This is a genomic window from Pseudofrankia coriaricola (assembly GCF_001854805.1).
GTDB lineage: Bacteria > Actinomycetota > Actinomycetes > Frankiales > Frankiaceae > Pseudofrankia.
This window is the reverse complement of the sequence record NZ_MBLO01000230.1, coordinates 1-57,671: the sequence shown is the minus strand read 5'-3', so window position 1 is coordinate 57,671 and position 57,671 is coordinate 1. Positions and strand designations below refer to the sequence as shown.

45 protein-coding genes (1 of these 45 running past the window's edge) are annotated in these 57,671 nt (G+C 74.2%); 21 read left to right on the top strand and 24 right to left on the bottom strand.

All coding sequences use genetic code 11. The features are described 5' to 3' along the window. On the top strand, positions 1–830 hold the 3' portion of the coding sequence (locus BCD48_RS29305) for a nitrate ABC transporter substrate-binding protein (protein WP_071051618.1). The gene continues 361 nt to the left of window position 1, outside the view; 830 of the gene's 1,191 nt are visible here — the last part of the coding sequence; the start codon falls outside the window, past its left edge; its stop codon occupies positions 828–830. Between the two features lie 152 nt (positions 831–982). Beyond that, the gene (locus BCD48_RS29300; protein WP_083419374.1) at positions 983–2,347 is read left to right on the top strand and encodes an FAD-binding oxidoreductase; all 1,365 of its coding nucleotides are present in this window, start codon (positions 983–985) and stop codon (positions 2,345–2,347) included. Positions 2,348–2,418: 71 nt separating this feature from the next. Here the strand turns inward: BCD48_RS29300 and BCD48_RS29295 are convergent, their stop codons facing one another. The 3 genes from BCD48_RS29295 to BCD48_RS29285 all read right to left on the bottom strand — a co-directional run bounded on the left by BCD48_RS29295 (position 2,419) and on the right by BCD48_RS29285 (position 5,281). Next, positions 2,419–3,141 (bottom strand): GAF and ANTAR domain-containing protein, encoded by a 723-nt coding sequence (locus BCD48_RS29295; RefSeq protein ID WP_071051617.1) that lies wholly within the window; start codon positions 3,139–3,141, stop codon positions 2,419–2,421. A 51-nt stretch (positions 3,142–3,192) separates the two neighbouring features. Continuing rightward, positions 3,193–4,026, bottom strand: coding sequence for a GAF and ANTAR domain-containing protein (locus tag BCD48_RS29290; protein WP_071051616.1), 834 nt, complete (start codon positions 4,024–4,026; stop codon positions 3,193–3,195). A gap of 178 nt (positions 4,027–4,204) precedes the next feature. After that, positions 4,205–5,281 carry a fatty acid desaturase family protein gene (locus tag BCD48_RS29285; protein WP_198543442.1) on the bottom strand — a complete coding sequence of 359 codons (1,077 nt, stop codon included), beginning with the start codon at positions 5,279–5,281 and terminating at the stop codon, positions 4,205–4,207. A gap of 265 nt (positions 5,282–5,546) precedes the next feature. Here BCD48_RS29285 and BCD48_RS29280 point away from each other — a divergent pair, with 265 nt between their 5' ends. Continuing rightward, the gene (locus BCD48_RS29280; RefSeq protein WP_083419371.1) at positions 5,547–6,473 is read left to right on the top strand and encodes a transglutaminase-like domain-containing protein; all 927 of its coding nucleotides are present in this window, start codon (positions 5,547–5,549) and stop codon (positions 6,471–6,473) included. Positions 6,474–6,514: 41 nt separating this feature from the next. Here BCD48_RS29280 and BCD48_RS29275 read toward each other — a convergent pair whose 3' ends face one another. The 6 genes from BCD48_RS29275 to BCD48_RS29250 form a co-directional block, all read right to left on the bottom strand. Beyond that, positions 6,515–8,215, bottom strand: coding sequence for a phytoene desaturase family protein (locus BCD48_RS29275; RefSeq protein ID WP_071051614.1), 1,701 nt, complete (start codon positions 8,213–8,215; stop codon positions 6,515–6,517). Beyond that, positions 8,212–8,985 carry a creatininase family protein gene (locus tag BCD48_RS29270; RefSeq protein WP_071051639.1) on the bottom strand — a complete coding sequence of 258 codons (774 nt, stop codon included), beginning with the start codon at positions 8,983–8,985 and terminating at the stop codon, positions 8,212–8,214. Before BCD48_RS29270 ends, BCD48_RS29275 begins: the two co-directional genes overlap by 4 nt. 203 nt (positions 8,986–9,188) lie before the next feature. Continuing rightward, on the bottom strand, positions 9,189–10,517 hold the full coding sequence (locus BCD48_RS29265) for a serpin family protein (protein WP_083419370.1): 1,329 nt from the start codon (positions 10,515–10,517) through the stop codon (positions 9,189–9,191). A 100-nt stretch (positions 10,518–10,617) separates the two neighbouring features. Further along, positions 10,618–11,019: a pyridoxamine 5'-phosphate oxidase family protein gene (locus tag BCD48_RS29260; RefSeq protein ID WP_071051612.1), complete on the bottom strand. Its 402-nt coding sequence runs from the start codon at positions 11,017–11,019 to the stop codon at positions 10,618–10,620. A gap of 156 nt (positions 11,020–11,175) precedes the next feature. After that, positions 11,176–11,658: a hypothetical protein gene (locus BCD48_RS29255; RefSeq protein ID WP_071051611.1), complete on the bottom strand. Its 483-nt coding sequence runs from the start codon at positions 11,656–11,658 to the stop codon at positions 11,176–11,178. 410 nt (positions 11,659–12,068) lie between these two features. Continuing rightward, positions 12,069–12,992, bottom strand: coding sequence for a M48 family metallopeptidase (locus BCD48_RS29250; RefSeq protein ID WP_071051610.1), 924 nt, complete (start codon positions 12,990–12,992; stop codon positions 12,069–12,071). 392 nt (positions 12,993–13,384) lie between these two features. On the opposite strand from BCD48_RS29250, the gene BCD48_RS55965 reads away from it, so the two are divergent. Together BCD48_RS55965 and BCD48_RS55960 are read left to right on the top strand one after the other, a co-directional pair. Beyond that, complete coding sequence (locus BCD48_RS55965) at positions 13,385–15,673, top strand: NAD-glutamate dehydrogenase domain-containing protein (RefSeq protein WP_349308056.1); 2,289 nt, start codon at positions 13,385–13,387, stop codon at positions 15,671–15,673. A 12-nt stretch (positions 15,674–15,685) separates the two neighbouring features. Continuing rightward, positions 15,686–16,996 carry an NAD-glutamate dehydrogenase gene (locus BCD48_RS55960; RefSeq protein WP_071051608.1) on the top strand — a complete coding sequence of 437 codons (1,311 nt, stop codon included), beginning with the start codon at positions 15,686–15,688 and terminating at the stop codon, positions 16,994–16,996. Positions 16,997–17,037: 41 nt separating this feature from the next. Here the strand turns inward: BCD48_RS55960 and gabT are convergent, their stop codons facing one another. From gabT to BCD48_RS29210, 6 genes are all read right to left on the bottom strand, one after another. Further along, positions 17,038–18,507: a 4-aminobutyrate--2-oxoglutarate transaminase gene (gabT, locus tag BCD48_RS29235; protein WP_397428822.1), complete on the bottom strand. Its 1,470-nt coding sequence runs from the start codon at positions 18,505–18,507 to the stop codon at positions 17,038–17,040. A 445-nt stretch (positions 18,508–18,952) separates the two neighbouring features. After that, a complete protein-coding gene (locus BCD48_RS29230) occupies positions 18,953–19,714 on the bottom strand; it encodes an SDR family oxidoreductase (protein WP_071051607.1) in 762 nt (253 codons plus the stop codon). Positions 19,715–20,089: 375 nt separating this feature from the next. After that, positions 20,090–22,624, bottom strand: a complete 2,535-nt coding sequence (locus BCD48_RS29225) for an FdhF/YdeP family oxidoreductase (protein ID WP_083419381.1) — start codon at positions 22,622–22,624, stop codon at positions 20,090–20,092. Between the two features lie 143 nt (positions 22,625–22,767). After that, positions 22,768–23,613 carry a GNAT family N-acetyltransferase gene (locus tag BCD48_RS29220; protein WP_198543441.1) on the bottom strand — a complete coding sequence of 282 codons (846 nt, stop codon included), beginning with the start codon at positions 23,611–23,613 and terminating at the stop codon, positions 22,768–22,770. Positions 23,614–24,001: 388 nt separating this feature from the next. After that, the gene (locus BCD48_RS29215) at positions 24,002–25,378 is read right to left on the bottom strand and encodes a DUF1501 domain-containing protein (RefSeq protein ID WP_071051606.1); all 1,377 of its coding nucleotides are present in this window, start codon (positions 25,376–25,378) and stop codon (positions 24,002–24,004) included. 86 nt (positions 25,379–25,464) lie between these two features. Beyond that, the gene (locus BCD48_RS29210) at positions 25,465–26,835 is read right to left on the bottom strand and encodes a DUF1800 domain-containing protein (RefSeq protein WP_071051636.1); all 1,371 of its coding nucleotides are present in this window, start codon (positions 26,833–26,835) and stop codon (positions 25,465–25,467) included. A gap of 100 nt (positions 26,836–26,935) precedes the next feature. Here BCD48_RS29210 and BCD48_RS29205 point away from each other — a divergent pair, with 100 nt between their 5' ends. The 3 genes from BCD48_RS29205 to BCD48_RS51620 all read left to right on the top strand — a co-directional run bounded on the left by BCD48_RS29205 (position 26,936) and on the right by BCD48_RS51620 (position 29,846). Then, entirely contained in the window at positions 26,936–27,787 is an 852-nt protein-coding gene (locus BCD48_RS29205; RefSeq protein WP_241842072.1) for a response regulator transcription factor, read from the top strand. An 82-nt stretch (positions 27,788–27,869) separates the two neighbouring features. After that, positions 27,870–29,477: a sensor histidine kinase gene (locus BCD48_RS29200; RefSeq protein WP_241842071.1), complete on the top strand. Its 1,608-nt coding sequence runs from the start codon at positions 27,870–27,872 to the stop codon at positions 29,475–29,477. Positions 29,478–29,675: 198 nt separating this feature from the next. Then, on the top strand, positions 29,676–29,846 hold the full coding sequence (locus BCD48_RS51620) for a hypothetical protein (RefSeq protein ID WP_157910581.1): 171 nt from the start codon (positions 29,676–29,678) through the stop codon (positions 29,844–29,846). Between the two features lie 31 nt (positions 29,847–29,877). On the opposite strand, the gene BCD48_RS29195 is transcribed toward BCD48_RS51620, so the two are convergent. Then, on the bottom strand, positions 29,878–30,123 hold the full coding sequence (locus tag BCD48_RS29195) for a DUF2630 family protein (RefSeq protein WP_071051605.1): 246 nt from the start codon (positions 30,121–30,123) through the stop codon (positions 29,878–29,880). Positions 30,124–30,174: 51 nt separating this feature from the next. Next, complete coding sequence (locus tag BCD48_RS54180) at positions 30,175–31,146, bottom strand: hypothetical protein (RefSeq protein WP_241842070.1); 972 nt, start codon at positions 31,144–31,146, stop codon at positions 30,175–30,177. A gap of 153 nt (positions 31,147–31,299) precedes the next feature. Between BCD48_RS54180 and BCD48_RS29185 the strand changes: the two genes are divergently transcribed. From BCD48_RS29185 to trxA, 4 genes are all read left to right on the top strand, one after another. Next, a complete protein-coding gene (locus BCD48_RS29185) occupies positions 31,300–31,524 on the top strand; it encodes a hypothetical protein (RefSeq protein WP_071051604.1) in 225 nt (74 codons plus the stop codon). 401 nt (positions 31,525–31,925) lie between these two features. Then, positions 31,926–33,098, top strand: coding sequence for a serine hydrolase domain-containing protein (locus BCD48_RS29180; RefSeq protein WP_241842069.1), 1,173 nt, complete (start codon positions 31,926–31,928; stop codon positions 33,096–33,098). Between the two features lie 86 nt (positions 33,099–33,184). Further along, complete coding sequence (locus BCD48_RS29175) at positions 33,185–33,772, top strand: MerR family transcriptional regulator (protein WP_071051603.1); 588 nt, start codon at positions 33,185–33,187, stop codon at positions 33,770–33,772. Beyond that, positions 33,769–34,167, top strand: a complete 399-nt coding sequence (gene trxA / locus BCD48_RS29170; RefSeq protein ID WP_083419368.1) for a thioredoxin — start codon at positions 33,769–33,771, stop codon at positions 34,165–34,167. The genes BCD48_RS29175 and trxA overlap by 4 nt, the downstream gene beginning before the upstream one ends. Before the next feature lie 108 nt (positions 34,168–34,275). Here the strand turns inward: trxA and BCD48_RS29165 are convergent, their stop codons facing one another. Next, positions 34,276–34,812, bottom strand: a complete 537-nt coding sequence (locus BCD48_RS29165) for a GNAT family N-acetyltransferase (RefSeq protein ID WP_083419367.1) — start codon at positions 34,810–34,812, stop codon at positions 34,276–34,278. Positions 34,813–35,100: 288 nt separating this feature from the next. Next, positions 35,101–35,631 (bottom strand): VOC family protein, encoded by a 531-nt coding sequence (locus BCD48_RS29160; RefSeq protein ID WP_071051631.1) that lies wholly within the window; start codon positions 35,629–35,631, stop codon positions 35,101–35,103. Positions 35,632–36,005: 374 nt separating this feature from the next. Here BCD48_RS29160 and BCD48_RS29155 point away from each other — a divergent pair, with 374 nt between their 5' ends. From BCD48_RS29155 to BCD48_RS29145, 3 genes are all read left to right on the top strand, one after another. After that, positions 36,006–37,010: a CE1 family esterase gene (locus BCD48_RS29155; RefSeq protein WP_083419366.1), complete on the top strand. Its 1,005-nt coding sequence runs from the start codon at positions 36,006–36,008 to the stop codon at positions 37,008–37,010. Between the two features lie 44 nt (positions 37,011–37,054). Beyond that, a complete protein-coding gene (locus BCD48_RS29150; RefSeq protein ID WP_071051629.1) occupies positions 37,055–38,767 on the top strand; it encodes a DUF4139 domain-containing protein in 1,713 nt (570 codons plus the stop codon). 128 nt (positions 38,768–38,895) lie between these two features. After that, entirely contained in the window at positions 38,896–39,735 is an 840-nt protein-coding gene (locus BCD48_RS29145) for a mycofactocin-coupled SDR family oxidoreductase (RefSeq protein ID WP_071051602.1), read from the top strand. Between the two features lie 30 nt (positions 39,736–39,765). Here BCD48_RS29145 and BCD48_RS29140 read toward each other — a convergent pair whose 3' ends face one another. Beyond that, a complete protein-coding gene (locus BCD48_RS29140) occupies positions 39,766–40,926 on the bottom strand; it encodes an epoxide hydrolase family protein (protein ID WP_071051601.1) in 1,161 nt (386 codons plus the stop codon). Between the two features lie 476 nt (positions 40,927–41,402). On the opposite strand from BCD48_RS29140, the gene BCD48_RS29135 reads away from it, so the two are divergent. Next, on the top strand, positions 41,403–42,287 hold the full coding sequence (locus BCD48_RS29135; protein ID WP_071051600.1) for an LLM class flavin-dependent oxidoreductase: 885 nt from the start codon (positions 41,403–41,405) through the stop codon (positions 42,285–42,287). 100 nt (positions 42,288–42,387) lie between these two features. On the opposite strand, the gene BCD48_RS29130 is transcribed toward BCD48_RS29135, so the two are convergent. Further along, positions 42,388–43,308 (bottom strand): proteasome assembly chaperone family protein, encoded by a 921-nt coding sequence (locus BCD48_RS29130; RefSeq protein WP_071051599.1) that lies wholly within the window; start codon positions 43,306–43,308, stop codon positions 42,388–42,390. 875 nt (positions 43,309–44,183) lie between these two features. Here BCD48_RS29130 and BCD48_RS29125 point away from each other — a divergent pair. Continuing rightward, positions 44,184–44,894, top strand: a complete 711-nt coding sequence (locus tag BCD48_RS29125; protein WP_083419380.1) for a TetR/AcrR family transcriptional regulator — start codon at positions 44,184–44,186, stop codon at positions 44,892–44,894. 385 nt (positions 44,895–45,279) lie between these two features. Continuing rightward, the gene (locus tag BCD48_RS29120; RefSeq protein ID WP_071051598.1) at positions 45,280–46,080 is read left to right on the top strand and encodes a DUF4232 domain-containing protein; all 801 of its coding nucleotides are present in this window, start codon (positions 45,280–45,282) and stop codon (positions 46,078–46,080) included. A gap of 138 nt (positions 46,081–46,218) precedes the next feature. On the opposite strand, the gene BCD48_RS29115 is transcribed toward BCD48_RS29120, so the two are convergent. Together BCD48_RS29115 and BCD48_RS49775 are read right to left on the bottom strand one after the other, a co-directional pair. Beyond that, complete coding sequence (locus tag BCD48_RS29115) at positions 46,219–51,543, bottom strand: cation-translocating P-type ATPase (protein WP_241842068.1); 5,325 nt, start codon at positions 51,541–51,543, stop codon at positions 46,219–46,221. Positions 51,544–51,546: 3 nt separating this feature from the next. Continuing rightward, entirely contained in the window at positions 51,547–52,062 is a 516-nt protein-coding gene (locus tag BCD48_RS49775; RefSeq protein WP_071051596.1) for a hypothetical protein, read from the bottom strand. 85 nt (positions 52,063–52,147) lie between these two features. Between BCD48_RS49775 and BCD48_RS29105 the strand changes: the two genes are divergently transcribed. Beyond that, positions 52,148–52,411 (top strand): hypothetical protein, encoded by a 264-nt coding sequence (locus tag BCD48_RS29105; protein WP_071051595.1) that lies wholly within the window; start codon positions 52,148–52,150, stop codon positions 52,409–52,411. Positions 52,412–52,574: 163 nt separating this feature from the next. Here the strand turns inward: BCD48_RS29105 and mftR are convergent, their stop codons facing one another. Beyond that, positions 52,575–53,165 carry a mycofactocin system transcriptional regulator MftR gene (gene mftR / locus BCD48_RS29100; RefSeq protein WP_071051594.1) on the bottom strand — a complete coding sequence of 197 codons (591 nt, stop codon included), beginning with the start codon at positions 53,163–53,165 and terminating at the stop codon, positions 52,575–52,577. 309 nt (positions 53,166–53,474) lie between these two features. On the opposite strand from mftR, the gene BCD48_RS47400 reads away from it, so the two are divergent. Together BCD48_RS47400 and BCD48_RS29085 are read left to right on the top strand one after the other, a co-directional pair. Then, positions 53,475–55,697 carry an oxidoreductase gene (locus BCD48_RS47400; protein ID WP_198543440.1) on the top strand — a complete coding sequence of 741 codons (2,223 nt, stop codon included), beginning with the start codon at positions 53,475–53,477 and terminating at the stop codon, positions 55,695–55,697. Further along, positions 55,694–57,671, top strand: a 1,978-nt coding sequence (locus BCD48_RS29085; protein ID WP_241842067.1) for a mycofactocin system FadH/OYE family oxidoreductase 2, incomplete at its 3' end; no start/stop codon positions are given. The genes BCD48_RS47400 and BCD48_RS29085, both read left to right, overlap by 4 nt.

Genomic DNA, 57,671 nt, shown 5'->3' with positions numbered 1-57,671 from the left:
TCACGTCGCAGCTGTACGCCGACCCCAACATCACGATCGGCTACATCAGCACCGACGAGCAGATCCAGACCTCGAAGGACCACCCGACCGTCGCGCTGCTCGCCGGCCTCGAGAAGAGCCCGCAGGAGATCGGCTGGTCGCCGGAGAAGCACCCGGACTTCAAGACGATCGCCGACATCGGCAAGACCGACACCAAGGTGCTCTACTTCGAGGGCGCCGCGTACATGGACTACTTCACCGGCCAGGGCATCCTGAAGAAGAGCCAGATCGACGGCAGCTACGACGGCACCCCGACGAACTTCGTCGCCTCCGGTGGCGAGTACGCCGTCCAGGGCTTCGCGACCTCCGAGCCCTACACCTGGGAGAACGAGGTCCGTTCCTGGGGCAAGCCGCTGAAGTACCAGCTGGTCGCCGACGCGGGCTTCGACTTCTACCAGCAGGAGATCGGCGTGCGGGCGGACAAGCTCGACGCCCTCAAGCCCTGCCTCACCAAGCTGATCCCGATCATGCAGCAGGCGATCGTCGACTTCATCGCCGACCCGGCCACGGCCAACAAGGTCATCCTGGACGCGGTCACGAAGTACAACAACGGCTGGGTCTACACCCAGGGCGTCGCGGACTACGCGGTCAAGACCATGGCCGAGCTCGGCATCATCGGCAACGGCAAGACCCCGACCCTCGGCGACTTCGACGACGCCCGCACCCAGACCCTGATCGGCATCCTCTCCCCGATCTACGCCCAGCAGAACAAGCCGATCAAGGACGGGCTCAAGCCGTCGGACCTCTACACCGACGAGTTCCTCGACACCAAGATCAGCCTGACCTCCTGACCTCCTGACGCCCGCCGGCCTCGTGGGCGTCCACGAGGCCGGGGGCGCGCGGATACAGGCGCGCTAGGTACAGCTGACGAACGCGGGTCCCGGTGGCCTCCGCCCGGCGGGCGGCCACCGGGATCCGTCGTTCCCGATGACGGAGGATGTTCATGGCGGAACCTGTCGCCATGCCGGTGTTCAAACGGGCCACGCTGCCCGAGGTGACCCCGGTCGACCCAGAAGCGCTGAACAACCTGACCTTCGAGCTGAGCCAGCTGCTCGGCGAGGACGCGGTGTCCCGCGACGAGGCGGCCCGGCTGACCGCGTCGACGGACTGGGCGCACATGAGCCCCGTCCTGCGCCCGATGCTGCCCGGCGGCGTCGCCGACGTCGTGGTCCGCCCGCCCGACGCCGAGGGCATCGCCGTGGCCGTCGGCGCCGCGCACCGCCACCGGGTGCCGGTCACCGTGCGCGGGCAGGGCACGGGCAACTACGGCCAGGGCATCCCGCTGTTCGGCGGGCTGGTCCTCGACACGTCCCGGGCGACGAAGGTGCTCGCCGTCGAGGACGGCTGGATCACCGCCGAGGCGGGCGCGTCCTTCGTCCTCATGGAGAAGGCGGCGCTGGCGACCGGCCAGGAGCTGGCCATCATGCCGTCGACCGTGGGCTCCACGATCGGCGGGTTCATCGCCGGCGGCGCCGGCGGTACCGGTTCGATCGCGAACGGCGCCGTCTGGGACGGCTACATCCGCTCGCTGCGGGTCGTGCCGTGTACCGACGACGCCACCCCGGTGGACGTGCCCTACCCGGACAACATGGCCCAGTCGCACGCCTTCGGCGTCAGCGGCGTCATCGCGACGGCGACGGTGGCGCTGCGCCCGGCGCGGCGCTGGACCGCGCTGTTCGCCTCGTTCCCCGAACTCGACGGCGCCGTCGCCGCCGGCGAGGACCTGTTCGGCCTGGAGCCGACGCCCAGGCTGCTCTCCCTCGACGAGGCGGGCGTCGTCGCCACCTACCGCCCGGCCGACCCGGCGATGCCGGCCGACCGGCTGTCGGTGCGCGGCATCGTCACCGAGGAGAGCGTCCCGGCGGCGACCGCGATCGTCGAACGCCACGGCGGCCGGGTCGACGCGGTCCGGCCGAAGGGCCCGGCCCTGGTCACATCGCTGTCGTACAACCACACCACCTACCGGGTCCGCAAGCTGCGCCCCGAGCTCACCCACCTTCAGTGCGGCGGTCCAGGGCTCACCCGGCGCCGCGCCGAGGTGGCAGCCATCGCGCCGGACACCCTCATCCACCTGGAGGGCTTCGCCGACCTGGAGGGCGGCGGCCGGTTCTGGGCCGGCATGCTGTTCCTGCGCTTCGACGACGCCGACACCCTCTACGACCGGATGGCCCGCCTCGCCGAGGTCGAGGTCTTCGTCAACGACCCGCACACCTGGGTGCTGAAGAACCGCGTCGACATGATCCGTGAGGCCGCCGCCCGCTTCGACCCCGACGGCCTGCTCAACCCCGGGAAGCTCCCCGCTCCGTAGCCTCCTGGGCTCCCCACGGCCGGCCGCCGGTGCCGCCGCCCGCGTGCTCAGGGCGGCGGCTGCCGGGCCGGCTAGGCACCGAGCACCCGGCTGCTGTCGAGCGTTCCCTCGACGATGCCGCGGGCCAGGTCGGTGAGGCGGGTGTTGGTGTCGCGGGCGTACCGGCGCAGCCGGGCGAACGCCTGGTCCATGTCGAGGCCGCCGCGTTCGGCGAGGACTCCCTTGGCCTGCTCGATCATGATCCTGCTGGTCAGGGCGTGCTGCAGCTGCTCGGCCAGCAGCTCGTGGTGACGGATCGCGCGCTCCTGCAGGATGGCGATCGTGGCCACGTCGGCGAGCGCCTGGGCGACACGGGCCTCGGTGTCCTCGAGCGGGCCGGGCCGGGCCCCGAAGAGGCTGAGCGTCCCGACCACGTCGTCGCGCAGCCGCATCGGCAGCACGTGCACGCCGCGGTAGCCGGCGGAGCGGGTCTCGGCCGCGAAGACCGGCCACCGCAGGGCCGCCAGGTCGATGTCGGGAACCGTGACCGTCATGCCGGTCCGATAGCAGTCCAGGCCAGGCCCTTCGTCGTGCTCAAGCTGCAAGAGCCCCAGCAGGCGGCTCGCCTCCGACGACGCGGCCACCACCTGCAGCCTCCCGCGCTGGTCGGACAGCAGCAGGCCGGCCGCGGCCACGCCGAGGAGCGCTACGCAGTGGTCAGCCAACCGGTGTAGCAGGTCCGCCGCGTCATAGTCGGCGACCAAGCTGTCGGCGAGGCCCACGAACGCCTCGCTCAGCTCCCGTTCCCGGCACACCGCTGCCTCCGCACGCCTCACCAACGGGGGGACCGTCCCTCCCTGCCCCCATCATCGGGGCAGGTCTCCGCCGAGCCGCAGCCGGCGGGCAACAATGTCGCGGGCGGTCTCGTCGGCTATCTGACCCCGGGCACGGGCGAGCGCGCGCAGCCGCACCAGGGCCTCCTGCGCGCTCACGCCGAGCTGGGCCATGACCATCCCGGTAGCCTGGTGGATTTCGGGCCGGTACAGCGAGGCGGCCCGCGCCCGCAGCCGGGCCGCGGCCTCGCCCGCCAGATCGTCCTCAGGACCGCCCGCGAGGTCGCCCGTGATGTCGTCCAGGTCACATTCGGACGCGCCAGGCGCCGCCATGATCGCGCGCCCTTCGGCCGCGCTGTCGTCCAAGCCGCCTCCAGGCGCGCCAGGCGCCGCCATGATCGCGCGTCCTTCGGCCGGGTCGCCTGTCGCGTCGCCGGGTGGGCTGCCGGCCGGCGGGTCGAGCAGGATCAGGGCGACGGTGTCCGCGACGACCAGCGCGTCCGCCAGGGCGCCGCCGTCCAGCCCGCCGGGGCTGGCCCGGACGAGGAACAGCGTCCCCAACTCGATCGCACCGATCCGCAGCGGGAAGGCGAAGACCGCCCGGTACCCGGCGGCCAGCGTCGTGGGCGTGAACCGCCCCCAACGCTGCCCCGCCGGCCCGGCCAGATCCCCCACGAGCACCGGGCCGCCGTCCTCGGCGGCGTCGTGGCAGGGGCCCTCATCGAGGGCGAGCTGAAGATCGTCGAGCCGGCCGGCCGCCGCGTCGCTCGCGCCGCGCGCTCCCCGGCCGATGGCGCCGGACGTCACCGAGATCGCCGCGCCGTCGACGTGCAGGACCGACGCGACGCGGACGCACAGCCGGTCCAAGCCTGGGCCTGGGCCGGCGTCGTCCGAGGCCGCGCGCGGGCCTGTCAGGGATTGGCCCGCCCGCGAGGCCCGCGGCGTGCCGCGCGCCCGGCTCGGGTTACGTGGGCGCTCCCCGGCCGCTCGGTCGGGCGAGCCGGGCTGCCCGCGCCCGCGGTCCGGCAGCCCCGGCTCTGGCTGTTCACGCCTGGGCGGGACGACGCCGCAGCGGCTCGCCGACGGCGTGCAGGTGGGCGAGAATCTCCCGGTACGAGCCCAGGGGGCTGCTCTCCCGGTAGCTGATGCCGTGCGTGTCGCAGAACTCCTTCACGATCGCCTGTGTCCGTCGCAGGTTCGGCCTCGGCAGCATCGGGAACAGGTGGTGCTCGATCTGGCGGTTCAGCCCGCCGTAGAAGATGTCGGTGATCCGGCCGCCGCGGATGTTGCGCGAGGAGAGGACCTGCCGCTGCAGGAAGTCGGTGCCGGTCTTGGAGAAGATCTGCATGCCCGTGTGGTTCGGGGCGAACGCGCAGCCCATGTACAGGCCGAACAGCGCCTGGTGGGCCGCGATGAAGACCAGGGCCTTCAGCGGCGACAGGACGAGGAAGATCGTGCCGAAGTAGGCGATGGTGTGGGCCGCGAGCAGCGCCGCCTCGGTGACCGCGCCCCGGTTCCGCCGCGCCGCCAGCTCGCGGATGCTGGCCACGTGCAGGTTCAGGCCCTCGAGCAGCACGACCGGGAAGAACAGGTATGCCTGGTGGCGGGTCATCCAGCGCAGGATGCCGCGGCGGTCGTGGGCCTCGTCCGGCGAGAACACGAACGCACCACTGCCAACGTCGGGGTCGCGACCCACGGTGTTCGGGTGCGCATGGTGCCGGCCGTGCTTGTCCATCCACCAGCCGAAGCTCAGCCCGACCAGCAGGTTTCCGTGCAGGAGGCCCACGGCCTTGTTGGACCGCCGGCCGGCGAAGATCTGCCGGTGGCCCGCGTCGTGCCCGAGAAACGCCACCTGGGTGAACATCACCGCCAGGAACGCCGCGGTGAACAGCTGCCACCACGAGTTTCCCAGCCAGGCGAAGAACAGCCAGCCGCCGCCGAGCAGCGCCCAGTTCGCCAGGATCATGAGGGCGTAGCGACCAGGGCGGCGGTTCATCAGTCCAGCGCGCTTTACGCGCTGGGACAGCTCGACGTAGTCGAGACGGCCGGCCGGTACCGGCGAGCTGTCGTCAGACTGGGCCAAATCCGGAATTTTAGACGCGGCCATGGCATTAACGGTCATGGTCATCCTTCTCAGCCGACCCTACGGAATCAGCGAGTTGGAACCCAGAACAGGCGTTCGGACCAGACCGGGACGAGTACTCAGTCGCTTTCGAGCAGCCTACCGGGCGGCGGTCCGGCCAGCCGCCCGGGTCTACCGACCTGGCACAAATAGTGGACCTGGCACAATCATCAGTGGGCCGGGATCGCGGATCCCGACGCGGTGGTCGGCGCCCTGCCGGCGGTGGGCGTCCGGCGGAGGTCGCCGCCGGGGTGAGGCGGCCGGCGTGACGACGAAGACGGAAGTCCCCGACGGGACTCCACCCCCGCGAGCCGCCGCCGGCCGGGGCCGGGTGGTCAGCGCCGAGCTCGCGTTCGACGTCGAGGAGCCCGCGGACATCGCGTTGTCGATCGCCGCCGCCCGAGGACCCCGGGTACTCGTCGAACGGCTGGCCACCACGACAACGGGTGAGGCACCCCTCGTCGAGCCGACTGAACTCACCGCCCCGCACGGCGGCCGGATACACCTGCTTCATGCCCCCCGGGGCCTCCTGTCCGTGTCGTACTGGGCGGAACTCGAGCAGGCGCCCGCGGCCCCCGCGGCCTCCCCCGGCGGGGATACGGTCGCCCACAAGGACATATCCCCCGGCCTCGCCGACGCCGGCGGACTCACCATGGAACAACTGACCTACCTCTGGCCGAGCCGCTACTGCCCGTCAGATCACGTCGTCGGTTTCGCGGTCGCCGAGTTCGGCGGCCTGCCGCCAGGGCGGCCCCGGGTCGACGCCATCGCCGCCTGGATCCATCACCGCATCGGCTACGTACCCGGCTCCAGCGCCGTCCACGACTCCGCCGAGGACACGCTGCTCACCGGGCAGGGCGTCTGCCGCGACTTCGCCCACCTGGGCATCACGCTCTGCCGGGCGCTCCTGATCCCGGCCCGCTTCGCCGCCGTCTACGCGCCCGGGCTGACCCCGATGGACTTCCACGCGGTCTTCGAGGCCTGGATCGACGGCGTCTGGCGGGTCTACGACGCCACCCGCAAGGTCCCGCGGGCGAGCCTGGTGCGCATCGCGACCGGCCGGGATGCCGCCGACGCCGCCTTCGCCGACATTCTGGGGGGCATCGTCACCCTCCAGTCGATCGAGGTCACCGCGACGACGGCCGGAGACCTCCCCGTCGACGAGCACACGTCCGGCGCCCTGCTCAGCTGAGACCGCGCCGGTCCTGTGTGTGGACCTCGTGACCTCTCCGGCTACAGCGGCAGCCTGGTGCGGCCGGCCGAGGCCAGGACCGTCGCCGCGGCGTTGCGGCCGGAGGCGCCCCAGACACCGGCCCCGGGGAAGGTGGCCCCGCCCGTCAGGTAGAGGCCGGCGATCGGCGTGCGGTAGCGGGACAGCTCGCGATGGCGGCCCAGCAGGGCCGCCATGACCCCGTCGGGGAAGGACGGGACGTAGCCGCGGCGCAGGAAGAACTCACGCTCGTAGTCGGGCGGGGTCATCGCCCGCCAGTCGCGCACCGACGCGAGCACGCCCGGCCCGTCGCCGCAGATCGAGGCGAACCGCTCCAGCCAGCCCCACGGCAGCGCCGGGTCGCCCCAGCCGCCGCGCAGCGCCCACGGCGTCCACAGCACCTCAAGGCTCAGGACGTGCACGCCCGCGTCGCGTGTGGGGCCTCCCGCCGCGGGAGGCTCCGCCATCACCCCCCGCCCTTCGGCCGGCGAGGGCCGCATGGTCTCGTCCAGGACGGACGGGGTGTTGAGGAAGAACATCGGCGGATCGCTGACCAGGCCGGCCCGCAGCGCCGCCGCGGCCGCGACCTGCTGCTCGGACGTCGGGCTCACGACCGTCGTCGGCACGTGGCGCAGCGCGGCCGGCAGCACATCCTCGGGCAGCTCCAGCACGGCGCGCGGCGTCGGCGGGGCGGTGACGACCGCGTCCACCTTCGACTCGTAGCCGTCGGCCGCGGGCCTTTCCACCCAGCGTTTCCGCAGGCCCCGCGCGGCCGGCACGCCGGCGAGCCAGTCGACGAGCAGGGTGTGCGGGTCGGTGGCGTTGACGACGGCCCCGGCGGTGATCCGCCGCCCGTCACCGAGCCGCACGGCCCGGGCCCGCCCCGACACGATGTCCACCCCGGACACCCGCGCCCCGGTGACGATCCGGCCGCCGTGCGCCCGCGCACAGGCCTCCAGCGCCGCCGGCACCGCGCCGCTGCCGCCCACCGGCCGGCCCACGCCGACGAGGTGGCGGATCGCGAGCCCCAGCGCCCCGAGCCCGCTGCCGGGCGCGTCCGGCCCGAGCCCCCACACCGCAGGGCCGACGGTGTGCGTCGAGGCGATCATCCACGGCGGCAGGCCGAACGACGTGAGCACGTCGACCAGGCTTCGCCGCGGCCAGTCCAGCAGCACCCGGGAGCCGCGCAGCCTCTGCTTCGCGACGACGGTGGCGACGATCGACGGCGTCGTCGGCCGGCCGCACTGCACGGCCAGCACCAGCTTCGCCGCCGGGATCGCGACCTCCAGGTAGCGCCGGTAGGCGGCGGCGACGGCCGGGCCGATGCGGGCGAGCCCGTCGACGGTGCGCTCGATCGAGCGCCACTGGACGAACACCGGCTCGTCGGCCCAGCCGACGCCGATGACCAGCGGATCGACGTCCAGGTAGCGCAGGCCGTACGAGGCGAGGTCGAGCTCCTCGACGATGCCGCTGGCGCGGATCATCGTGTGGTCGCAGTTGCAGATGTTGACGCGGGCACCGACCGCGTCGACCGTCGACGCGCACCCGCCAGCCGTCTCCCGCGCCTCAAGGACGACGACGGACTGGCCGGCGCGCGCCAGGTACGCCGCGCACGCCAGCCCGTTGTGCCCGCCGCCGATGACGACGACGTCGGCGTGCGCCGGTAGCTCGTCCGAGGCGGGCCCGGCCAGCGGCTGGGCCGCCGTGGACAGGCCGGCCGTCACCGGGCGTGCCTCGGGTCGAAGCGGGCGATCTCGCGCAGCGACGCGGACGCGGTCTCGACCATCGCCTCGTAGCGCTCCTTGCCGTGCTCGGCGGTGGCGCCGACCGGGTCGCCGAGCGTGCCGTTCGTCCCGAAGTCGTCGGACAGCCAGCCGAATGAGACCGGGCGGCCCCAGCCGACCCGCTCGAACCCGGCCAGGTGCTCGGGCACGCTGCGCTCGGCGAGGTCCATCCGGACGAGGTCCGGGCGCAGGTGCAGCATCAGCGACGTCTCCTCGATCCCGGCGTGGATGCCCATGCCCAGCTCGGACGCGGGCGCCGTCCCGCCGTGATCCGGCGGCAGCGATGGGTGCATGACGAAGGTCCGCAGCCCGTGCGCGAGCCGGATGTCGCGGCTCGCGACCTGCAACAGCGCGCTGTTGCCGCCGTGGCCGTTGAGGAACACCAGCCGCTCGACGGGCGTCGTCGCGAGGCAGCGGCCCAGGTCGTCGAGCGTCGCCAGCACCGTCGTAGCCGACAGCCACATCGTCCCCGCCGACCAGGCGTGCTCGTTGGACTTGCTGTAGGCCAGCGTCGGCAGCAGCAGCAGGTCGATCTCGTCTCCGTGGGCCGCGACCACGTCGCGCGCGAGCGTGTCGGCGACGACCAGGTCCGTCGACAGCGGCAGGTGCGGCCCGTGCTGCTCCACCGACCCGATCGGCAGGACGGCCACCGCCCCCGGCGACAGGTCCGCGATCTCGGGAGCCCGCAGGTCGGCGAAGATCCTGGTCATGATGCCTCCAGACGCGAAAGCGTTGCCCGGGGAGCCGGCGGCCGGCCAGACGCACGGATCATCCGGGGCGGCCACACCCCTCTCCTCGCATGTTGACCTGGCGAACACTCTGGCCAGCCGTCATGACAGCCTCGTCAGGACGAAATTTCGGCATCGCTAACTTCCTGAGGCCAGCCGGGCGCCGGCCACGGTGGCGGCGCGGGTCAGGCGGCGGTCGGGTCGACGACGCGGCCGACGAACAGCGGGGTGGCCGTCGCCCGGTCGTGGACGACGAACAGGAACGGGCGGTCGACCGTCAGCCGGACCTCGGTCAGGATCGCCGACACCGCCATGGCCACGGCGGTCGCGGCCGCGGCCTCGGTGCCCTGCTCGTCGACCGCGATGAACGCCTCGTGCACCACCTTGTCGATGTGCAGCTTCTCGGCCCGCGTCATCCCGCTGAAGTCGGCGTCGCCGCCGAAGGCGGTCGGCATGCCGAGCGCCGCCAGCGGGTCGCCGAGGCCGGCGTGGGTGCGAAACGTCCAGCGCGGCAGCTCCAGCTCCACCGCGGTCGGCTGGAAACCGGTGAGCAGGCCACGTAGCGCCGTCTCGTCGAGCGCGGCCTCGATCGCGTCGAGTCGGCCCGGGTCCGGCAGCACGACCGCCATGGCCAGCTCGCCGCCGGCGTAGGGGATGTCGACGGCCCGCCAGCCCGGCCCGGTCGCGTACCCGGCCTGGGCCAGGGTCAGGCTCATCAGCCGCGCCTGGACGGCCGAGCCGTCGGGACGGGTGAACGGCGCCGGCCGCGCGTCCCCGAACGGGATCTGCCATGGGGCGCGCAGGTACAGCGCATTGACCAGCACCAGCCGGGTGGAGGCGTCCAGATCGGTGGGCGAGAGCAGCGTGGGGATCCGGTCGTGGGTCTGCTTCGCGGTCCAGTCGTTGATCGCCCTCGTCGCGCCCGCCGCGTCCGCCCCGAAGTCGATGGTCCGCATGCCCGCCCCGTAGTAGCGCGCCAGGGTCTCCAGGAACGGCGCCTCCCAGGGCGTCTGCCGCTGGCCCCACAACGAGTTCGCCACGTCGACGAGAATCTCGATCGTCGACCCGTCTGCCAGCGTCCGCTTGCCGGCCCGGCTCTCCACCGCCAGCGTCAGCGCGTTCAGCCCAGCCGGCAACGCGTCGGGCCCGCTCCCCAGCGCGGAGGCGTGCAGCACCGCGTCCATCTCGGAGGCGGTGCGGCCGGCGGCGCCGGCGCGGGTCATCCCGAGCGCGACCGCCACCGAGTACGGCGAGCACACCAGGTTTCCGGCGTTCGCCGCCGCCATCCGCCGGTACAGGTCGCCGCTGAGCCCCCGGACCGCGGTGGCGGCGCCGGCGAGCGCGCCCGTGTCCGCCGTGGCGCGGGCGACGTTCTGCGCCGCCACCGCCGCGCCGCCACCGTTCCCGCCGCGATCCCCCGGGCCCGCCGCGTCGCCGCACCCGCCGACCAGGGCGCCCGCTCCCAGGCCCGCCGTACCCAGGACGGCCGCTCGCAGTAACTCACGTCGCCGCATCACGCCCCCTCCGACGCACCCCCGGCCGCCCTGGTTCCCTTCCGCGACGTCCTACCCGCGAGGGCGGTGAAGGTGGCCGGTGCGTGGCGGGGCGAGCGGCTCAGCCGAGGACGACGACGCGGGTCGGCCGGAAGGTCACGGCGACGCGGGGCTCGAGGCCAGGGGCGCCGAACTGCTCCAGCGTCCTGCCGTAGGTGGCGAGCATGGTGACCAGGAAGGACTTGTCCGTGTCATCCTCGATGATCGCCTTCGCGCGGATCTCCGCCGTGTGATGCGGGTTCGACGGGGAGATCGCGAAGATGGTGGCCGTCGGGCGCGCCGTCAGGTTCTTGTACTTGTGGCGGTTCTTCGACAGCGAGGTCCGCACGACACCGTCCTCGCCCACCAGGCCCCAGATCGCCGTCGTCTGGATTGAGCCGTCCGCGTTCAGCGTGCTGAGCATGAACGTGGAGCTCGTGAACAGATCTCGGTGCGTCTCCGGGACGGCAAGAGTGTCAGCCATCTTCCCAGTCTTGCCGGACCCCGCCCGGCTCCACGGAGGACCCGTCGTTCCCCGACTACCCAGGTGACGATCGTCCGCTCCGGGTGCCGGGCGAACAGTGCGCGGCGGGGCGCGGGGCGGCGGAGGCATCCGGCGCCCAGAACCCTCTCCCAGCTCTCAGGGCATCTCGTTTGTCTGGGCGGTGCGCAGCTCGTCGAAGGCGTGTGCCAGCTCGGCGGGCAGTCGGGAACCCAGGCGGACGAGCAGGTAATCGACGACGAGGGCGCAGGCGATCGGCAGGGCGTCCGGGTCGAGGCTCGGCTTCGGCGCGTCGTCCGGCGGGTGGATGGACAGCGCGCCGGCGAGCACGACGACGACCGCATATGGCTCGACGCCCGTCAGCCAGGGCGACGCGCGGCGGACGACCTCGTCGAACAGCCCGCGGATGTCGTCGGCGTCGACACCGTCGGGGTAGGCCCGCTCGACCAGCCTCAGCGTCAGCCGGTGCAGCACCTCCCGTGCCACCGCCTCGTCACAGGTCCGCAGCTGGTTGCACGCCGCCCGCAACGCGGCCGCGTCGCGCCGCCCCGCCGCGTCGACCACGGCCGTGACCGCCCGGGCCAGCACCCGCCCCTCCGGGGGCAGCCCGGTCATGGTCATCGGTGTCGCCCCGCGCGTCGCATGCGGCCATACTCGCCCATCCCGCCGGCCCATCCCGCTCGCCCGGCCGGTGAGGTCGCTCCGCGCGGGCGCCCGTCAGGGCGATGGCACCGGCCCAGGCGCACCCGCCGTACCGCCGCACGCGGCCACGGACGACGAGCGAGAAGCTGCCCGAGGGAAAAGTCGTTACCGGTGAGCGGGGCGGCACCGACGATCCCACCAGATCATGGCCCGGCTCATGATCTGGTGGCATTTTCGGGGTCCTGGCTCCAAAATGCCACCAGATCACCGCCGGCCTCCAGCACCACCCGCCACCAGCGTCGCCCGCCACCAGCGCTACCAGCTACCAGCCACCAGCCACCAGCGATCTTCCCTCGCCCTACGTGGCCGGCCCAGGCTGGTCCTGATCGCTAGTACCGGCCGTCAGGACCGGTGGTGGGCTGGGCGGGGACGGTGGCCGCCGCGTACCGGGCGACGATGTCACCGGGCTCGCCGCTGGCGATCCACTCCTGGAAGCGGCGGGCACGCTCGACGACGAGCGGATGGCCGCTGCCGACGCGCAGCTGGAAACGGTGGAGCCGGGAGATCTTGCTCTCGGCCGCGAGGACGTCCAGATGCTGGGCCTGTTCGAGGAACGCGGCTGTGCTCATCTCGTCGGACCGGACGCCACCGGCGAGCTTCATCATCATCCCGACGCAGGCGTCGAGGTCCTGGGTGGCCAGCATCGCGGCGCGGTCGGCGGTGAACTCCGACGCGCGGTCCCAGCTCTTCAGCGCCGCGCCGATACCCAGCCCGACGGCGACCGTCATCGGGTTCACGCGCCGCATCCCCGCGGTCGCCGCGCCACCGAACACCCGCGCCATCGTCTTGTAGAGAACGTGGCCGCACTTGATGTGCCCGGCCTCGTGGCTGAGGACGCCGAGGAGCTCGTCCTCGGACATGAGGTCGATCAGCTCGGTGAACAGCACGATGTAGGGGTGGTTGTGCCCCGATGTGTAGGCGTTCGGGGGCCCCTGGCGGACGTAGAGCTCGGGCTCGCGGATGTCGAGGACCGCGCAGGCCTCGCGCAGCAGGCCATGGACGCGGGGCAGCTGCCGGGGCCCGACGCGCACGCCCGACGCGGTGTGCTCGACGTACTCGATCCGTTCGACGCCCCACTCGATGAACCTCGCGACCGCCTTGTCGAACCCCGGGACCCTCTTGAGGTTGTTGGTGGCCTGCCGGTCGAGCGGGTGGCGGAAGAGGTCCACGTCGAGCCCGGTGAGGCGTACCCGGGCCTTCCGGACCGCGTCGGAGCCTGTACCCGCTGACCTGGTGAAGCTGGGCTGGTCCATTGCTGCCCCTGTTCCTGGCATGAGCCGGCCGCTCGCCGCAGTCACGTGCCGCTCAAGGCCCGCGGGACGGCATGCACACTGTTTCGCCGTGGCACTGGGTGCGGCCCCGGTGGCAGGAGGCTACTTCAGACCGCGCGTGTCCGGCGATGGCTACGCAAGTCCCGACCTGTCGCCCGGGCGTCACCGCACATGTGGCTGGCCACCCTGTCAGGACGACACGATCTCGGCGCGAGTTCTAGCGTCAGGTAGGACGTGGACAACCACCGACGCGATATCGGGCCGTCGGGACCGAGCCCTCGGGACCGGTCCCCGGAACTCGGCGCTCGGGACCGGGCGCTCGGACCGGGTCGTCCGGGCAGGGCCGTCAGGACTATGGAGAAGCCGGTGAGGCCGTGAGTGCAGGTGGCGCGGGGACGGACGGCCCCGAGGCGGGGGCAGGAAACGGTGGTCAGGCACGGGTGGTGGGGCCGTCCGGCGCGCCGGCGGCCGCCGCCCCTGAGATGACGTTCAGCGACGGCGCCGGCGGGACGACGCGGTGCGCGCTGACCTGGCCGGTGGCGACGGGACGGCCACCGCTCGCGGCCGTCGTCGACGTGTTCACCCGCCTCGGCGTCGAGGTCGTCGACCACGACCGGCCGCCGGCCGTCTCCGACGGGTCCAGGACATCCGAGCGGGACGAGTACCTGCTGCGGCTGCCGGAGCCGTCGGGCACAGTGTCCGCGGACGCGGCGGTACGGGCGGCGTTGGGGCAGCTGTTCGCCGCGGTGTGGACGGGGCAGGCTGAGCTGGACGGGTTCACCCGGCTGGCGCTGAGCGCGGGGGTCCCGTGGCGCGAGGTGAACGTCATCCGGGCGGCCTGGCGGTTCCTGCACCAGACCGGCGTCGGCCTGTCGCACGGCTACGCCGCGCGGACAGTGCTGGCGAACCCCGCGTTCGCCCACGGGCTGCTCGACTACTTCCGGGCCCGCTTCGACCCGGACCACGCCGGCCCGGACCGCCCGGACCGCCCGGACCGCCGCGGCCCGGACAACCGGGCGGCCGGTGCCGCGCGGGCGTCCGCCAGGCTGGAGGCGCTGCTCGCCGCCGTCGCCAGTCTCGACGAGGACAGGATCCTGCGCGGGCTGCGCGACGTGCTCGCCGCGGTGATCCGTACCAACCACTACCAGCGCGACGTGGCCGGGCGGCCGAAGCCGGCGTTGGCACTGAAGATCGCCTCGTCCCGGCTCGGGTTTCTGCCAGCGCCGCGCCCCTGGGTCGAGGTGTTCGTGACCTCGCCGACCGTCGAGGGCGTGCACATGCGCGGCGGGCGGGTGGCCCGTGGCGGCCTGCGGTTCTCCGACCGGCCCGAGGACTACCGCACCGAGGTGCACGGCCTCTACCGCGCGCAGGTCACCAAGAACGTCGTCATCGTCCCCGACGGTGCCAAGGGCGCCTTCGTCCTGCACGAGCCGACCCTGGCCGCCGGTGTCCATGGCGGTGCTGGGGCCGGGGCCGGGGCTGGTACCGGCGACGCGAGCGGGGCCGGTACCGGGGCGGGAGGCGGGCGTCCGAGCCAGGACAGGGTGCGGGCCGCGTACCGGACGTTCGTCTCGGCCCTGCTGGACGTCACCGACAACCTGGCCGGCGGCAAGCCGGTCGGCCCGGAGCGCACCGTCTGCTACGACGATCCGGACACGTACCTGGTCGTGGCGGCCGACAAGGGCACCGCCACCTTCTCCGACCTGGCCAACGAGATCGCCGCCGAGTACGGCTACTGGCTGGGCGACGCGTTCGCCTCCGGCGGGTCGGCCGGCTATGACCACAAGGCGATGGGGATCACCGCCCGGGGTGCCTGGGAGTCGGCCCGCCAGCACCTGCGCGAGCTCGGCGTCGACGCCGACCGCGATCCCTTCACGGTCGTCGGTATCGGCGACATGTCGGGCGACGTCTTCGGCAACGGGATGCTGCGGTCACGCTCGATGCGTCTGATCGGCGCCTTCGACCACCGGCACGTCTTCCTCGACCCGGATCCCGACCCGGCGGCCTCGTTCGCCGAGCGGCAGCGGCTCTACGACCTGCCCGGCTCGTCGTGGGCGGACTACGACCCCAAGATCCTCTCAACCGGCGGCGGGGTCTTCCGTCGCGACGCCCGCAGCGTCGAGCTCTCGGCCAGGGCCCGAGAGGTTCTCGGCCTCCCCCCCGCGGCCGCCCCCGCCAGCGACGGCGCCTCGGTCGACACCGACACCGACACCGACACCGGCGACGGCGACAGCGACAGCGTCGGGATGTCGCCGGTCGAGCTGATCCAGGCGCTGCTGCGCGCTCCCGTCGACCTGCTCTACAACGGCGGCATCGGTACCTACGTCAAGGCCAGCACCGAGAGCCACGACGACGCCGCCGACCACGCGAACGACGCGGTCCGCGTCGACGCCGACGAGCTGCGCGCCCGGGTCGTCGTCGAGGGCGGCAACCTCGGCGTCACCCAGGCCGCCCGCGTCGAGCTCGCCCACCTCGGAGGAAAGATCAACACCGACTTCCTCGACAACTCCGCCGGTGTCGACACGTCCGACCGCGAGGTCAACCTGAAGATCCTTCTCGCCGGCGCCGTCGACGAGGGTGAGCTGACCCGCGAGGGCCGCGACGAGCTGCTGCGCTCGCTCACGGACGACGTCGCCACCGCCGTCCTCGACGACAGCGCCTAGCAGGCGGTCGCGGTGAGCCTGGCGGCGACCTACGCGCCGTACTTCCTGGACCGCCACATCCGGCTGCTGCGCAATCTGGAGGTCCGCTCCGGCCTGGTCCGGTCGCTGGACCACCTGCCGTCGGAGGTCCGGCTGGAGGAGCTGCGGGGGGCGCGTTCCGGGCTCACCCGCCCGGAGCTCGCCGTGCTGCAGGCCAAGGCGAAGATACTCGTGCGTCAGGAGCTGCTGGATTCGACGCTGCCGGACACGCCCGCGCTCGACCTGGTCGCCCAGCACTACTTCCCGCCCGCGGTGCGGGAGCGCTTCGCGGGGCGGATCAGCGCGCACCCGCTGGTCCGCGAGATCATCGCGACCCGGCTGGCGAACGAGCTGGTCAACCGGCTGGGGCCCGGCTTCGTCTTCCGGCTCGAGGAGCAGACCGGCGTGACCAGCGCCGACGCCGCCCGCGCGTACGCGGCGGCGGCCGTGCTGTTCGGCCTCGACGGGCTGTGGGCGGCACTCGACCGGCGCGGCGACGCGATGGAAGCGGCGGCCGAGCTGGCCGGCCGCCGCGCGGCCCGCGAGTTCCACGAGCTCGCGAGCGAGTGGCTGCTACGCCACGCCCGCGGCCGGGCGGGCACGACGGCCGTCACCGAGCGGCTGCGCGGGCCCGCCGCGGACCTCGCCGCCTCGTTCGGCGTAACCGGCGCGGGCGCGGGCGGGGACCTGACCGGGACGATCTCGGGGCTCGGCGCGCTCGGCACCGCGCTCGACCTGCTGGTCGCCTCGCCGGTGCCGGCGCCGGCGGCCGTCGAGGACGCCGCCGCGGTGCACGTGGTACTCGGCCGCTGGCTCGGCCTCGCCGGCCTGCATGGCCGGCTGGTCGACGTCGCCGCCGACTCGCACTGGACGCTTGCCGCCAAGGCGGCGCTGCGGGCCCGGCTCACCGAGCTGTGGGCGACCCTCGACTGGCTCGTCCTCGCCGCGGCCCGCGCCGACGCCCCGATCTCACCCGGGACCCGGGAGCCGACCAGCACCGGCGGGGATGCCCACGCCTACCTGGCCGACGGTCCGCGGGTACTCACCTCCCGCTGGCTCGTCCAGCGCGCCGAGGCCGTGGGCCCGTTCACCGCCGTCCTCGCCGAGCTCGCCGGCGAGCCACCGTCCGGTGAGCCCCGCCCCCGTTCCGCCCGCCGGGCAGGCTTCCAGCCCACCGACCTGCGGGTCGGCACCGGCCCTCTCGACGTCGCCGCGGCCACGGTCGCCATCCGCGAGCTGCGCCTGCTCGTCGAACGCGTCCAGTTCACCGACAGCGGCCTGGGGCCCCACGTCCGCAACCGCTAGCCCGAGGTCGCCGGGGGCTGTCACGGGTCCGCCCGGGGCTGTCAGAGGGCAAGGGAGCCGAGGGCCTCGGTGAGGACGGTGATGCCGTCGTCGAGGAGGTCGTCGCCGATCGCGAGCGGGGGCAGCAGGCGCAGGACGTTGCCGTCGGTGCCGCAGGTGAGGACGACGACGCCCTGTTCGTGGCAGCGGCGGGCGACACGGCCGGTGGCGGCGGCGTCCGGCTGGCTGGTGGCGGGGTCGACGATCTCGACGGCGAGCATGGCACCACGGCCGCGGACGTCGCCGATGGCCGGGATTCGCCCGGCGACGGTGCGCAGGCGGGGCAGCACCCGCTCGCCGATCGCGCGGGCCCGGTCGACGAGGCCGTCGCGCTCGATGGTCTCGATGGCGCCGAGGGCGGCGGCGCACGCCAGCGGGTTGCCGCCGTAGGTGCCGCCGAGGCCGCCGGGGTGGGCGGATTCCATGATCTCGACACGGCCGGTGACGGCCGACAGCGGCAGGCCGCCGGCCATGCCCTTGGCGGTGGCGACGAGGTCGGGGACGACGCCCTCGTGCTCGCAGGCGAACATCGAGCCGGTGCGGGCGAAACCGGTCTGCACCTCGTCGGCGACGAACACAGCGCCGTTAGCGCGCGACCAGTCCGCGAGCGCCAGCAGGAAGCCCTCGGCCGGGACGATAAACCCGCCCTCGCCCTGGATCGGCTCGATAAGGACAGCGGCGACATTGGCGGCGCCGACCTGGCTCTCGATGATCCCGATCGCGCGGGCGGCGGCCTCGGGGCCGGTCAGGCCGTCGCGGAACGGGTAGGACAGCGGCACCCGGTAGATCTCGGGCGCGAACGGGCCGAAGCCGTTCTTGTAGGGCTGGTTCTTGGCGGTCAGCGCCATCGTCAGGTTGGTGCGCCCGTGGTAGGCGTGGTCGAAGACGATGACGGCCTGGCGGCGGGTGTGGATCCGGGCAATCTTGACGGCGTTCTCGACGGCTTCGGCCCCGGAGTTGAACAGCGCCGAGCGCTTGTCGTGGTCGCCCGGGGTGAGGCGGGCCAGCTGCTCGCAGACCGCGACGTAGCCCTCATACGGCGTGATCATGAAGCAGGTATGGGTGAACGCCTGAACCTGCGCGATCACGTTGTCGACGACCCGTGGGGCGCTGTTGCCGACGGTGGTGACGGCGATCCCGGAGCCGAGGTCGATCAGCGCGTTCCCGTCGACGTCGACCAGGATCCCGCCGCCCGCCGCGGTGACGAAGACCGGAAGGGCGATCGACACACCCCGCGCGACGGCCGCGTCACGGCGCGCCAGCAGCTCCCGCGACCGCGGCCCCGGCAGCTCGGTGACCAGCTGCCGCCGCTGCGGCAGCCCCGGCCCGCCGGCCGAAACCGCTCCGGCCGCGACAGCGTCGCCAGAATGCGCCGATCCGCCCACTTCCCGATTCGGGGCTGAGCCGATGGGGGCGGAAGGGCCGGCGGTCGTCGTCATGTCCCAACGGTAGGCCGCCCCAGGCCTCGCCACCCGGTCCCGCCGCAAACCCCGGCGCCCAGGCGCTCCCTCCAGGCGAGACGGCGAGGCGACTCCCGCCGGGCCGTCCACGGCCCGAGATCGGCCATGCGCGGATGTGTGGCACTTGGGCCTGTTCATAGGCAGGCTCAACCAACACAGTTCGATCCCCCGGTGGGCATGTGTGTTGGATTGGCGTGTCTATAGGCAGGCTCAGATGCCACGGTCCGGGGCTGACACCGGGCCCCGGCGAACGGACACTCCCGGGACGGGCCCGGGGCGTGATGTCGGCCGAGGAAAAACACGCCGACCCGGTTCCGCTGGCCCGGCAGCGGCCGACTCAGCCGCACACGGCCGACCACTCCAGGTAACCGAAAGGCCCCGGACCGACGAGTCGTGGTCGGCCCGGGGCCAGGAGCCTGGAGGCCAGGCCGGTTGGTCCAGCGTGCGGCCTGGCGGCTCAGGCCTTCGGGCCGCCGGCCACGTAGAGGACCTGGCCGGAGACGAAGCCGGCGCCCTCGCTGACGAAGAACGAGACGGCGTGGGCGATGTCGGCCGGCTGGCCGACGCGCGCGACCGGGATCTCCCTCGCGCGGCGGGCCTCGTAGGCCTCCCAGGTCTCGCCGAGGCGCTCGGCGGTCGCGTGGGTCATCTCGCTCTCGATGAGTCCAGGGGCGATGACGTTGGCGGTGACCCCGAACTTGCCGAGCTCGATCGCCACCGTCTTGGTGAAGCCCTGCATGCCGGCCTTCGCGGCCGAGTAGTTGACCTGGCCGCGGTTACCGAGCGCCGACGTGCTGGAGAGGTTGACGATCCGGCCCCACTTGGCGTCGACCATGTGCTTCTGGCAGGCCTTCGTCATCAGGAACGCGCCGCGCAGGTGCACGGCCATGACGAGGTCCCACTCGGCCTCGGGCATCTTGAAGATGAGGTTGTCGCGGGTGATGCCGGCATTGTTGACGAGGATGGTCGGCGGGCCGAGCTCGGCGACGACCTTGGCGACACCGGCCTCGACCTGCGCGGAGTTGCTCACGTCCGCGCCGACGCCGATCGCCTTGCCGCCCGCCGCGACGATCTGGTCGACGACCGGCTTCGTGGCCTGCTCCTCAAGGTCCAGCACGGCGACGGCGTAGCCGTCCTCGGCCAGCCGCAGGGCAGTCGCGGCACCCAGGCCACGGGCCGCACCGGTCACGATCGCCACCTTCTGGGCGGACTCCGTCATGCTTTCGTTCTCCCGTCTCTCGGCGGGGCCGGGCCGAGTTCCGCGGCCGGACCGCTGCCTGTCATCACCGTCATACTGCCGGTCGGCGTCCGCCTCGGTCGTCCCGAACCGGCGGATCTCACGTCCGGTCCGCGCAGCGGGCCGGGCTCCGGCGCGCCAGGGGTCTGACCGGCTGATGCTGGTAGAGCCACTTCCATGACCTGATGACATTTTCCGAGCGGCAGCTCCGAGGATTCCACCAGATCATGGGCGGCTCGCGCGTCCGGCCAAGGTGCGCGACGCGGCGCCGACGTCCGGCCAGTCGTCCCGAACCCGGGCAATACGAGGAACACGACGGAACCGCGGGCCGCGGGGCCATCACGACGCCTCGGCGGGTCAGGCGCGGGGTTCGAGGCGGATGACGAGGGATTTTGAGGTGGGAGTGTTGCTGCGCTCGGCCGTCGAGTCCAGCGGGACGAGGACGTTGGTCTCCGGGAAGTAGGCGGCGGCGCACTCGCGGGCCGTCGGATAGGCGATGATCCGGAAGTCCTCGGCACGCCGCTGGGCGCCGTCCGTCCAGACGCTCACCAGGTCGACGCGGTCGCCGTCGGCGAGGCCGAGGACGGCGAGGTCGTCGGGGTTGACCAGCACGACCCGGCGGGCGTTCCGCACTCCCCGGTAGCGGTCGTCGCGGCCGTAGATCGTGGTGTTGTACTGGTCGTGCGAGCGGACCGTCTGCAGCAGCAGGTGCCCGGGCGGGACGCGCAGCACGGTGAGCTGGTTGACCGTGAACACGGCCCGTCCTGACGGGGTGCGGAACTCGCGGGCGTCGCGCGGCGGGTGCGGCAGCAGGAAGCCACCCGGGTGGGCGATCTTCTCCTCGTAGTCGTCGAAGCCCGGGATGACGCGCGCGATGTGGGCGCGGACGTGCCGGTAGTCGCCGGCGAGCCCCGCCCAGTCGATGGCCGGCACGACCTGGCTCGCGGGATCCACCCAGGCCGGGTCGGCGTTGGCGGTCCCCGTGACAGCAACCCTGTCGGCGGCAGTCCCCGCGGCAACAGGCCCAGTGACAGTGGTCCCGTCAGCGGCAGTCCCGTCGGCGGCGGCAGTACTGGCAGAGCCGGCAGTAGCAGCAGTGACGGCGGCCGCACCGGCAGTGGCGGCGGCACCGCCGGCAGCGCCGGGCACGCTCCCCAGGCGGGCGAGGCGCGCGGCGAAGGTCGCCGCCGCGAGGCCGGTGACGATGGCGACCTCGGAGCGCAGCGCCGGCCCCGCGGGCGCGATGGTGCCGCGGGAGGCGTGTACCGAGCCCATCGAGTCCTCGACGGTGACGGCCTGCGGGCCGCCGGCCTGGACGTCGATCTCGGTGCGGCCCAGCGTCGGCAGGATCAGCGCGACCTGGCCGGTGACGGCGTGCGAGCGGTTGAGCTTGGTGGAGATCTGGACGGTGAGCCGGCACGAGCGGATCGCGGACTCGGTGACGGCGCTGTCCGGGGTGGCGGCGACGAAGTTCCCGCCGAGCCCGACGAACACCGAGGCCCGGCCGTCACGCATCGCGCGGATCGCGTCGACGACGTCGTAGCCGTGGTGGCGCGGCGGGGAGAAGCGGAACTCGGCGCCCAGCCGGTCGAGGAAGGCGTCCGGCATCTTCTCCCAGATGCCCATCGTCCGGTCGCCCTGGACGTTGGAGTGCCCGCGCACCGGGCAGACGCCCGCGCCGGGGCGGCCGATGTTGCCGCGCAGCAGCAGGAAGTTGACGACCTCGCGGATCGTCGCGACCGCGTTCGCGTGCTGGGTGAGCCCCATCGCCCAACAGACGATGATCTTGTCGGAGGCCAGCACCCGGGCGGCGAGCTCGTCGATCTCGGCTGCCGCCAGACCCGTCGCCACCGCCACCTCCTCGTCGTCGAGCGTCCGCAGGTGGGCGGCGAACGCGTCGAAGCCGGTGGTGTGGGCGGCCAGGAAGCCGTGGTCGAGGACGGTGCCGGGGGCGGCGTCCTCGGCGTCGAGCAGCCGGCGGGACAGCGCCTGGAACAGGGCCAGATCGCCGTTGAGCCGGATCTTGAGGAACTGGTCGGCGAGCGTCGTCCCAGCGCCGAGGACGCCGGACGGCTTCTGCGGATTGCGGAAGCGCAGCAGCGAGGCCTCCGGCAGCGGGTTGACCGCGACGATCGACCCGCCGCGTCGCTTGACCTTCTCCAGGGAGGTCAGCATCCGCGGGTGGTTGGTGCCCGGGTTCTGGCCGACGACGAGCACCAGGTCGGCCTGTTCGAGGTCCTCCAGGGTGACGGAACCCTTGCCGATGCCGATCGTCTCGGTCAGCGCGGCGCCGGACGACTCGTGGCACATGTTGGAGCAGTCGGGCAGGTTGTTCGTGCCGAAGGCGCGGACGAACAGCTGGTAGAGGAACGCGGCCTCGTTGCTGGTGCGGCCGGAGGTGTAGAAGACCGCCTCGTCCGGGCTCGCGAGGGCGGCCAGCTCAGTGGCGATGACGCCGAACGCCTCGTCCCAGCCAACCGGGACGTAATGGTCGGAGCCGGCGGCCTTCAGCATCGGTTCGACGAGCCGGCCCTGCTGGCCCAGCCAGTATCCGGAACGGCCGGCCAGGCCCGTCAGGCTGTGCTCGGCGAAGAACGCGGGAGTGAGCCGGCGCAGCGTCGCCTCCTCGGCGACGGCCTTGGCGCCGTTCTCGCAGAACTCGGCGGCGTGCCGGTGATTCGGGTCCGGGTCGGGCCAGGCGCAGCCGGGGCAGTCGAACCCGTCGACCTGGTTGAGCAGCCGCAGCGTGGCGAGGCTGCGCCGCGCCCCCATCTGCGCCCACGACTGCCCGAGCGCGTGCGCCACCCCGGGCACGCCCGCCGCCCATGAGGCCGGGCCACGCCCGGTCCCACCGGCGTCCTCTGGATCCGTCGTAGGTGCCCTGCGCACCACCGCGACCACCTCCTTGGAACCGCCGGTCCCCTCCGCAAGCTACCTCGCGGGTCGGGCCGTCATCTCCCGCAATCCGCGACATGGCCGGCAGCTCGCCGCACCCCGCGCGTAGCTTCCTCTCCCCGACCCCCCATGGACCCGGCTCAGCCGCACTCGCCTGGGCGGACGAAGTGCTCGTCGTCGTCCGCCCAGCCGCCCGGCTCGTCGGCGCGAGGTTCCGGAATGCCCGGCTCGAGGAGGCGGGGCTCGAGGAGCCCTGGCGCCTCGACGAAGCGGAAGACCGTGGTGGCGCGCAGTTCGAAGCCGAGGTGCTCGTAGAGGCGGATGGCCGTCGTGTTCGTGGCCGCCGCGTGCAGGAACGGCGTCTCACCGCGGGCGCGGATCCCGACGGCGACGGCGCGCATCAGCCGGGTCGCGAGGCCATGGCCCTGGTAGGCGGGGTCGGTACACACTGCGCTGACCTCGGTCATGCCGGGGATCCGCAGCCGCTCCCCCGCCATCGCGACCAGCGCGTCGCCGTCGAAGACGCCGAGGTAGCTCCCGAGCTCGATGGTCCGCTGGAGGTAAGGGCCGGGGCGGGTGCGGCCGACCAGGTCGAGCATCGCGGGCACGTCGTCCGGGCCGAGCGGCCGTGCCTCGGGCTCGGGAGCGTCGGCGAACGCGTCGGTCGCGACCATCTGGACGAGGCCGAGCACGTCGACGGACCGCCAGCCAGCCGGCGGTTCCTCCTCGACGAAGAACAGCACCGCCGGGCCGCCCGGGCCGACGACCCTGGCCAGGTCGTCCCAGGCCCACCGCCCCGGCCCGCCGGCCATGGCCGCGAAGGGCGCGACGTCGGTCTGGAACCGCGCAGCCTGCCCGGCCCGCTCGGCGAACCCCGCCTGCGGCCCGGTCAGCGCCGCCCAGATCACGTTGTCCAGCGGACCGCCGTCGGCCGCCGGCGCCTCCGGCTCGGTCTTCTCTGGCAGAACCCGCGTCGGCTCCGTCACGCGCCCATCCCTCCGACCACGCCAGCGCCCAGGAACATGGGCCCCGGCCCCACCCCGCGCCTGCCGACGAGCGCTCGCCGCCGGCTCCGCGGCGACGGCTTATCCGCCCACGGGCCGAACCGTCCCAGCGGCCACCGCCGCCCGGCGGCTCACCCGCCGACTCGCCCACCAGTCACCCTATGGCGCGCGCCGGAACTGGCTCACCCGATTTACGGTCACCTCCCCGACTGTCGCCCCAGGCCGCGCCAGCCCCGGTCCGGCCCGCTGTCAGCCCGCCGGCCATCGCTACACCGGCCGCCGGCGCGCCGGATGTGGCGTCGAGATGTCTGAGACTCCGGTACGCGATCAGTCGACGGGGCCGGCCCCAGGCCGGTCCCGTCGGGATCGGTCAGAGGAAGGCGAGGCGGGGGAAGTGTTCCTGGGAGCCGAGGACGACGCCGGCCTCGGTTCCGAGGACACGCTCCAGGAGGGTGGCGTAGACGGAGCGGAAGTCGGTGGTGAACCTCAGGTCGCCGTCGTCCAGGTTGGTCAGGCTCGGTGCGTCGCCATGGAAGCCGCCGCGGACGTTCGTGCCGAGGACGAGGACGGGGGCGGCGGTGCCGTGGTCGGTGCCGTCGTTGGCGTTGGCCGCGACCCGCCGGCCGAACTCCGAATAGACCACTGTCGTGACCGCCGTCCCGTGCGGGTCGCCGACGATCGCGGCCTGGAAGCGGGTGAGCGCGGCGTCCAGCTCGCCGAGCAGCTTCGCCTGGGTCGCCTTCTCCATGATGTGGGTGTCGAAGCCGCCGAGGTTGACCGAGTAGGCCCTGGTCGGCACGCCGGCGCGGATGCAGGCGGCGACCACGTCGAGCTGCGCCCCCAGCTCGCCGGCCTTCGCCGCGGCCACGGTGGCCGACGCCGGGGGCGACGTGGCGGTGCCGGCGGCGGGGGCCGCGGTGGCGTCACCCCCGCCGCCGTCGAGCTGACCGGCCGGGCCCGTGTCCTGGTCGGCCTGGCCCGCGAGCACAGGGCCGAGCGTGCCCGCGACGGTGAACAGGTCGGCGCCGGAGGACGCGACCCGGGCGGCGAGCGGGCCGTCCACCGGGTCGGGACGGTAGAGCTGGCGCAGCTCCTGGCCGATCGCGCCGCCGGGCGCCGTGAACGGGCCGGTGGGGACGGCCGCGGCGGCGGTCGTCGCGCCTACGACCAGCGGCGCGAGCGTCGGGCCGACGGAGACCACCCGCAGCGCGGCGGCGCTGCCGGGTGAGGAGGAGCCAGCCGGTGCCGACGAAGCACCAGGTGCCGACGAGCCGCCCGCGGGGGTCTTGGCCTGGGCGTCGAGCCAGCGGCCGAGCCATCCGGTCGTCGACGCGGTCTCCGGCGAGGCGGTCTGCCAGATCGCCATCGACCGGAAATGGCTGTGGTCTGGCTTCGGGTAGCCGACACCGCGGATGATCGCCAGACGATGGTCGTCCCACAGCTTGCGCAGTCCGGTCATCGCGGGATGCAGCGCGAAGCCGTCGGTGAGCGGGAGCGCCTGCTCGGCGGAGTAGGCAAGCTCGCCGCGCGCCGCCCGGTAGGCCGGGTCCTCGACGGGGATCACCATGTTCAGCCCGTCGTTGCCGCCGTAGAGGGTGACGACGACGAGGACGCCACCCCCGGCCAACGGCTCCTGGGCGGCGCTGTGGTGAAGCTCCCGGTAGGACACGACCCCGGCGGTGGTGGCCGCGGCCAGGCCGCCGGTCACCCCGGACGCGATCAGAAACCGGCGCCGGTCGAACGGCATCGGCCCTCCTCCCTCTTGGTTTCCGGGGCCTCCGAACTTCCAGGGCCTCCGAGCTTCCAGGGCCTCCGGGCTTCCGGGGCGGTGTCCTAGACGGTCAGGTACTCGGGTGAGAGCAGGGCGAGCGCGACGAGGCGGGCCGGGTTGCCGCCGGCGCCGGACATCGCCTCGCGGGTGCGGGAGGTCCAGCCGTCGAGGGACAGCAGGTGGGCGACGGCGTCCGGCCGGCCGGCGGCCGGCTCGTCGGCGATCGCGGCCAGGTTCGCCGCCGCGGCGGCCGCGGTGGCGAACTTCGTCCGCACCTGCGTGGACGCGGTCGTCAGCCAGGCCGCGTTCTCGGGCCAGCCGCCGACGCTCGGCGGCTGGAACGGCACCTGGCCGAGGCCGGCGAGCGCCGCCAGCACGGCCCGCTGCGGCAGCGCCCCGCCGCCAGCCCCGGCCGCGGCGCCGGTGGAGGCGTCCGCCGAGCCGCCGGCTGTCGGTGTGACCCGCAGGCCGAGCGCCCGCAGCGTCGTGACGACGTACTCGACCGGCTGGGCGACGAGCTTGCCGCGGCTCGCGAGGAAGGCGGGCGAGCGCAGCATGGCGCGCACGGCTGCGCCGGCGTCGAGCGTCGAGCCGTAGGCCGCCAGCATCGCGTCGGCCGCCGGGTTGGCGTCGGGCGCGACGGGGGCGGCGAGCCGGCTGAACAGCCGGGAGCAGACCCAGCGGGCCGACGCCGGCTGGTGGGTGACCAGGGCGATGACATCCTCACCGCCGAGGTTGCCCGTCTTGGCGAGGACCGTCTTCGTCCCGTCGTCGTGCTGCTTCGCGGCCAGTTGGAAGCCGGTACGGCTCGCGTCCACCCGCCAGCCGGTGAAGGCCCGCGCCGCCTCCCGGACGTCGATCTCGGTGTAGTTGCCGATGCCGAGGGTGAACAGCTCCATCAGCTCCCGGGAGAAGTTCTCGTTCGGGTGCTCCTTGCGGTTCTGCCCGGCGTCGAGCCACGCCAGCATCGCCGGGTCCCGGGCGACCGCGAGAGTGAGCGCGTCGAACGGGCCGGTCCCGGAACGCCGGAAGATCTCGTTCTGCGCGAGCATCGCCGCCGCCACGCGCACCTTGGTGATCGACGTCGCGAAGTGCCCGTGCCAGAAGAACGTGAGCTTCTCGGTGAACGGGTCGGCGGTGGCGACCATCCGGCGCACCCACCAGCCGGTCAGCTCGGTCCCCTGCTCACGCACCATCTGGGCGTAGGTCGACCGTGCCTGGGGGTCCGTCCGGACGTCGGCCAGCTTGGGCAGCGGCGCGAACGTCGGCGGCGGCTCCGGATCCGGGCCGGCGCCGGCACGCGTGCCGGCGCCGAGCAGGGCGTCGACGGCCGCGTCGTATCCGCCGGCCACGACGGCGTCGAGCTGGGCCGGGCTCGCGCCGAACCCGGCCCGCCGGTAGAGAAACGCGATATCGGAACGCGCGGTGGCCATGGACGGACCGTCCCAGCGGACCGTCAGCGTGCCGTGGCCGCCATGTTCGAGAACGGTAAGACAATCCGGCCGATACCCGGCCGGGGTCGGCGAGGAGCGCATGGCGCCCCAGACTGGGCAGGTGGGAAACCTCCCGACGGCGTCGACACCGGCCATCCAGCCGACACCGGCCACCCCGCCCGCGTCCGAATCCTCGACGTCCGCGATGTCGTCGGCGCCCCCGAGGTCCTCGGCGCCCGTGGAGGAGGCGGGGGTGGGGGCGGCGGCCCGGCGGTCGTCGGGGCTCGTGCTGGTGGTCGAGGACGAGCCGCATATCTGCGACCTGATCCGGCTCTACCTGACCAGGGAGGGATTCGGCGTCGAGGTCCGCCACGACGGCGTAGCCGGTCTGGAGGCGGCCCGGGCGCTCGCTCCGGTCGCGATCGTCCTGGACATCCGGCTGCCGGGGCTGGACGGGCGTGACGTGGTGCGGGCGCTGCGCGCCGACGACGACTGGACGCCGGTCCTGTTCGTCACGGCGCGAGACGACGAGGTCGACCGCATCCTCGGCCTGGAGCTCGGCGCGGACGACTACCTCGTCAAGCCGTTCTCGCCCCGCGAGCTGGTGGCCCGGCTACGCGCGGTGCTGCGCCGGGCCGGCCCCCAGGCGGACCGGCCGGCGAGCCGCGTGCTGCGCGCGGGAGCCGTCGAGATGGACCTGGACCGCCGCCTGGTACGCGCCGGCGGGGAGGCTGTCGCGCTGACCGCGACCGAGTTCGACCTGCTGGCCGCGCTGCTGACACGCCCCGGGCTCGTCTTCACCCGGGAGCGGCTGCTCTCCCAGGTCTGGGGCTACCAGGCGGCGGCCGGGACCCGCACCGTCGACGTCCATGTCGCCCAGGTCCGCGCCAAGCTCGGCGCCGCCTCACCGATCCGCACCGTCCGCGGCGTCGGCTACACCGCCGATGGCTAGCGCGCCGGCACCCGGCTGGCAGGCCGGCGGCCAGCCGACTGACGCCACGTCTGGGCACCGCCGGCCGGGCAGGACGAGCCGGGTGGGACGGGCGGGACGGGCGGGCGGGCCGGGCCCGGTTCGCCCGCTGGGCAGGGAGAGCCGGCCGGGCAGGCTGAACCGGGTGGGCCGCGCACGTCGCCGGCCGGGCCGCGGGGGCGGGCTCGGGCGGCGCACGGCGCTGGCCACGACGCTGGTCGCACTACTCGGGGTGATCATCACCGGGGCGGTGTTCCTCGGACAGCTGGGCGACGTCGGCGAGGGGCAGGCCCGCCGGGTACTCGGCCGGCAGGCCGACCTCGTCGTCGCCCTCTACGAGCAGCCGGAGGCGACCGCCGAGCTGCGCGCGGGCGTCACCCGCGCGATCGGGTCGCAACAGGTCAGCCTGCTGGTCCTCGGCCCGCGCGGTGCCGTGCGCACGGCGATGGGCCCCGTCGGGGGGCGGTGGGTGCCGGCGCTGCCGGCGGCGACGCTGCGCCGGCTCGCCGGCACCCACCGGACCGACGTCGTGCGTACCACCGCGGGCCGACGGGTCGTCATCGCGACCCGGCCACTGCCCGACGGCTCGACGGTCGTGCTCGTCCAGCCCGCCTCGCAGGCCCAGGAGCTGACGTCCGCGCTGTCGCGCCGGCTGCTGGTGGCGCTGGTGATCGCGCTCGCCGTGGCGACGGTCGCCGGCCTGCTGCTGGCCCGCCTGCTGGCCCGGCCACTGCGGGCCTTGGCCGCGGCCGCGCGCGAGCTGGCGCACGGCCGGCGCGACGTCGACCTGGCGCTCGCTCTGCCGTCCGGCGGCCCGGCCGAGATCGCCGACGTGGCGGACGCGCTCGGCGGGCTCGCCAGCGCGCTCACGGTCAGCGAGGCACGCCAGCGGGAGTTCCTGCTCTCGGTCTCGCACGAGCTGCGAACGCCGCTGACCGCGATCCGCGGCTTCGCCGAGGCGCTCGCCGACGGCGTCACCCCGGCGGGGCAGACCCCGGACGCCGGCCGGGTGATCCTCGACGAGGCACTGCGGCTGGACCGGCTCGTCCAGGACCTGCTCGACCTCGCCCGCCTCGACGCCGACGACTTCCGCGTCGACCTCGCACCCGTCGATCTGGCGAGGTTCGTCACCGACGCCGCCGAGGTCTGGCGCCGCCGCTGCGCCGCCGTGGGCGTCGAGCTGCGGGTGGAGGTGCCGGGTGGGCCGGTCGTGGCCGTGACGGACGCGGTCCGACTGCGCCAGATCCTCGACGGGCTCGCCGAGAACGCGCTGCGGCTGGTCCCGGCCGGCGCACCGATCGTGCTCGCGGCCCGGGCAGAGTTCGCGGGCACCGGGCCAGCGGGTACCGGGCTCGCGGGCGCCGGGCCGACGGTCGCGGTGCTGGAGGTGCGCGACGGCGGCCCGGGGCTCACCGACGACGACCTGGCCGTCGCGTTCGAGCGCTCGGCGCTCTACGAGCGCTACCGCGGGCTACGGCCGGTCTCGACGGGGCTTGGCCTCGCGCTCGTCGCCCGGCTGGCGTCCCGGCTCGGCGGGCACGCCCACGCGGCTGCCGCCCCCGAGGGCGGGGCCGCCTTCACGATCCGCATGCCGGGGCGAGGCGCTGAACGCGCTCGCCCCGTGTCGGGCGCTGAGCGCCCTCCCCGCGTGGTTCCGGGTCCTGGCATATGAGGGTGGTAGAGCTGGGGCCGGGCTGACGACGTGGCCGGGTTGGTGCTGCGCTTGAGGCGCCGTCACCAGGTGTGGTCGAGTTGCGCTTACCGGTCGCTGGAGCGGCGTCGCGGGCCGCCGCACGGCTTGACGCCGTGGCCCGCGGGATGTCGGCGAACTGACCACGCCGCGTGCCGTTCGCCCTGGAAAGCTTTCGGGGTGAGTCTGAGCCTGTCCCGGTCGTTGCCCCTCCGGCTTTACCTGCTCGCGTTCAACCTGGAGAAGGGCCGGACGTACCGCGCCCACCACAGCCCACGCCACGACCGCCGAGGCCGCGCCTCCGGCGACGGCGCCCGCGACGGTGGCGCCCGTCGCGCGCCAACCGGGTGACGCCCGACCGGGCTGGTCGCCGGGCCGTTCGCTACTGGATGTAGCCCTCAACCTGGCCGACCGGGGCCGACTTCGCCTCGTCGGGGTCGAGGCCGGCGTTGCGCAGCGCCTCGCGGCGACGCAGCAGGTCCCAGCACTGGTCCAGGGACTCCTCGACGTGGCGGAGCCGCTCAAGCTCGGTCTCGGGGTCGACCTCCCCGGCCGCCCGTTTGGTCCGCAGCTCGTGCTCCTCGGCGACGAGTGCGTTGATCTGCGTGAAAATGCCCTTCTCATCCATGCCGCCACCCAACCACGCCGCCCGACGCCTGGCCACGGCCCGTCCCCGTGGTCAGTCCGGCATGGAGACGGCGATCTCGGCGCCGAGGGCGAAGCCGAGGGCGAGCGGGAGGTCGTCGCCGCTCCAGAACCGGCCCGGGTCGTACCAGCTCGGCCGACGGCCGGAGGCCAGCAGACCCATGGCCTGATAGGTGATCGCGACGACCTCGGCGCAGTACGCGGTCTCCAGGGCGGGGCGGCCTTCTTCCCCCTCCTCGGACTCGTGGGTCTCGTTGCCCGTGGGCCCGTCGGTAGGGCTCGCCGTGCGGGCGGCGCCGCGCCGGGTAGCGAGGCCACGGAGCCGTGACCAGCGGCCCGGCTGCGCGTCGTCACCGTCGGCGACGCCGACCGGCGACGCCCCGGAGCCTCCGCGGCGCGCGACGCCGGCGGAACCTCTGGCGCCCGTCGCGCCGGTCGAGCCGGTAGACCCGGCCGCCAGCCGGCTGGAGTCGGCGGACCCGTCGCGCCAGGGGAAGGACGCGAGCCAGGGCTCGGCGGTGGGGTCGGAGACCAGTGCCTCCGGCGCGTCGGCGGCCTCGGCACCTCCCCCGCGCCGGACGAGTGTCGGCAGCCGGCCTCGCAGCCAGCGCCCGGCGAGCTGCGCGGTCGACGGGAACGGGGTGCCGTCGAGCCGGGCAATGATCCGCAGTGCCGCGTCCTCCGCCTCGCGGGAGACCTCGGGCTCGAGCTGGCGCAGCCAGGCACGCTGACCGTAACGCTGGCCCCATACGTGGACCGCGTCGCGCAGGTCGTGCAGCTGGACGCCGCGGTGACGGCCGCCGGTCCACTGGTCGGTCAGCGACCTGCCGAGCTCGGCATGCCAGATCATCGGCGGCAGGTCCTCGAGGACAAGCGCCATCCCGACGTGGTTGACCGGGCTGTTCGTGAGCGTCTGGATGGCCCGGTCGGCGGGGGTTCGGCCGCGGAAGAGCCACAGGTCACCGGTACGGCTCGCCTCCACGGCGGCGTCCAGGCTGACCGGCATGGCGCACATGCTCACAGCCTAGGACGGCACACCCGCTATCGGACCCGTCCGGACAGGCTGGTCATGCCCCAGGCGCATGATTCTTCCGCCCGCGCCGCGGTCTCTGGCGGATTGGCGCCGCCGCTCGGGCGGACGAGGTTCTAGCCTTCAGGTATGCGTTGGTGGAAAGTGCTCGGCCTGGCCGGAGTCGTGGGAGTGGCGACCACGGGCGCGATGGTGGCCCGCAAGGAACGCGCGCGGCGCGCCTACACCCCGGACGAGGTCCGCGAACGGCTGCACGGCCGGCTCGCCGAGAGCACCGCCGCGCCGTCGCCCAACGGGTCGTCCGCCTCGACCCGGGCCGCCGGCCACCGCCGCGCCCACCCCGACGCCTCTTAGGTCGTTCCCAGGGGAGTGGACCGTTCCCCGGGGTCTGCGCGACCGCGCCTCTCCACCCTTTCTGACGGACGGCGGCGTCCTGATGCCCGGCGCCGTCCGTCGCGGCGCGGCGCGGCACCAAAGGGAGGCATCGGCTCCCCGGAGCAATGGTCCCGAGCGACGCGGCCCCCAGGCCAGGCGGGCTCCACCGCCTTGAGGCTCTCCACCGCCTTTGAGGCTTACGTCGGTTGCGCGCCGGCCTTACCTGATGTTGACATCGGCTTGCGACGATCTAGCCGCACACCTCGTTGATGCCTTCCGTGAGGTCGCCGATGCGCCGCCAGCAGCCATGCCACCGCCGTTCTCCCGTCGGCGCCCCCACACCGAGGCTCCCGCATCGACGCGCGGGAGCCGGGGCCGCGGTGCTCGCGGCCGCGGCGCTGCTCGGCGTGGCCGCCTGCAGCGGCGGCTCGGCCAGCGCGGCGGAGCCGCCCAGCCCGACCGCCACCGGCGTGGCCGCGTCCGGCCAGGCCTCGGCGCCGCCGCACCAGCCGGGCGACGAGTGGGAGACCGTCGCCCCGGCGACGGTCGGGCTCGATCCGGCGAAGCTCGACGAGATCGCGAAGACGGCCGAGACCGGCAAGTCGAACTGCCTCCTCGTCGTCCGCGACGGGAAGATCGCCGGCGAGTGGTACTTCCGCGGCACCAACAAGGACACCACCCAGGACGTCTTCTCGGCGACGAAGTCCGTGACAAGCACGCTCGTCGGGATCGCCCAGGACGACGGCGACCTGAAGATCGGCGAGAGCGCCTCGACGTGGATTCCCACGTGGCGCGGTACGCCGTCGGAGGCGGTCACCGTCCAAGACCTGCTCAGCAACGACTCGGGGCGGCGCTGGAGCGTCGGCGTCGACTACCGCCAGCTCATCCGGGCGACCGACCAGACCGCGTTCGCCGTCGGCCTGGACCAGGCGAACCCGCCCGGCCAGGTATGGGCCTACAACAACTCCGCGATCCAGACGCTGCAACAGGTGCTGAAGGGCGCCACCGGACAGGACCCGGTCACGTTCGCCGAGGACCGGCTGTTCGGCCCGCTCGGCATGACCAGCACCAAGATGACGCCGGACGGGGCGGGCAACGCGCGGACCTACACCGGCCTGCACACCACCTGCCGCGACCTGGCCCGCTTCGGGCAGCTTGCCCTGGACCACGGGGTCTGGCACGGCAAGCAGATCGTCTCGGCCGACTGGCTGCGGGCCGCGACCGGGACGTCGTCCACCGAGCTGAACGCGGCCTACGGCTACCTGTGGTGGCTCAACCACGAGGGCCTCATCGGCAACCCCCTGGTCGCGACCGACCTCTCCCAGGTCGGCAACCAGACGGCCACCCATGGCCGGCTCGTGCCCGGCGCCCCGGACGGCATCTTCTGGGCGATCGGCCTCGGCAACCAGGTAGTACAGGTTGACCCCGGCTCCGACACGGTCGTCGTCCGCATGGGCATCCCCGAAACCTCCCCCAAGCCGCCCACGTTCGGCCCCGGTGAAGCCAGCCGCGTCGTCACCCAGGCGGTCACCGGTCCCGTCAGCGGCGGCTGACCACCCAGCGCGGGGCCGTCCAGCATGCGTCGCCCCAGGGTTTCGGGCTGGCGTTGACGTCGGCGGCAAGGTTTAGCGTCGGGTTCATGCGGATCGGGGAGCTGGCGCGGCGGGCGGGGACGAGCCCACGGGCGCTGCGGCACTACGAGCAGGAAGGCCTGCTCGCGGCCCGGCGCCGGGCGAACGGATATCGGGACTACGAAGAGGATGACCTGCGGCTGGTGGCCGAGATCAGGTCACTGCTCGCCATCGGCTTCACCCTCGACGAGACCCGCCCGTTCGTCGACTGCCTGCGATCCGGGCACGACCGCGGCGTCGCCTGCCCCGACGCCGCCGCCGTCCACCGGCGAAAGATCGCCGAGATCGACGCGTGCGTGTCCCGGCTCGCCGAGATCCGCGCCGGTCTGGCCGGCCAGCTCGCCGACGAACTGGCGGGCCGAGCGGCAGGCCCGGCAGGCGCGGCAAGCCCGGTCGGCGCCGGCACGCCACTGTCCAGCAAGGCCGTGCCCGAGCCCGAGGCGCCCGCCGCGCCGCCGATGGCACACGCCGTGGACGCCGTGGACGCCATACGCGCCGTGGCCGTCCCAGCCGCGCCGCCGGCCTGTGCGTTGTCCTTCGAGCAGACCCAGTCCCAGCTCAAGACCTACTCGGAGAAAAGAGGGAATCTGTCATGACATCGACCCATGGCATCGCGACCCACAACGTCGGCGGCGGCCTGACCGTCGCGAACCCGCCCACCCCGGGGACGGTCGTCGCTGTCACCGACGCGACCTTCGCCGAGGTCGTGCTGGCGAGCCCACTCCCCGTTCTCGTCGACTTCTGGGCGGTCTGGTGCCCGCCCTGCCGGATGATGGCTCCCATCCTGGAGAAGCTCGCCGCGGACTACGCCGGCCGGCTCACCGTCGTGTCCCTGAACTGCGACGAGGAGCCCGAGACCGCCCGCACCTACGGCATCCTCGCGATGCCGACCTTCACGGTCTTCCACGGCGGCGAGCAGGTCGCCTCGGTCGTCGGCGCCCGCTCCGGTGCCGCGATGCGCAAGCTCGTCGACGGCCTTCTCGGCGACTGACGGTCGTTCGCGGTCGTTCGCCGGTCGTCGGCGCGACCGACGGTCTGGCGGTCGGCCCTCATCGGTCGGGCTCGGTTCGTCCACGGGTGTTCTTTGCCGTCGTCTGGGTTACCCAGATGACGGGACGTGGCCGCGGGTCTGGGTGCGGTAGGGACGGAAGCCGCGGGCCCGGTAGTTGGCGAGGGCGTTCGGGTGGTCGAGGGTCGACGTATGCAGCCAGACACGCTGGGCCCCGTTCAGCGTCGGATGGTCGAGGTTCCAGGCGAGGCGGACGGCGAGCGTGAGTGCGTGACCGCCGATGCCGGTGCCGACGTACTCGGGGACGAGCCCAAAGGAGACGATCTCCACCTCCCAGGGCGGATGGACCGTTGTCTCGAGGATGCCAGCGACGTCGCCATCGGCGCGCAGCAGAAAGCTCTGGCGGCGGGGATCGGCGAACCAGTCGGCCCAGGCAATGTCCGACCAGGTGGCGCTCGGCCAGCGGTAGGGCGCGCCGACCCGCACGATCGTCGTCCGGACCAGCGTCTCGTCGTCCGTGGCCGCCAGCGCGAGCCGGGGGACGGCACGTCCGGCCCGCAGCTGGTCCGGGCTGGTCATCTCCAGGAACGTGACGACCTCGCCAGGCACCGGTTCCACCACGGTCACGCCCCGCCTCCCTACTGGCCCCCGCCTCCACGAAGGATCCCCGGCGATCTGGTAGCCAGGACCGTCGAAGTCTCGATTCCACCACCAGGGCGGAGCCGCACACGGCCGAGGGGCCTTCGTCGAAACCGTGCGCGGGCGGGGCATCCGCCCACCACGCCACCGCCCGCGGCACCCCCGCCAGCGACGCCCCGCCAGCGTCAACGATGCCAGCCCGCGCGAACTACCGCGCCGCGCCGCCATGGCTGGCCCCCTGCCCGCTCGTCACCGGCGCACACCGGCCCAGGAACGTCAGAGCACCTTGGTTCCGTACATCGCGCCGAGCGGGTCGGCGATCAGCTCCAGGCGGGCGCCGTCGGGGTCGCTGAAGTAGACCGAGACCTTCGAGTGGATGACGTGCTCGACGCCCGCCTCCGCCAGGTTGGCGACGAGCCGCTCCCAGCGGTCCGGGGCGACCGAGATCGCGACGTGGTGCAGGCCGCCGAGCACCTCGGCGTAGGGACCGAGGTCGAGCCCGGGGAAGTCGAAGAACGCGAGCAGGTTGCCGTTGCCGATGTCGAAGAAGAAATGCGACGAGCCCGGGTAGTCACGGTTCTCGATCAGCTCGGTGAGCGGGAACTCCAGCAGGTCCTGGTAGAACCTGATCGTCGTCTCGACATCCCGGCTGATCAGGGCGGTGTGGTGCACCCCCCTGGCGGACGAGGCCGGCCGCTGCTCAGGCGGCACCAGGTACCTGTCACGCAGCGCCGCCCGCGCCGCCGCCAGGGCGGACAGGTCGCGTGGGGCGGGGATGGTCGTCGTCGCCGAAGGTTCGCTGCTCATGGTCACTCCGATGCTCGTCTCGGGACGGCGGCCGCCTCATCGCGCCTGACGTCACGTGCGCAAACTCGTTGCCCATACAACATCTTCCTCGGGTCGTCCCGTGGAGCATGCTCCTGTCCGCCGCGGGACACACGCCACGGAGCCATCCGGGGCATCCGCACCTGTACCTCGCGCCCGCCTGGACGGCGGGCATCCCGGCCGGCCGCCGGCCGCGGCGTCTGCGGCCCGATGGCCGGCAGGCCGCGGCCGGCGGCCGTGGCCAGCTGGCATCGCTGACATTTTTCTTACATGCCGCTTACGGCGTGCGTGCTGGCCTCTGCGAAGGTCCTGCCAGCCAGGAGGACAGGGCCGACCGGACGGGGGCGACGGGACAGATGCGACGCGCGGGGCCGCCTCGGGCGCTCACGGTGGTGGCGCTGGCGGCAGTGGCGCTGGCGGGGGCGGTGGCCCTCACGGCGTGCGGGCCGCGGGACCGGCCGGCACCCGCCGCCTCCCAGCCGCCGGCGGGGACCGCGCCGCCCGCGGGGACGGTCACCCACACGCTGACGGCCGGCGGGGTGAAGCGCTCCTACGAGATCCACGTCCCCCCGGGCACCGGGACGGCGCCACGGCCGCTCGTCGTCGAGCTGCACGGCGGCGGCGGCAACAACGGCGCCATCGAGCGGCAGACCGGCTTCTTCGACCTCGCGGACCAGAAGGGCTTCCTCGTCGCGAGCCCGAACGGGACCGGGCGGCTCGAGGACCGGATGCTGACGTGGAACGCGGGCTGGTGCTGCGGGCAGGCCGCCCAGAACGGCGTCGACGATGTCGGGTTCATCGCCGCCATGCTCGACGACATCGCCGCGCACTACCCGCTCGACACCCGCCGGGTGTACGTGACCGGGTTCTCCAACGGGGCGATGATGACCTACCGGCTGGGCTGCGCGCTCGCCGACCGACTGGCCGCGATCGCCCCGGTGTCCGGCGCCCTCGACTACGACGGCTGCACGCCGAGCCGGCCGGTGCCGCTGCTCGCGATCCACGGCACCGCCGACCAGAACGTCCCTTACAACGGCGGTACCGGCGCCGTCCAGGAGGAACGGTTCCCCTCCGAGCGCGGCCGGGTAGACCGGTCGGTGGCGGACTCCGTCGCGTTCTGGGTCCGGCGCGACGGCTGCCCGGCAACCCCCGTCGCGCAGCACGACGGCGCCGTCACGCGGACCACCTACATGCCCTGCGCCGACGGCACCGAGGTCGTCCTCGACACGGTCGACGGCGGCGGCCACGCCTGGCCCGGTGGCCGCAAGGGCCGCCCGCGTGCCGACGCCCCCGCGGCCGACCTCGACGCCACCGCCGCGATCTGGGATTTCTTCGCCCGTCATGAGCTGCCCCGCCAGTAACGGGCCGTGCCGAAATGTCGGACCGCACCACTATGGTGATCAGCATGGTTGCTCCAGGCGCGACGACGCTGATACTGGACGCTCCGATCACGGCGGTCGTCGTCTACCCGAAGCAGGCCCGGGTCACCCGCCGTGGAACGGTCACGCTGCCGCCCGGCGCCGAGGACGCGGGGGGCGGCCCGCCGGAGGTCACGGTGACGCTCGGCAGTCTGCCGATGGAGCTGGACACGAGCTCGGTGCGGGTGTCCGGGCGCGGCGCGGTGCGCGTGCTCGGTGTGGACGTCGTCGTCGAGCCCCGCGCGGTGACCGCGGACCCGCGGCTGGCGGAGCTGGAGGACGAGGTCGACCGGCTGCGGCGGCGGGCCCGCGAGCTGGCCGACGACGAGGAGACCGAGCAGGCCCGCCGCAGGTTCCTGGACGTCGCGGCCCGCAACGGCGCCGCGGCACTCGCCAGGGGCTGGGGCGCGCCGTCCTGGGGCGGCGGCCCCGCGGAGGGCGGAACGACGCCGCCCAGCGGCGAGGAGCGGCGGCTGGCGGAGGCCAGCGGCGCGCTGGCCACGCAGCTCGCCGGCATCCACGCCCGGCTGCGCGCGATCGCCGACGAGCAGGAGAACGTCCAGAAGCTGACCGACGCGACCCGGCGCGCTCTGGAGGCCCGCCGCGGCGTACGCCTGCCGGACACGAGGCAGGTCGTCGTCGCGCTGGAGCCGACGGGTGGCCCCGGTGCCGCCGACGGCAAGGTCGACGTCGAGCTGGAGGTCTCCTACCTGGTCGCCAGCGCGTCGTGGTCGGCGCGGTACGACGCGCGGCTGGTCGGCGGCGTGGTCACGCTGACCTGGTTCGGGATGGTGCGCCAGCGCAGCGGCGAGGACTGGCCAGTCGGTGACCTGAAGCTGTCGACCGCCCGGCCGGGCCGCGCCAGCGGCCTGCCCGAGCTCACCCCCTGGTATGTCGACGTCGCCCACCCGCCGGTGATGCCCTTCGCCATGGCCGCGCGGGGTGGCGCCTTCGCCGGCGGTGCCGCCTTCGACGCCGCCGCCGAGATGACGCCCGTTGCGGCCGCGGCGCCGGCGAAGGCCCCGGGCGCGGCCCCGCCCCCGCCGCCTGTGGAGCACGCGGTGGCCACCGTCGACACCTCGGGAACCGCGGCGATCTACCGGCCGGCCCGGCCAGTAGCAGTGCCGGCCGACGGGCGGCCGCACCGTACCACCCTCGCCGTCCTCGAGCTGGAGGCCCAGCTCGACTACCTGACCGTGCCCAAGCTCGCCCCCGAGGCCTACCTGCGCGCCACCGTCACGAACACCTCGGCGCACACCCTGCTGCCCGGGCCGGTCGCGGTCTTCCACGACGCCGACTTCGTCGGCACCAGCGCCGTGGAGCTGGTGCCGCCGGGCGCCGAGGTGGAGCTGCAGCTCGGCGTCGACGACCGGCTGCTGGTGGAGCGCGAGCTGGTCAGCCGCGCCACCAGCCGCAAGGTCGTCGGCAACCTCCGGCGCACCGACGTCGGCTACGTGATCACCCTGACCAACCACACCCCGCGGCGGGCGCAGGCCACCGTCCGCGACCAGATCCCGGTCTCGCGCCATGAGGGGATCACCGTCAAGGACTTCCAGAGCTCGCCCACCGTCGGCGAGCGCACCGACCTCGGCCAGCTGACCTGGACCGTCGACCTCGAGCCCGCCGCCCAGCGCAGGATCGAGTTCGGCTTCCGCCTCGAACACGCCCGCGGCCTCGACCTCACCGGCTGGACCGACTGAGACATCCCGTGCCGGACGCTCCGCGCCCGGCACCGGGCACAGTGGCGGAAAGGTCCTTCGGCCTGACTCCTCGCGCGGCGGTCGCCTGGATGCGACAAACATCCAGACGAGGGCATCGGGAGGTTCACATGGCCGGACGGGTCGAGGGCAAGGTCGCGTTCATCACGGGAGTGGCACGGGGGCAGGGGCGGGCGCATGCGGTCCGGCTCGCTCAGGAGGGCGCCGACATCATCGGCGTCGACCTGTGCGCCGACGTCGACACCGTCGACTACCCGATGGCGACCGCCGAGGATCTGGCGGAGACGGTGGCGCTGGTGGAGAAGCTCGGCCGACGGATTGTCACCGCCGTCGCGGACGTCCGCGACGAGGACGCGCAGCGCATCGCCGTCGCCTCCGGGGTCGCCGAGTTAGGCCGCCTCGACATCGTCGTCGCGAACGCCGGCATCTCCGGCGGCGGCGCCGCGACGGAGACGCTCGACGCGCATGCCTGGCGCACGCTGCTCGACATCGACCTCACCGGCTGCTTCCTGACCGCGAAGGTGGCGATCCCGCACCTGGTCGCCGGCGGGCGCGGCGGCTCGATCATCCTGACCAGCTCGATGCTCGGCCTGAAGGGCCAGGGCTGGATGGCGGCCTACGTCGCCGCCAAGCACGGCCTCGTCGGTCTCATGCGATCGCTGGCCAACGAGCTCGCCGGCCAGTTGATCCGGGTCAACAGCGTCCACCCGGGCAACGTCCGCACTCCGATGGTCGACAACGAGTCGCTGTGCCGGATGCTGCGCCCCGACCTGGCGAACCCGACCATCGACGACGCCGCCGCCGTCCTCGGCCAGCTGCACCTCATGCCGGTCCCGCTGATCGAGGCCGTCGACGTCGCCAACGCCGTCCTGTTCCTCGCCTCCGACGAGGCCCGCTACATCACCGGCGTCCCTCTCCCCGTCGACGCCGGCGCCGCCGCCAAGGCCTGACCCGCCCAGGCGGCCTCCTTTGGTTGGTGGTCAGCGGATGGCCCGGAAGGCGCGGCGTACCTGGTCGGCGAAGACGGCGGGCTGCTCGTAGGCGGCGAAGTGGCCGCCCCGGTCGGCCCGCTCGTAGAAACGCAGGTCGGAGAAGCTGTGCTCGACCCAGCGTCGCGACAGCCGGATGATCTCCCTCGGAAAGACCGAGACACCGGCGGGTACGCGCACGTCGAGGCCGCCGGACAGGCCGGACGCGCGGCTGGGCCGTGACAGCCCCGACTCCCAGTACAGCCGCGCCGACGAGGCCGCGGTCGCGGTCAGCCAGTACAGCGAGATGTCATCAAGCATCTGGTCACGGCTCAGCGCCGTGTACGGGTCGCCGTCGTGATCGGTCCAGGCGTGGAACTTCTCGGCGATCCAGGCGCACTGCCCCACGGGCGAGTCCGCGAGGCCGTAGCCGACCGTCTGCGGGCGGGTCGACTGCAGGGCCGAGTAACCGGAGCCCCATTCCAGGAACTCGGCCATCGCGGTGAGGGCGTCCTGTTCCTCGTCGGTCAGCTCGCTGAGGTCGCCTCCTGGGCCGGTCATCACGAAGTTCAGGTGGATGCCGGCGAGGTGATCCGGATCCACCTTGGTGAGCCCGATCGTCACCGCGGAACCCCAGTCGCCGCCCTGCGCCCCGTACCGGTCGTAGCCGAGCCGGGCCATCAGCGTCGCCCAGGCGGCGGCGATGCGCGGTATCCCCCAGCCGGCGCCGGCCGGACGGCCGGAGAAGCCATAGCCGGGCAGCGACGGCACGACGAGGTGGAACGCGTCTGCCGGGTCGCCGCCGTGCGCCGCGGGGTCGGTGAGCGGGCCGATCACGTCGAGGAACTCGAGGACCGAGCCCGGCCAGCCGTGGGTGAGCAGCAGCGGCAGCGCGTCCGGGTTGGGCGAGCGCACGTGCAGGAAGTGGACGTCCAGGCCGTCGATCGTGGTGACGAACTGGTCGTGGGCGTTCAGGCGGTCCTCGCAGCGCCGCCAGTCGTAGCCGTCGCCCCAGTAGGAGCACAGGTCGCGCAGCCATTCCAGCGGCACACCCTGGCTCCAGTCGCCCACCGTCTCCTTCTCCGGCCAGCGGGCCGCCGTCAGCCGCCGCCGCAGGTCGGCGAGGTCCTCCTCCGGAATCGCGACCTTGAACGGCACGATGTCGTTACCCATCCAGCCCACCTCATCGTGTTCAAGCCCCTGCATACCCAGACACAGGCGCAATCGCGCGCGGCTGGGCGGCCGGTCGGTCACCTGGCCGGGTCTCGACGAGGTGCATCCTTGCGCCACCCGAGCCCCGTGCCCATCCCCTTCCTGAGTACCGCGACAGCAAGGTCCCCCGGTTCACGACGGTTCATGATCACCGCGGGCATGTTGTCGCGGTCGCGATTTGGCCCGATCCACGACCACGGCGACACGGTGGTGGTGATCTACCAGTCGCGTGCTGACGGACGAACATTGGCGGGGGCGACACCAGATCGGTGGTGGGTCGGTGGCCGGTGGCCAGTGGTGGGTCGGTGGCGCGGGCCTGGCGAGCCGTGGTTTGGTGCGTTCCGGGCCGACAGGCGACAGGCGAAGGTCGGCCGGTATGGCACGGATGTGCAACGAGGCGCGTGGATATGGCGGGCGGGGCCGGCCGAGGAGGCGGGATGGAATTCCATCTGTACTTGCCGCAGATGCGGATGACGATGCCCGAGATCGTCGAGCGGGCGCGCAACGCTGAGCAGGCGGGATTCGCTGGCATCGGGCTGATGGACCACCTCGCGCCACCCATGGCGGCGGGTACATCGATGTTCGAGGCGATGACGGCGGCGACCTGGGTGGCGGCGAAGACCGAACGGCTGACGGTCGGCCACCTGGTGCTGTGCGACATGTTCCGTCATCCGGTCCTGCTCGCGAAGCAGGCCGTCACGCTCGACCACGCCAGCGACGGTCGCTTCGAGCTCGGCATTGGCTGGGGCTCCGTGCCAGCCGAGCTCGAGCGCTACGGAGTGGGCGACGCGACCCCGCGGACCCGCGTCGAGCGGCTGGCCGAGACACTCGCCGTCCTGCGCCTGCTCTGGAGTGGCGAGCGCGCCGACTACCAGGGTGAGCACGTCACGCTGCGCGACGCCATGGCGCTGCCAGTTCCGACCCGGCCGATCCCGATCACCATTGGCGGCACCGGCCCGCGCACGCTGGCGCTCGTCGCCGAGTACGCCGACTGGTGGAACATCCAGATCGGCAGGCTGGACCAGCTCGACGAGCTGCGCCCCCGCGCTGGCAAGGCCCGCGTCTCCGTCCAACAGCTGGTCACCCTCATCCCCGCCGACGCCTCGCCGGCCCAGCGCGACGAGATCACCGTGCTCGCCCAGCGCCGGTTCGGCGCGATGGGAGCCGGCGGCGGTCTGGTCATCGGCACTCCCACCGAGCTCACGGCCTATTTCGAGGGACTCGCCGCCCGCGGCGTCGACCGCGCCTACGCCTGGTTCACCGACTTCTCGGCGCCCGAGACGCTCGCCGCCTTCGCCGAGGTCATCGAAAACGTCCGCTAGCACGGAGAGGAAACGGTCCGGCCCGCCGGCCCGTAGGGAACTCCGGGGTGGCCGTGCCGGGCTCGGGGAAACCCGCGCGCCCGGAGGACCGTTTCCAGCGTCAGGGCGAGGTCGGGCCGTCGGTCTCGGACTGTTCGGCCAGGAAGCGCTCCAGCTCGGCGCCGAGCTCGTCGGCGGACGGCAGGTCCTCGGCGTTGACGGTCGGCAGGCCGCCGCTGTCCTTGCCGCGCTTGTAGGCGTCGTACTGCTCCTCCAGCGCATGCACGAGCGACGCCATCTCGCCGCCCTTGGCGAGCTCCTGGTCGACCTCGCCGCGCACCGCCTCGCCGGCGGAGCGCAGGCCGTCCAGGGGCAGCATCAGCCCGGTCGCCTTGGAGACCGAGGTCAGCAGCACCTCGGTCGCCTGCGGGAAGTCCGTCTGGTTCAGGTAGTGCGGGACGAGCGCCGCGAGGCCCATCGCGTCGCGTCCCTCCCTGCCGAACTCGTACTCCAGCAGGTGGCCGGCGCTGCCCGGAACCTGGACCTGGCGCACCCACGGCTCGTAGCCGGCGATCAGGTCCTTGCGGGTGGCGTGCGCGATCAGCCCGGTCGGGCGGGTGTGGGGCACGGCCATCGGGATGGCGTTAAGGCCGACGGACAGGTGCAGGTTCATCCGTCTGGTCAGCTCACGGACGGCGGTTGAGAAACGCTTCCACATCAGGTCCGGCTCGGGGCCCGCGAGCAGCAGGAACGGCGTGTCGGCGCGGTCACGCAGCATGTAGAGGGCCAGTACCGGGTCCTCGTAGTGCTCCCAGTGGTCCTCGACAAACGTCATCGCCGGACGCCGAGACCGATAGTCCAGCAGCAGGTCGATGTCGAACGTCGCTATGACCTGGTGCTCCAGCGTCGTCAGCAGGTGCTCGTGCGCGAGCCGGATCGCGTTGCCGGAGTCGACGACGCCGGTCATCGTCTCGAGCATCACCGGCCGCCCCAAGTCGGGCAGGTCACCGTGGACCTCGTAGAGCTCACTCGGGTCGAGCATGGGCCGAGACCTCCCCACTGGTGTGTTGACCCCCTCCGGGGGCGCCCATACGCGGCATGGTCACTCTCCAGGAGTAACAGTGCCGCATGGTCGCACCTCCTTCGGCCAGGATCCTGCCAGGGCGACGGCCTCGGCCGTCACCGCATTGTCGCGTCACGGGCTTGCCAGCGGGTGGCACCTGCCGGCATAGTCCTGCCTTGCCCGCAAAATCGTGGCCAGCCCGACCCACCGCGTCGCCGCGAGGGGCCGGGGCAACGTCCGCCACAGCGCGGACCGAGCGCCGCCGCGGCAGGTCAGGCGGGTCGCCCATGCCGACCGTGCCGGCCGCTCGCACCGCGCCGCCCGGTCCACCCGCGTCGATTGCCTCTGCCGTCGGGTCGTAACCGGTCGGGCCTCGGTTGCTTCTTCAGCCTCGTCTGCTTCAACGGTGACGACGCGGATCCATTCCAACTCCACCCCGCCCGTCTTCCAGCTTCCTCCTCGGTCGCCCGGATGTACGTCGATCGGCCGAACCGTGCCGGATGAGCGTTGCCAGCGAACCGCCGACGCACCGCGCTCATCCCGGACGGGTGGCAGCGGTGTTCACGGACCATCGCCACAACGACGCTGGTAGACCCCGGTTCACCCGAGTACCGGGACCCGAGACGACAGCATCTCGGGAGCACGGGCGCAGGCCCAGCCCGACATTCTCGACAGCCACGTTCGAGTGACCGGCGGCCGGCCGGACTCCGCCCGCCTCTTACGTTTCGCGGCAGTTGACGAAAATCCTTCCGCGCGCCGCCGGGACGTCGTCAACAGCGTTGTCTACAGTGCAGGTGATCGGATGGGCGATCGCGGCGCGCCGACGCGTGCCGGCGGAACCGAGGTGGATGGCGATGTCGGACGACAACGAGCTCGAACCGGACGACTCCGGGCCCGACGAACCGGGAGCGGGCGCGGCGAGCGGCCGGGTGACGGTCAGCGCGGCCGCGCGGCGGACGCCGCGCGGGACGCTGTCCCAGCAGGTGCTGCTGGACAGCGCCCGGGAGATCGTCGACATCGGCGGGGTGAACGCCCTGTCGATGCGCGCCCTCGGCGCGCGGCTCGGCGTCGACCCGACCGCGATCTACCGGCATTTCCAGAACAAGAACGAACTGCTCGACGCGCTCGCCGACCTGCTGATCCGCGGCGAGGAGCCGCTGCCCGCGACCGGCGACCCGGCGGCGGACCTGCGGGAGAACCTGCGCCAGCTGCGCCGCCAGCTGCTGCGCTACCCGACCCTCGCACCGTCGGTGCTGCGCCAGCCGCCGGGCGCCGGCTCATGGTGGGACCGGATGGAGCACGCTCTCGGCGCCCTGCGTGCCACCGGCCGGACCGAGGCGGAAGCCGGGGCGACCTGGCAGACGCTGCTGTTCTTCGTCGTCGGCCACGCGCTGGTGGAGGCGCGCCACCTGGCGGAGAACATCGCGACGGACCGGGTCGGCGCGCCGATGCCGACCGTCAACCCGCCGCGCTCCCGCTACCCGGAGCTGGCGGGGGCCGCGCCCTACCTGCACGCCGACCTCACCGACCAGTTCGAGACCGGCCTCGGCCGGATCCTGGACTGACCCGGTCCCGGTCCCGGTCCCCGACCCGGCCCGGACCGTAGGCGGGCTCCACACGCCCCGCCGGGCGCTGATCGTCGTCAGTGCCCTCAGGCGGTCGCCAACAAGCCCGGTCCACGACCCCCGAAGGGCGCGGACAGCGATCAGAGCGCCGCCGGCAGTCGCGTCGGCGCGAGATCAGGGCCAGCGTCGGATCCGGGGTGACGGCGCTCTGGCAAAACGGCGCCTTAATGGACGGATCAGCCCGGAGGGGCCGAGAGCGGGTGTTGCCGGCCGGTCGCATACGCACGCGGACCACGGCGCCGCGCCTGGCGGAAAGCCGGCCGGTCGGGCCGAACACTCCCAGGTCAGGCGCCCCGTCCAGGGGCGGGACAACCGGGAGCTAACGATGGACCAGCGGAGCGCCCGAACGCGGCGCCGCGCCGCGACGGCCGCGACGGCCGCGTGCGCGGCCGCGCTGGCGCTGGGCGTGGCGGGCGGCTGCTCGCAGCCCGACCCGTCCGCCGACTTCGACATCCCGTCGTCCCCGGCGCAGACGCCCTCACCGCTGGCGGCCGCGATCCCGGCCGCGACGACTCCCGCCGACAACGGCGCCGACGCCGACGCGACGCCGTCGACCGTGGCCGAGACCGAGACGACCGGTGAGCCGTTCACCACCGACGGTGCCGCCACGGACGGCACCACCGTCGACGGCGCGGCCTGGCCGGCCGGGGCGGCCGGCGCGGCGCGGTGCACCGGCGCGGGCCTGACGGTGCGGCTCGGCACGCCGACCCAGGTCACCACGCTCGCGCCGGGGCTGACCCAGCTCGCATTCATGATCACTTTTACCAACGGCACGCCGCGGACCTGCGCGATGTACGGGTTCCCGGGCGCGACGCTCGTCACCGCCGCGGGCGACTCCTACGACCTGCCGCGCCGCACGACCGCCATGCCCGCCTCCCTGCGCCTTCCGCCGGGCGGCGGCGCGGCGGCGGTCCTCACATACCTCGCCGCACCGGCGCCGCAGGCCACGCCGCCCGCGGGCGACGCCCCGCCCGCCGAGGCGATGCCGGTCTTCGACGCGCGCTACCTGCTGGTCACGCCGCCCGACGACCGCGACCCGGTGCGCATCGACTGGCCGGGCGGCCCCGTCGCCGACCAACGCCGCGAGGCCTACCCCGGCAGCTACATCGGCCCCGTCACCCGCTGACCCGACCGCCGGCTCGCCAGCCCACCGGCCCGACGACTCGCCAGCCTGGCGACTCGTCAGCCACCGTTCGCAGATCCTGAGCGGCCGGGCCCTGCCTTCTTGTCGGACCCTGCGCCGCTGGACAGCCGACCACCTCGGCTACGTCGACGATGCCACCCGCTGAGGCGGCGGTTTCGCGGTTCTGCCACGGGCCGCCGCCGGCCCAGCGCCAGCCGTCGTTCCGCTGCCGGCCACTGCCCCGCCGCCAGCCACCGCCCCGCTGCCAGCACCAGGTCCGCCGTTGGCGGCGACGCCCGGCAGCCGCGTCCGCTTGGGCCCCGGCGCGGTCGGCCGGCCCGGAAACAGCGGACGCCCGAACGGGGGCAACGTCAGTGAGAGACCCGGTGCCCGACCGTCGCGGGACGCGGCCGCCGGGCCCGGCCCGCGGCCGCCCGCGGAGCCCACCGGCGTCGGCGCCACGTCCGCGCCGCTCTCGGCGGAGACCGGGGGCGTCACGGACGCGTCACGGCGCACGCGAGGCTTGCTGAGAGCGGCGGCGCCGACCGGGCCGAGCGAGCGACGACGACGACGCTCGTAGAGCCAGGCAGCGGACGTCGCGAGCGTCGCCGACGCGAGCACCACCGACCAGCCGACGGGCCCGACCGGGCGGCAGCCGAACAGCCGGGACAGGAACGGCGTCTGGACCAGCGCCGCCAGCACCAACATGCTCCCGAGCGCGGTGGTGATCACCAGCGGGTCCCGGCCGGCCAGCATCAGCGTCTGGCCGAGCTGGGTCGTGACCAGCGCGAGCAGCCCCATCGTCGACGCGCGCCGCGGCGTGCCGGTGTATCGGCCGATCAGCCAGGCCGCCGTCGCGCCGGCGGTCGTCGTCGCGCCTCTGACCAGCAGCATGCGGCGCAGCGGCCCGCTGAGCCAGCGGCCCGCGACCGCGTCGGAGTCGGCGCCGGCGCCGGCGCCGACTCCGACGCCGGCGCCGCTGGCTGGCCGCGGCCAGTCCGCCGGCCGGGAGTCGCCGTGGTCGCCTCGTCCGCGGTCCTCCTGCGAGCGCACGGCGAGCGCCATCGCCGGTGCCATGTCGGTGAGCAGGTTGACCAGCAGCAACTGGCGCGGGCGCAGCGGCGCCTCCCCGGCGATCGCCGTCCCGAGCAGCGTGAAGGCGATCTCCCCGGCGTTGCCGCCGACGAGCACCGACACCGCATCGGTCACCGAGCGCCACATCCGGCGGCCCGCCAGCACGGCGTCGGCGAGACGGGTGACCTCGGCGTCCGTGAGCAGCAGGTCGGCGGCGCCCGTGGCGGCGGCGGTGCCCCGGCCGCGCACGGCGACGCCGACGTCGGCGGCCCGGATGGCGGCGGCGTCGTTCGTCCCGTCGCCCGTCATCACCACCACCTTCCCCAGCCGCTGCAAGGTCGTGACCAGCCGCACCTTCTGCTCCGGCGAGATGCGGGCGAACACGGCGGCGGCGCCGACCTGCGCGGCGTAGCCGTCGTCGGTGAGCCGGTCCAGTTGCGCGCCCGTGACCACTCGTTCCGCGCCGGGGACGCCGACCTCCCGCGCGATCGCCGAGGCGGTCTCGGGATGGTCGCCGGTGACGACGACGACCCGCAGGCCGGCATCCAGGAGGCGGCGCACCCCCGGCGCGGCGGACGGGCGCGGGCTGTCCGCGATGCCGATGAACCCCAGCAGGCGAAGCGAGCTCAGGTCGACGGCGGAGGCCGGCTGGCTCCCCGGGACCGACTCGGCCACCGCGAGCACCCGCAGGCCCTGGCGGGCGAGCCGGCCGGCGGTGGCCCGGGCCGACGCGAGCCTGGCCGTGTCCAGGTCGACGAGGCCGAGCACCACCTCGGGCGCGCCCTTGAGGGTGAGCACCGGCCCGTCGGCCGTGCGCAGGAGAGTGGACGCGTAGCCCCGGGCCGTCTCGAACGGGCTCTCGTCCACCCGCTCGCCCACCAGCGCCCTCACCAGCTCGGGCCGCCCGACGACCGCGTCGAGCACGGCCCGGTCGGTCGCGTGCGGCACCCGGCCCTCCGGCGGCGGGCAGGCCGCGGCCGCCACCGCCAGCATCCGGACGGCCGTTCCGTCCGGCACCTCCGTCGCGTCCGTCGCGTCGTCCGTCCCCGGGGCGGGCACGGGCACCGTCCGCCACCGGCCGGCCGCGTCGGGCACGGCGGCGGCGCGCAGCAGCAGCCGGCCCTCGGTCAGCGTGCCGGTCTTGTCGAAGCAGACGACGTCGGCGCGGCCGAGCGCCTCCACCACCCGCGAGGAGCGCACCAGCACGCCGAGCTTCGCGAGCCGGCGGGCCGCGGCGACCTGCGCGACCGTCGCGACCAGCGGCAGGCCCTCGGGCACCGCGGCGACGGCGACGGCGACGCCGGAGCTGAGCGCCGACCTGGCCGGCGCGCCCCGCAGCGAGCCAAGCGCCGCGACCGCGAGCCCCGACAGCCCCGTCGCCGGCAGGGCGAGCCGGGTCAGCTCACCGAGCCTGGCCTGCACGCCGACGGGGCCGGCCGTGTGGGCCGAGGCCACGACGCCGGCCCGGCCCGCGAGGGTGGCCTCGCCCGTCGCGACGACGACGGCCCGGCCGGTGCCGGCGAGCACGGTCGTTCCCTCGTAGACCATGCAGTCGCGGTCGCCGATCTCGGCGGCCGGGGTGGGCTCGACGCCCTTGGTCACCGGCAGGGACTCCCCGGTCAGCGTCGCCTCGTCCACCTCAAGCGCCTCGGCCCGCAGCAGGCGCGCGTCCGCCGGCACCATGTCGTGCGCGCCCAGCTCGATGACGTCGCCGGGCACCAGCGTGTCGGCCCGGCGGGTCTCCGTCTCGCCGCCGCCGGTCACGACGCGCGCCATCGGCACGTTCCGGTCGATCAGCCTGGCGAGCACTCCCTCGGCGTGCGCCCGTTGCGCGCCGCTCATCGCCGCGTTCGCCACGGACACCGCGGAGACGAGCAGGGCGTCGGTCGTAGAGCCGAGGACGGCGCTCGCCGCCGCCCCGACGAGCAGCACGGGCACGAGCGGGTCGGTCAGGTCCGCGACGACCGCGGTGACGTAGCGGCTGGCGCCCGTGCCGGCGAGTGCCATCCGGCCACCGACCGCCCGCGTGACGGTCCCGGTGAGCTGGCCGTTCGCGACCAGCGCCCGCGCGCGGCCGGCACCGAGCCGGGCGCCGACCGCGTCCAGTCGGCGCCGGGCCGCGGAGGACCCGCCGGTCGGTGACGACCCGCCGGTCGGCGAGGTGGCTGCCGCCGCCCGCGCCGGTCCGCCGCCCACGCCGGCGGCGCCGCGCAGCCGGCGCAGCGCCGTGTCGGCCGTCAGCGCGTGCCAGTCGGTGTGCAGGGTTGGTGGCGGCGGCGTGGCCCGGTCCGCGCGCAGGGCCGCGACGAGCCCGGCGGCCATGGCTGTCGCCGCCGCGGCGGTCACCGGCCCGCTGACGAGGGCGAGCCGGAGGCCCGTCGGCCGGGCGTCCGGCCCGTCGACGACGGTGGTGAGCGCCGCGAGCGCCGAGCCGGACACGGACAGCGTGGCGGCTCGGCGGCTCGTCGCGGCGGCGTACGGCGGCAGCCGCAGCACCCGCCAGACGTCGGTGAGCTCCGGGCCGCACAGCAGGTCCGCGGACCAGGGCGGCCGCCTGCCGGCGCGGGCCAGCCCGACGCCGACGTCGGCGACCCGCAGCGCCTCGTCGCCCTCGGCGTCGGCCACGACGCACACCCCGGCGCCCGCGGCCTGCTGCCGCCGGACCTCGGCGGCGAGGCCGCCCGCCGACCGGGACGGCCGCGGCGCGGGGGCCGGGCCGGGCGGCCCGGTGGGCAGGGTCACGTCGGCGAGGCCCGCGACGTCGGCGACGCTGGCGTGCTCGGTCAGTACGACCCGGCCGCAGCCGCGCGCGGCCCGCAGCACGGCCTCGGCGTGGCCGTCCAGCGTGACCCCGGCGAGCGCCTGGGTGCTGGTCTGTCCATGCCACAGCAGCAGCGGCAGCCCGCCGGGGTCGGCGGCGCGGCGGCGGCCGGCGTAGTGCGCGGCGACGAGCCGGCCGCCGCCGGCGCGGGCGACCATGTCTCCTGGCCGGAATGCGCGGTGGGGGTCGAGGCCGCCGAGCATGGCCTCCACCCGGTTCCAGGTCGCGGCGTCGGTGGCGGACAGCACCCGGGCGCTGTCACCCAGCAACACCGACGCGCACACCATCACGGTGTCGACCCGGTCGAGGCGGCGCAGGCACCCGGCGTCCAGCGGGACGATGCCGCGGCCGGCGAGCCGGCGGCCCGCCGTCGCGGCGAACACGTCCCGCCCCGCCCTGGCCGCGCGCGGCAGCGTCGCGAGCATCAGCTCCCCGGCGAGCCGCGGCGAGCGGCCGACGAGGAGCCCGGCGCCGCCGAGCGCCAGCCCGGCGACGGCGAGCCGCGCGCTGGCCAGCTCGACCGGTCCGTCCGGCAGCGGCACCGGCCGGTCACGCCAGGCGGCGCCGGCGCGGCCACCGCCATCGGCGCGGGAGGCGCCGGCACGGACGGCGGCCGGCTCGTCGGCGTCGGCGCGGTCGCTGTCGGGTCGGGCCCGCCGCGCGGTGTCCGCGGTCAGCTGAGGGGCCCGCTGGTCGAACACCCGCGCGCCGGCGCGCAGCTCGGCGACCCGCGCGACCCGGCGGACCATGGCGACCGCGAGCACGTCCGGCTGCTGGGTGAGCGCGCCGACCCAGGCGCTGGCGAGCCCGATCGTCAGGTCGGAGGCCGTCGGCCCGATCCGGTCGGCGAGGGCGGCGCGCACCCGGGGCTGACCGTCCACGAGCGCGACGACCGCGCCGGCGGCACGGGGCACCGCCGGCAGCCGGACGAGCCGTCCGGCCATCGCGACGCCGAAGGCGGCGGCGTCGGTGGCGAGCGCGACGGTCTCCGCGAGCAGCGGGTCGGTCTCCGCGGGATGACGTTCGGGGGCCCGGGCCGGGCCCTGGCCGCCGCCGGACTCGGCGTGCAGCGCGCGTTCGACCTCGGTGACGGCGTCGATCAGCTCCGAGACCTCGATCTCTTCGCCGTCGAACCCGATGAGCACCTGGCCGAGACCTTCGTCGACCTCGGCCCAGTCGACGCCGGCGAGCCGGCGCAGCGCGGCGCGGACGGCCGCGTGCGCCGCCGTGCCGCCGGTGCGGGCCGCGCCGATCAGCTCGATGTGCGCGGCGCCGTCCTCGTGCCACACCCGCCGGGGCCGACGGTCCGGATGCGCCAGCTCATGCCGCAGCGCGCGCGCCACCTGACCAGGGCTCGGCAACGCCGCCGCCACCCGACCAGGGCTCGGCAACGCGCGCGCCACCTGACCAGGGCTGGGCAACGCCGCCGCCACCCGACCAGGACGGGGCAGCGCGCGCGCCACCCGGCCTGGGTTGGGCAGCGCGCGCGCCGCGATCGCGGGAGCGGCCAGCGCCCGCGCGAGGCCAGCGCGCCCAGGCAGCGCAAGCCCGGGCGGGCGCAGGGCGACCACCCGTCAGCTGCCCGCGGACGTGCGGCGGCGCGAGTGGCCGTTGTGCGTGTGGGCGCCGGCCATGGCCGCGGGGCCGGCATGCCCGTTCTCGCTGTGCTCGTCGTGGCCGTGCCCGCCGCCACGGTGCAGAAGCTCCCAGGGCGCGGTGCCGGCGGCCGGTGCCTCCGGCCTGGTGTGCTGGGCCACCCAGGTGCCCGCCGCGACCGCGGCCGCGACCGGCCATTCGACCACCTCGAACGCGGCCAGCGCGCCGAGCCCCAGGTAGTAGGCCGTCTTGCGCGGCGAGGGCAGCTCGAAGCGGCCGATCCGCCAGCCCTCGGCGCCGGCCCGGTCCGCCTCCTCCCGCATCGCGGCGGGCTCGATCACGGGGGCGCGGCGGCGGCGGGGCCGCTCGACGTTGACCCGCAGGAACGGCAGCCGGAACGAGGCGGCGACCGCCTCCTGCTCACGCGAGACCGCGTCCATGACGCCGCGGCGGTACCAGTCCTCGGCCACCGGCGTCTGCTCCGCCATGCCCATGCTGTTCGCCTCCGAGGCGGCTTGACGGCCACGCCGGACGGTCGCCCGGCCGGTCGACGACGCGGGCCGCTTTGCCGCGCCGGCCGTGCTGGTGCTGGCGGCGGCCGCGCGCGACGAGGTCCCCCGGGCCGCCGGGCGAGCCGCCGCCGAACGCGTTGCCGCCGAACGCGCGCCGGTCGAACGGGTGGCGGTCGGACGCGCGGCCGTCGAACGCGTCGCGGGCGACGCGGCGGTCCGCGTGGTCCTGGCCGGGTTGCTCCCGTCAGGGCTGGCGGTCGTCGTTCGCGCCTTCGACGGCATGGTTGTTCCCCTTTCCGCCCAGGCAGCGGCGACAGTCGACTACGCTTAGTAACTGCGTTGAAGCCAAGTGTCTACCACGCGTGACGGTCGGCCGCGCGGCGGCGGCCGTTCCTGGCGGGTCCTCGCGGAGGCGTCCGTCTCGCCCGGGGGCTGGAGGCTGCCTGACGGCCTCCGTGGGCGCGAGGCTTCGCCATTTTCGCGCCCCCTTTGGCCTACAGCGAGCGCTCGAGACCGTCCACCAGCAGCCCGAGCGCCCGGTCGAGGATAGGGATCAGATCGGCGCGGGCACGGACGAGCCACTCCTCATAGCCGGCGATCGCAACGCCGAGGAAGGCCCAGGCCACGGCCTGCGGCTCGAGCGCGCCCTCGCCGCGCCCGGTACGTTCGGCGACGAACTCGGCGACGACCGCCCGCCACCGGGCGTAGCGCAACATGGAGTGCGCCTGCAGGGCAGGGGTGCGCAGGATGAGCGCCATCCGCCGCCGGTGCCAGTCCGCCTCGGCGGCCGGGTAGGTGTTGAAGTCCAGGATCGCCCGGCGCAGCGCCGGGAGCACGGGCACGTCGGGCGGCGTGGCCGCGAGGCCCGCGCGCATCGTCTCCAGGTGGGCGTCGAACTCTCCCCAGGCGACGTCGTTCTTCGACGCGTAGTACCGGAAGAATGTGCGCCGCCCGATGCCGGCCGCGGCCGCGATGTCGTCGACCGTGGTCGCGTCGAACCCGCGCTCCTCGAAGATCATCAGAGCGTGCCGTTCGAGCTCGGCCGCGCTCGTCACCGGCCGGCGCCCGGCCCGTCCGCCGCTCACCCTGGACCCATCCCCCCGGCTGGCGTCATCCCCAGGAGCCACGTCATCCCCGCGAACCGTGCCGTCCCCGCCGGCCTTGCCACCCCCGCGAGCGTCGGCCGTTGTCGCGCTGTGTGGCCGCTCGCGCGGAGCCGGGGTCGCGGAACGCATCGACCGATCCCTTTCCTTTGGCATCGGGTGCCAATATGCTTCCTGTCACCCGTCAAGTTGTGACATCGGGTGTCACAACCGGGCGGGCCGCGGTCACCTCCCGTCCCGGGAGGCGACCAACCATTGCGATGTGGACGGACATCACGGTATGGCCACAGCATGAACCCGATCGACGGTGACACCGACGGGGTGCCCGTGGCACCACTTTCGGTGGCGCCTCCGGCGCGGGCGGTGGCACGGTCCGCGAGCCTGGCGCTCACGGAGCCGTTCACGCTGCGCGAGCACACCGCGCCGTCGCGCGTCCTGTTCGGCCCGCACGAGACGAACCTGGCCCGCCGCCGGGACATCTCCGACCGCCACGTCGCCTACTACGCCCGCCGCGCGGCGGGCGGCGCCGGCGTCGTCGTCACCGAGACGGCGTCCGTAACCGCCGACGACTGGCCCTACGAGCGCGCCCCGCTCGCCGCCGACTGCGGCCCCGGCTGGGCAGCGCTCGCCGCGGCGGTCCGCCCGCACGGCACCCTGGTGCTCGCCGGGCTGGGGCACGCGGGCGGGCAGGGCTCGAGCGCGTACTCGCAGTCGGTGCTGTGGGCGCCTTCGCCGGTCGCCGACGCGGCCAGCAGGGAGCTCCCGGCCGAGCTGGAGCAGGACGGGATCGACGCGGTCGTCGCTGGTTTCGCCGCCGCCGCCGAACTCGCCGCGACCGCGGGCCTGGCCGGGGTCGAGATCGACGCCGGCCCGCTCGCGCTGCTGCGCCAGTTCCATTCCGGGCTGACGAACCACCGCGGCGACGGCTACGGCTCCGACCGGCTGCGCCTCACCCGCGAGGTCCTCACCGCGGTGCGCGCGGCACTCGGCCCGGACGGGATCCTCTCACTGCGGCTGTGCTGCGACGAGCTGGCGCCGTGGGCCGGGGTCACCCCCGAGCAGGCCGCCGAGCAGGTGGACGCGCTCGCGGGACTCGGGCTGCTCGACCTGCTGGTCGTGACGCGCGGCGGGCCCTACTCGACGACCGCCTACCGGCCGACGTCGCATACCGAGCCGACGTTCAACCGCGACCTGTGCGCGGCGATGCGGACGGCGGCGGCGGGGCGGGTGCCGTTCGTGCTGCAGGGCAGCGTCGTCGACGTCGCCGCCGCCGAGGCGGCGCTCGCGGACGGCGTCGCGGATCTGGTCGAGATGACCCGGGCGCAGATCGCCGACCCGGAGCTGGTCGCCAAGGCCCGCGCCGGGCACGCGGAGCGGGTGCGGCCCTGCCTGCTGTGCAACCAGGCCTGCCGGGTCCGCGACAACCGCAACCCGATCGTCAGCTGCGTCGGCGAGCCGCGAAGCGGCCACGAGACCGAGGACCCTCCGGTCGAAGTCGGCGGGACAATGGGCGAAGCCTCCCGCCGACGGAGACCGTCTAATGACCCTCCGGTCGAAGTCGGCGGGACAATGGGCGAAGCCTCCCGCCGACGGAGACCGTCTAATGACATTGCCGAGGGCACCGACCCGCGGCCGCGCGAGGTTCTCGTCGTCGGCGGCGGGCCGGCCGGGCTGGAGGCCGCCCGGGTGCTGGCGTCGCGCGGCCACAGCGTCACGTTGGCCGAAGCGGGTGAGCGGCTCGGCGGCGCGCTGCGCACCGCCGCCGTCGGCCCGGGCCGGGAACGGCTCGCGCTGCTGACCGACTGGCTCGCCGCCGAGTGCGCCCGCCTCGGGGTGCGGTTCCTGTTCGAGAAGACGGTCACCGCCGCCGACCTGGACGCCGCCGAGACGGCCGGCCAGGCGGTCATCCTCGCCACCGGCTCGGTGTCGGCGGGCCGGGTCTACCCAGCGCCGCCCGGAGCGGCCACGGTCCCGGTCTTCTCGGCGCTGGCGCTGCTCGACGGCGGCGTGGGCGTCCTGCCCGAGGGACCGGTGGTCGTCCACGACCCGGTCGGCGGCCCGGTGGCCGTCGGGATCGCGGAGTGGCTGGCCGGCGCCGGCCGCGAGGTCGCGCTGGTCGCCCCCGACCAGGTCGCCGGCACGCTGCTGTCGCTCACGGGCGACCTCGCCCCGGCCAACACCCGCCTCGCCCAGGCGGGCGTCCGCCGCGAGCTGCGCGCGCTGGTCCGCGAGGCCGCCGATGGCCGGGTGGTGCTGGAGGACATCTGGACTGGCGCCCGCCGCGCCATCCCCTGCGCCGTCCTCGTCGACTGCGGCCACCGCCTCCCGATGGAGGCGCTCTACCTGCGGCGGCCCGGCACGCCGCGGGCCGGCGACTGCGTCGCCCCGCGCGGCGTGCTGGAGGCCGTCCTCGAGGGCCGCCGCCGCGCCCTGGAGGTCGCCACCACCACGACCGGCAGGCCCCGGCGCGCGCTGGTCGGCGCCGGGGGCACGACGGAAGGGGCGGCGCGATGAGCGCGACGGGGCGGTACCAGTACCTGTTCAGCCCGCTGCGGATCGGGCCGCTGACGGTGCGCAACCGGGTCGTGTTCTCGGCGCACCTGACGAACTACGCCGCCGACGGGATGCCGACCGAGCAGCACGCCGCCTACTACGCCGCCCGCGCGGCCGGCGGCGCCGGGCTCATCATCACCGAGGAGCACTCGACCCACCCGACCGACTGGCCCTACGAGAAGCTGATCCACGGCTTCAACCCGGCCGTCATCCCCGGCTACCGGCGGATCACCGAGGCGGTGCACGCCCACGGCACGCCGATCCTTGCGCAGATCAACCACAACGGCGGCCAGGCGTCGAGCATGTTCTCCCGCCAGCCGGTGTGGGCGCCGAGCCCGGTGCCGGACCCGCTGTTCCGCGAGGTGCCCAAGGCGCTGGAGCCGCACGAGATCCGCGAGGTCGTCGCCGGCTACGGGCTGGTCGCCGAGCACTGCATGGCCGGCGGGTTCGACGGCATCGAGCTGCAGTGCTCGCACTCGTCGATCGTGCGCGGTTTCCTCTCCCCCGCCACCAACAAGCGGACCGACGCCTACGGCGGGTCGCTCGCGAACCGGGCCCGGCTGCTGCTGGAGATCGTCGACGCGGTCCGCGCCGCGATCGGCCCGGGCAGGGTGCTCGGGGTGCGGATCTGCGGCGACGAGCTGATCGAGGGCGGGACGACGATCGAGGACGCCGTCGCCATCGCCCAGATGGTCGAGGCGCAGGGCAAGGTCGACTACATCAACACCTCGATCGGCGTCGCCACCGCCACGCTCTACATGATCGAGGCGAGCATGCAGGTGCCGCCGGGCTACGCGATGTTCATCCCGAGCGCGATCCGCGCCGCCGTGTCGCTGCCGGTCGTCGGTGTCGGCCGGTTCAAGGACCCGCTGCAGGCCGACCGGGCCCTCGCCGCCGGCCAGGCCGACCTCATCGGCGTCGTGCGCGGCCAGATCGCCGACGCCGACTTCGTCGCCAAGGCCCGCGCCGGGCACGCCACCGAGATCCGCACCTGCCTGTCGTGCAACCAGGAGTGCGTCGGGCGGATGGGTCTGAACCGCTGGCTCGGCTGCATCGAGAACCCGCGCACCGGCCGCGAGGCGGTGCCGCTGCCGGCGCCGCGGCGGCGCGGCCGGCGGGTGTTCGTCGTCGGCGGCGGGCCGGGCGGGCTGCAGGCCGCCGTCACCGCCGCCGGGCGCGGCCACCACGTCACCCTGTTCGAGCGGTCCGACCGGCTGGGTGGCCAGGTGCTGCTCGCGGCGAGCGTGCCGAGCCGCGCCGAGTTCCTCGACATCACCCGCAACCTCGTCGCCCACGCGCAGCGCGTCGGCGTCGACGTGAAGCTGTCGACCGAGGTGGACGCGGACCTACTACTCGCCGAGAAGCCGGACGCGGTGATCCTCGCGACCGGCGCGGCGCCGAACGCGCCGTGGTGGGCCGGCGGGCACCCGCGGGTCGTCGACGTCCGTGACGTGCTGGAGGGCCGCGCGGTCCCGGCCGGCACGGTGGTCGTCGTCGACGAGCTGGGCTTCCACCAGGCGACGTCGGTCGCGGAGCTCCTCGCCGACCGGGGCTGCCGGGTCGAGGTCATCTCCAACGGCATGGTCGTCGGCCAGGACCTGGGCGTCACCCTCGACATGGAGCAGTGGAACGTGAAGGCGGCGGCGCGCGGCGTCACCCAGGCCACGGACCTCGTGCCCATGGGCGCGGCGCCGGCGCCGGACGGCGAGGGTGTGGTGCTCAACCTGCAGCACCACCCCACCGGGACCGACCAGACGAGGACCGTCGACTGGGTCGTCTGCGCGGTGCACCAGCGGGCCGAGGACTCGCTCTACAAGGCGCTGCGCGCGATCCAAAGCGACTGGCAGGCTGGCCGAAGGCCAGTCGCGGAGGGCTCCGAAGGCGACACAGCCCAAAGCGGCTGGCAGGCTGGCCGAAGGCCAGTCGCGGAGGGCT

Excerpts from the sequence above, each read along its gene's own strand:
- BCD48_RS29300 (WP_083419374.1), top strand. The coding sequence starts at position 983 with ATGGCGGAACCTGTCGCCATGCCGGTGTTCAAACGGGCCACGCTGCCC.
- BCD48_RS29285 (WP_198543442.1), bottom strand. The coding sequence starts at position 5,281 with ATGACCGTTAATGCCATGGCCGCGTCTAAAATTCCGGATTTGGCCCAG.
- BCD48_RS29270 (WP_071051639.1), bottom strand. The coding sequence starts at position 8,985 with ATGACCAGGATCTTCGCCGACCTGCGGGCTCCCGAGATCGCGGACCTG.
- BCD48_RS29265 (WP_083419370.1), bottom strand. The coding sequence starts at position 10,517 with ATGCGGCGACGTGAGTTACTGCGAGCGGCCGTCCTGGGTACGGCGGGC.
- BCD48_RS29260 (WP_071051612.1), bottom strand. The coding sequence starts at position 11,019 with ATGGCTGACACTCTTGCCGTCCCGGAGACGCACCGAGATCTGTTCACG.
- BCD48_RS29255 (WP_071051611.1), bottom strand. The coding sequence starts at position 11,658 with ATGACCATGACCGGGCTGCCCCCGGAGGGGCGGGTGCTGGCCCGGGCG.
- BCD48_RS29250 (WP_071051610.1), bottom strand. The coding sequence starts at position 12,992 with ATGGACCAGCCCAGCTTCACCAGGTCAGCGGGTACAGGCTCCGACGCG.
- BCD48_RS29230 (WP_071051607.1), bottom strand. The coding sequence starts at position 19,714 with ATGACGGAGTCCGCCCAGAAGGTGGCGATCGTGACCGGTGCGGCCCGT.
- BCD48_RS29215 (WP_071051606.1), bottom strand. The coding sequence starts at position 25,378 with ATGCCGTTCGACCGGCGCCGGTTTCTGATCGCGTCCGGGGTGACCGGC.
- BCD48_RS29210 (WP_071051636.1), bottom strand. The coding sequence starts at position 26,835 with ATGGCCACCGCGCGTTCCGATATCGCGTTTCTCTACCGGCGGGCCGGG.
- BCD48_RS29205 (WP_241842072.1), top strand. The coding sequence starts at position 26,936 with ATGGCGCCCCAGACTGGGCAGGTGGGAAACCTCCCGACGGCGTCGACA.
- BCD48_RS29195 (WP_071051605.1), bottom strand. The coding sequence starts at position 30,123 with ATGGATGAGAAGGGCATTTTCACGCAGATCAACGCACTCGTCGCCGAG.
- BCD48_RS54180 (WP_241842070.1), bottom strand. The coding sequence starts at position 31,146 with ATGCCGGTCAGCCTGGACGCCGCCGTGGAGGCGAGCCGTACCGGTGAC.
- BCD48_RS29185 (WP_071051604.1), top strand. The coding sequence starts at position 31,300 with ATGCGTTGGTGGAAAGTGCTCGGCCTGGCCGGAGTCGTGGGAGTGGCG.
- BCD48_RS29175 (WP_071051603.1), top strand. The coding sequence starts at position 33,185 with ATGCGGATCGGGGAGCTGGCGCGGCGGGCGGGGACGAGCCCACGGGCG.
- trxA (WP_083419368.1), top strand. The coding sequence starts at position 33,769 with ATGACATCGACCCATGGCATCGCGACCCACAACGTCGGCGGCGGCCTG.
- BCD48_RS29160 (WP_071051631.1), bottom strand. The coding sequence starts at position 35,631 with ATGAGCAGCGAACCTTCGGCGACGACGACCATCCCCGCCCCACGCGAC.
- BCD48_RS29155 (WP_083419366.1), top strand. The coding sequence starts at position 36,006 with ATGCGACGCGCGGGGCCGCCTCGGGCGCTCACGGTGGTGGCGCTGGCG.
- BCD48_RS29150 (WP_071051629.1), top strand. The coding sequence starts at position 37,055 with ATGGTTGCTCCAGGCGCGACGACGCTGATACTGGACGCTCCGATCACG.
- BCD48_RS29145 (WP_071051602.1), top strand. The coding sequence starts at position 38,896 with ATGGCCGGACGGGTCGAGGGCAAGGTCGCGTTCATCACGGGAGTGGCA.
- BCD48_RS29140 (WP_071051601.1), bottom strand. The coding sequence starts at position 40,926 with ATGGGTAACGACATCGTGCCGTTCAAGGTCGCGATTCCGGAGGAGGAC.
- BCD48_RS29135 (WP_071051600.1), top strand. The coding sequence starts at position 41,403 with ATGGAATTCCATCTGTACTTGCCGCAGATGCGGATGACGATGCCCGAG.
- BCD48_RS29130 (WP_071051599.1), bottom strand. The coding sequence starts at position 43,308 with ATGCTCGACCCGAGTGAGCTCTACGAGGTCCACGGTGACCTGCCCGAC.
- BCD48_RS29125 (WP_083419380.1), top strand. The coding sequence starts at position 44,184 with ATGTCGGACGACAACGAGCTCGAACCGGACGACTCCGGGCCCGACGAA.
- BCD48_RS29120 (WP_071051598.1), top strand. The coding sequence starts at position 45,280 with ATGGACCAGCGGAGCGCCCGAACGCGGCGCCGCGCCGCGACGGCCGCG.
- BCD48_RS49775 (WP_071051596.1), bottom strand. The coding sequence starts at position 52,062 with ATGGGCATGGCGGAGCAGACGCCGGTGGCCGAGGACTGGTACCGCCGC.
- BCD48_RS47400 (WP_198543440.1), top strand. The coding sequence starts at position 53,475 with ATGAACCCGATCGACGGTGACACCGACGGGGTGCCCGTGGCACCACTT.